Source organism: Marinitoga sp. 38H-ov, assembly GCF_011057715.1.
In the GTDB taxonomy this organism is placed as follows: domain Bacteria; phylum Thermotogota; class Thermotogae; order Petrotogales; family Petrotogaceae; genus Marinitoga.
This window is the reverse complement of sequence record NZ_LNGH01000011.1, coordinates 57,672-115,342: the sequence shown is the minus strand read 5'-3', so window position 1 is coordinate 115,342 and position 57,671 is coordinate 57,672. Positions and strand designations below refer to the sequence as shown.

The window sequence follows — 57,671 nt, the reverse complement described above, 5'->3', positions numbered from 1 at the left end:
TATTAAAGAATATGTAGTTTTACCTGAAGATATTGAAATAGTTGAGATTCTAGGAACATATAATAATAGGGCAAAATATTTGAAAAATAAATTTAACGTAGAAATTTCATATAACAATAATAAAATTTTGGTTTTTGGTGAAGAGCAAAATAATGTTGAAAAAGTAATTAATATATTTAAAGAAATAATTGATGTATTATCAAATGGTCATTTATTAGATTGGACAGAATTTCAATATATAGTATCTTTATATGAATTAAATGATAATAAGAATTTGAAAAATAATTATACTCAAGTTATAAATACTACTGTAAGTGGTTTAAGAATACAAGCAAAAACGCATGGTCAATCTAAATATATTAAATTAATGAAAGACAATGAAATAGTTTTTTGTATAGGCCCTGCAGGGACTGGTAAAACTTATTTAGCTGTTGCAATGGCAGTTGAATACTTAAAAACCGGAAGAGTACAAAGAATAATTTTAACAAGACCTGCTGTGGAAGCTGGTGAAAAATTAGGTTTTTTACCAGGAACATTATATGATAAAGTTGATCCATACTTAAGGCCATTATATGATTCTTTAATGGATTTTATAAATGCTGATAAAGTTATGGAGTATAAAGAAAAAGGTATTATAGAAGTTGTTCCTTTAGCTTATATGAGAGGGCGAACTTTAAATAATGCTTTTATTATATTAGACGAAGCACAAAATACTACCTATTATCAAATGAAAATGTTTTTAACTAGAATTGGTTTCAATTCAAGGGCAATAATAACAGGAGACACTACTCAAATAGATTTAGAAAATAAAAAAGATTCAGGTTTGCTAATTGTAAAAAATATTTTGGAAGATATAAAAGGTATTTCTTTTATTGAATTGACAGAAAATGATGTTGTTCGAAATCCACTTGTTAAAGAAATTATAAAAGCTTATGATAAATTTGAAAGGCTAAAAGGTGAAAAGAATGAAAAAAAATAATATTCAGAATATATTATTTATAATTAACTTTTTAATACTGTTTGCCTTTACAGAATTTATTTTATGGCGAAGTTTATCGCTAAAATTTTTATTTAATTTTAGTATTATAATTTTGCCAATATGGTTTTTAATTGTCCTTTTTCTACTTAAAAAACATAAAATTTTTAAATTACATTCCACAAATTATTTACTTAGTTTTATTTTAGTTATTGATATTGGTATTATATTTAATATATTTTCATTAAAATATTTTTCATATCCAGCTGTTACTCCTATATTTTCAGTTATTGTTATAACCTTAATGATGGATTTTTATGTTGGATTTCTTGCTTCTATTTTTTTTAGTTTTTATTTTTCATTTTTAATTGGTAATCCTCTGAGTACATTTGTATATTTATTTATAATAGGCATTATTGGAGCATATTTTAGCAAAAAGTTGTATTCTAGAGTAAGAATTATTATCCCTTTTATCATTTCGACACTATCACAGATACTTTTATATTTTTTATTTTTTGAAATTGATTTTTTATCATGGCCAATTATTGTAATTTCAAATTTATTTCAAATGCTTTTTATATTAGGAGTTTTGCCATACTTAGAATATATAACTAGGGTTTATTCAGATATAGGATTGTTGGAATTAGGAAATTTGAATCACCCGTTGTTAAAAAAACTTTCTTTAAGTTCATCTGGAACATATTATCATAGTTTAATTATTGCTAATTTAGTTGAAAGTGCAGCAGAATCAATAGGAGCTAATCCTATATTGTTAAGAGTAGGTTCATATTTTCATGATATTGGAAAATCACTTAGACCACTCTTTTTTACAGAAAATCAGAAAGGATTAAATCCTCATGATAAGATAAATCCAAAATTAAGTTCGCTTATATTAAATTTACACGTATCTAAAGGTCAAGAATTAGCAAAAAAATATAAATTGCCTATTTTAATAGAAGATTTAATCGTTCAACATCACGGAACAAGAATAAAAAGATTTTTTTATCATAAGAGTATGGAATTAAATGAAAACCTTTCTGCTGATGTTTTTAAATATCCTGGACCTATCCCACAATTTAAAGAAGCTGCGATATTAATGATAGCTGATAATATAGAAGCTATGACAAGAAGTATGAAAATATTTTCTAAAAAGGATTTAGAAGATAAATTTGATAATCTTATTCAAGATTTATTTTTAGAAGGACAATTGGATGATTGTGGGTTAACTTTAAGAGAGATTAATAAAATAAAAAATGCTATGATTGAAACAATTTTAAATATGAATCATTCAAGAATAGAATATCCAGAAATTTCTAAAGAATTATTAAAAGAGGTGAATAAATGAATATAAATATTATTAATAATCAAAATATAAAAAATATTGATATTCAAAAAGTAGAAAAAATATCTAAAAGTATTTTATTAAAAGAAAAAGGTGATGGAGACTATGAATTAAATATCTTAATTACTAATAATAATGAAATTGCTAAATATAATGAAGAATATAGAAAAAAAGAAGGGCCAACTGATGTTTTATCTTTTGAATATGGTTTGGACGAAGAAGTAATAGGGGATATAATTATTTCTGTTGAAAAAATAGAAGAACAAGCGCCTGATTTTGGGAATTCTTTTGATGAAGAATTTTTTTATATACTTATACATGGAATTTTACATATATGTGGATATGATCATATAAATGATGAAGATAAAAATATAATGTTTCCATTACAAGATAGATATTTTAAAGAATTATATAATAATTAGCATGAAATATTTTTCATATGAGACTTTTTGTGATTTTTTAAAATAATTAGCTATAATTAACTATTAATACCCCAATCTCAATTTAAGTATGTTTGAGTATTCAAAATCTAATTGTTATAATATCTTAGAAATTATATAGAAGGGGGTAATATTGTGTCAATTATTAGGCCATTTAAAGGATTAAGACCAAAAAATGAATTAGTAGAAGAGTTTTCTTGTCCGCCATATGATGTTTTAGAAGAAGATGAAGTTAAAGATATTGTTAAAAATCATCCTAAAAGTTTTTTAAGAGTTACTAGAGCTGAGGTTGAATTTGATGAAAATATAGACCCTCATAGCGAAGAGGTTTATAAAAAAGCTAAAGAAAATTTAGAAAACTATAAAAAAGATGGTATATTAATAGAAGAAGAAAAACCGGCATTATATTTATATAGAGAAACATGGAAAGGTCATTCTCAAACAGGAATTTTTGCTACTTTCTCAGTTGATGAGTATCAAAAAGGTCTTATTAAAAAGCATGAATTAACTAGACAAGATAAAGAAGATGATAGAACTAAACATATTATGATTTTAGAAGCACAAACCGGACCAGTATTTTTAACATTTAAATCAAAAGATAATATTAAAGAATTAATTAATAGAGGTATTAGTGAATCAGAAAAGATTTATGATTTTATAGACGAAAAAGAAGTTCACCATGAATTGTGGGTGCTAACAAATGAAAATTTAATAAATGAATTACAAAATGCATTTAAAGAAGTGGATTCTTTATATATTGCTGATGGTCATCATAGAGCGGCAGCGGCAGCTAGAACAAAGGAAATTTTAAAATCAAAGAATCCAGTACATACAGGAAATGAAGAATATAATTTCTTTATGGCAGTAGTATTTCCACATGATGAATTAAAAATTTTAGATTATAATAGGGTAGTGAAAGATTTAAATGGTTTATCAGATGATGAATTTATGAAAAAAATATCTGAATACTTTGAAATCTCAGAAGCTCCTGAAAGTCCTTATAAACCAAAAAATAGACATGAATTTGGTATGTATATAAATAAAAAATGGTATTTATTAAAAGCTAAAGAAAATATTATTGATGAAACTGATCCTGTGAAACAGTTAGATGTATATATATTACAAAATTATTTATTAGCTCCTATTTTAGGTATAGAAAACCCAAGAAAAGATCCAAGAATTCATTTCTTAGGAGGAATTAGAGGAGTAAAAGCTTTAGAAGAATGGATAGATGGTAAGAATTGGAAGGTTGCATTTTCAATGTATCCAACATCAATAGAGGAATTAATGGCAGTTGCTGATGCTGACAAAATTATGCCTCCAAAATCTACATGGTTTGAGCCAAAATTAAGATCGGGATTATTGATACATGAAATATAGCCCCTTGTTATAAAGGGGCTTTTTTATTTCTAATATTTAGATAAAGGTTATTTGATTTAATATCCTTTTTTTTACATTCATTCTCAAGAAACAACTTATCAATTTTTGATTTATGATATATTGCACTAAAAGAAAATAATTTTTTTGCAAAATGTTTATTTTTAATGTCAGATTTTTCTAATATACTAATAATTTTTTTAATTGAAAAATCTATAATAAAATCTAAAAATTCTTTATCCTCTTTATGTAATTTATGCAAATCATTTATATTATAAACTGTAAATATTGGGTTAAAATTTTTTTTCTTTATATCTTTGTTGAAATCATATATTGCATCAAGTAAGTACAATAAAGTTCCTACATAAAAACTAAATTCTTCAGGTACATTTAAATCATGTTTTTCTAAAATTAATTTTATAATATTTATAGAAGGTTTAAAGTATTCTTCTAAAGGTAAATAATTTTTTTCTATTTCAAATTGCTTATCTAATATACTTTCATATTTTATTATAAAATCTAATCCATAATAATTCATTAACTTTTTTCGTAAACCCGTAATAAGTATTTTGTATTTACTCATATTAGAGTCATAAAGTTTATCATATAATTTTCCATAAATAATTAAGTTGTTTAAATAAGAAAATTCTTTAAATACCTCTAAATCATTATAAACATATCTTTCCTTAAATCCGACCCATGGACAATTAATTTTCCTTATTTTTTTATTATTAAATTCTATTTTTATTAATGAAAAAAAAGAAACTTCTCTTATAATAAACATCCTATACATATTTCCAAATTCTTTTTTTAATGAATGACACATAGAGCAATAATGGCTTATATAATTTATTTGTTCATATTTATTTGGTTTAAAGTATAACGAAATGTATCCATACAAAATTATTCACTCCTTGAAAGACCAACATATAAATCTAAAGTTCTCTCTATTACATTTTCGTTTGATTTAACAGAAAAGATTAATTTATAATTACCGGGAATATTTAATTTAATAGGTGGTTCTTTTGAAATATAATGTATTAAACTTTTCCCACCTTCATTAATATAAATTCTTTTAATATCATTATTTTCATAATTAAATATAAGTGTATTATTTTCTATATTTAATAATCTTATAGTAAACCCTTCTATTTCAAGAAATCTTTTATTTTTCAAATCTAAATTATCTATATAAAAGGCACCTTGAAATAATTCATTTATAGGATAAAAAAGGTAAGTGTCAATAGCTAGATTAACTTTTGTTAGTTTTTTTTCGATTTTATTTGTTATAGGTAATGGTATATAAACGGCTTGATTTAATTCTTTATTGACAAAATATAATTCATATACGTCATCTTCCAAAGGTGGTAAATATAGTTCATTGACATTTTTTTCTAATGATTTTAAATAAGTATAACCAAAGTTAATTGGAATTTCGTTTATTAATTTTCTTTTTTTATTAAAAATTTGTATTTTTCCTATTATATTTATATTTTTTTCATCAGAAGAATAATTAATAGCTTCCAAAAATATTTTTGGCCTTTCATTAGTTAAATAAAAATCTTTTTCTAAGTATATATTATAAATAATAGAATGTATATAATTAAATTCTTTTTTTAATTTAATTTTTTTATTATTAAAATTAAAAGATGTTTCTATAACATAATTACCGTGTTTAATTTCAGATATAGGGTTTATTTTTTCTAAATCAAAAATTTTTTTAATTTCTAGGGGATTTAAATCATAATTAATAATTTTAGAATACTCAAATTTATAAAAAGTTTCACTTGAATTATTAGTAATTCTATATATATTAAATTTGAAATCTGATATTTCTATATTTTTGTGTTTTGAAGAAGTATTATTCATGCTTACATTTATGTTAAGTGAATCAGGGAAATAATAATTATCTAATGTATTTAATGAAATAGAAACACTAGATATCATTGTTGAGTATGAAAACTTATATCTTGGGAAATAGTATTTTGATAATAGTATCATAACAATTGTCAATGAAGAAATCATTATTATTATAAAATTATTTACTTTTTGTCTTCTTTTTAAAATACTCTTTAAAGAATCATTTTTGTTTTTCTTTTTATCATAATTTTCCCATTCTTCAGGACTTTTACTATGATACTTCATATTTTCACCCCATTAATAATGATTTATAATCAGAATCAGAAATTTTCCCCTTTATATATAATTGTTTGATTTCTTCAAGCGGATTATAATAATATTCATCGCTAATAATATCATTGTTTTTTATTTGTTTTTTACTATGTTCATTTATTTCTAAAATTTCAAAAATAGGAGTTATATTAATATATCCAGTATAACGACATTTTTCACAACCTTTATTATTTTTGTCTTTATAACAATCACATAATATTTTTACAAATCTTTGATTAAATATAACCTTTACAGTATTTAAAATATCATATTCCATTATTCCCATTTTTTTAAGTCTTTCAATAACTCCAAAAACATTATTAGCATGTATTGTGGAAAGAACTAAATGTCCTGTCATAGCAGATTCAATAGTAATATCAGCAATTTCTTTTGTTCTAATTTCTCCAGTCATAATAATATCGGGATCATGTCTTAATATGTTTTTTATTATAGAAGTTTTTTTTGAATCATTATTAATTTCAATTTGTTCTATTTTAGGAATTTTATATTCAATAGGATTTTCTATAGTAATAATTTTTTTAGGTTCTTTTTTTAAAATGTTAATTAATAAATATGCCAAAGCAGTAGTTTTCCCACTACCAGTTGGCCCTGAAAATAGTATTAGTCCATGGTTCATATTTAATATTTTTTCAACATAATTCAAAAAAATATTTGAATAATTTAAATTTTTTAAATCTGAAATAGTTTTTAATTTTCTAATTACGCAATTTATCCCTTCAAAATCTCTAATCATAGAAACTCTAAATCTATTATCATAAAAAGTAAAGGACCCATCTGCCGGATCCCTATCATTGATAATGTCAATTCCAGATAATATTTGAATCTTAGTAATAATTTTATTATAATCTTCTAATGGTAATTTTTCATATTCTATAAGCATTGTATTATATCTATAAGAAATAATTCCAAAATTATTTTGTATAGAAAAATGTAAGTCAGTAACCTTATCTTCTAATAATAACTTTAGGTATTTCTCAAAAAGGTTAATTTTATATGTACTTGATATTGAATTATCTTTAACAATACAATTAGTAAATAATTGTTTAGTTGCTAATTCGGAAATTCTATTCTTCATAATCATTTTGTTGAGCCTCTAAATATTTTTCTAATTTAATTTTTTCTTCATTGAGTATATTATTACCAAATAATCTATATACAGCAGGGATTTCATAAATATTTTCACCATCATACTCATTTAATATTTTATTATATCCTGCAGCAACTATAGTTACTTTTAATTCATCGGGTTGCATATCATCAACTTCGGTAATACCATATTTTAAATTTACTTCGTCGGTAGAATATGAATGTAGGATTGATGTAACTACTTTTAAATCTTTTAAAGTTGGATTTTTACCTGAAACATTTACTAAAGCAGCTGTTGCATTTTGAACAGAATTTTCTAAAAATTTTGAATTTAAGGCGTTTTTAGCAGCTTCTTCAGCTTTATTAGATCCTTTTCCCCAACCTATACCTAGCATTGCAGATCCTCTTCTTTTAAGTACTGATTCAACATCAGCGAAATCGGTATTTACAAGTCCTTTTTTTGTAATCAAGTCTGAAATTCCAGTTATACCTTGATATAAAATATCATCAGCTTTTGCAAAAGCTTGTCTAATAGGTATATCGTCATTTTCTTCTAATAATTTATCATTAGATATTTTAATTAAAGTATCGACATATGGTTTTAGTTTGTTTAAACCGCCATTAGCAATTTTTTGTTTTGTTGAACCTTCAAAGTGAAAGGGTATTGTTACAACAGCAACTGTTAATATCCCTAATTCTCTGGCAATTCTTGCAATAACAGGAGCTGCACCAGTTCCTGTTCCTCCGCCTAAACCTGCAGTGATAAATAAAAGATCTGTACCTTGAATCATTTCTCTTATTTCATCAATGCTTTCTTCAGCAGCTTTTTCACCTTTTTCAGGATTTCCACCAGCACCTAATCCTCTTGTTAATTCTTTACCTAACTGTAGTTTGAATTTTGCACTACTAGATTCTAAAACTTGAACATCAGTATTAGCAGCTATTAAATCAACATCTGAAACTCCAAGTCGTACCATTCTTTCAATTGCGTTATTTCCGGCACCACCAACTCCTATTACTTTAATAACATATTTAGGTCTTTTATGAAACATTTCTTTTGATTCATTATCTATTGGCAAATTAAATGGCATCCTCATTACCTCCTAAAAGGATTCTCCCTAGCTTTGAAAAGAAGCCACCTTTTTTTTCATGTTTTTCTTCAATATAATTTTCTTCATTAGATATTTTAGAATCTTCAATATAAATTTTAGGAATATTTATACCACTAAAGTATAAATTTAAAGTTCCAATTATAGGTGCAAACATAGGATCTTTATATAATTCGTCGGCATTATCGATAATAAAATTATTACTATTATTCGCAGCAATTCCTAATCTTGTTTGAGAACCCATAAAATCAGAAATAGTTTTTTCAATATTTTTAATTCTTGCACCACCACCAGTATGAACAACACCAGCTTGCAATCCTCCGGATATTTCCAAGGTGTTTTCATATTCTAACTTTGCAAGATCACTATTTAATTTATTAATGATTTCTCGTGTTCTAGCAAAAACTATTTTATTAAGTAGATTTTGAGTTGTGTACTCATAATGATCTCCAATTAAACTTAAATAATCCACTTTTTTTACAGCTTTAGTATCTTGTAAACACACAGCTTGTTCTTCTAATAATCTTAAAGCTTCCTTTTCTGAAGTTTTTAAAACATTAATAATGTCTTTTAAAACATATTCCATTCCAACTTCAAAATCTAAATAAAATTTTGGTATTCCATCTTTGAAAATAAGCATTCTAGCTTTAGAGTGTCCTAAGTCAATTATTCCAACACCCAAATTTCTGTCAGAAGTATTTGTAACTCCATATGAAGCAGCTAATGTAGAATCATATATAGGAATTTCTCCTTCTATTAAATTTTTTATAGTATTCCTTATTGGAGCAAAAGAGTTTTCTGGAACCCAAACTACATTAATAATGGCATTTAGATTAAAATTTGCTACAAAAGCAACAGGATTTTTTACTTTTTTATCGTCTACTTCAAAATTAACAAATTTAATATCTAATACTTCTCTATTTTGCTCAGAATATTTTTGTTGAATATTAGATTTAATTTTTTCTAAATCTCCTTCAGTTATTTCTTTAGGTTCAGAAAATTCTAAAGTATAGCTTTCTCTTGAAATTTTTAATTCATTTGTTGCATATGATAAAATAATTTCTATTTCTTTTGACTTATTATTTATATCGGTTTCTAGTGAGTAAATAACATTTTCTATTTTTCTTCTTAAGGATTTCACATCTTGAATTTGTCCCTTTATTATACCTTCTGCTCTTTCAACAGTTTTTGAAATTAAAGTATAATTACCTCTATTTCCCTCTAATGCAATACCTTTTATAAAATAATTTCCAACATCGATTGCATAAATAACCTTTTTGGCCATTTTATCCCTCCTAATAAGCACTTATCAAATTACCTCCAGAGAGAAGAATATATTTCCCCGGTTCGTTTGTTTTTAATTCATTTATTATATTTTCAAAAAAATCTACAACATTATTCCAAGAATTGAAAAAAACAATATAATTTGGATTAATATATAAAGTTTTATTTTTAAAATCTATTTTAGAAATATAATTAAGTTCATTTAATGATAATTTTGCAATTTCATTTTTATATTTATAATAATCATTTATATTAACAATTGGATAACCAATAATAGGTATATCAGATATTTTAAAAATAATGGTATTTTTATTTAAAAGTATATATCTTTCATTAAATTTTACCACACAGATAGGTTGTTCTGTTAATAAAATATTTTTTTTATAATCTCCATTTGTAATAAAAATAGTAAAAACAGAATATAATAGAGTAAATATATATAAAATTGTAATTAAAAATAACAATTTTTGAGTAGAACTCATTTATATATCTAACTCCTTAATCTTCAATGCATGTTCTTCAATGAACTCTCTTCTTGCAGAGGGATCGCTCCCCATTAATATTTCTAAAATTTCCTCAGTCTCAACTAAATCTTCAATATTGATTTTTAATAATTTTCTTTTTTCTGGATTCATAGTAGTTTCCCATAATTGATCAGCATTCATTTCACCCAAACCTTTATATCTTTGTAACGTATATTTAGGATACTCTTTTTTCATAGCCTCCAATTCTTCATCTGTGTATAAATATTTTTCAAATTTTCCAGATTTAAATTTATATAATGGTGGTTGTGCTGCATAAATTCTTCCCGCTTTTATTAATTCTGGCATAAATCTAAAGAAAAGAGCTAATAATAGTGTTCTAATATGGGCCCCGTCAACATCAGCATCAGTCATTATAATTATTTTACCATATCGTAGTTTATCTATATTAAAATTATCACCAATCCCAGTTCCAATAGCTGATATTATATTAGATACTTGTTCGTTTTTTAAAAGTCTTTCAATATCATGTTTTTCAACATTTATAATTTTACCTCTAAGTGGCAAAATTGCTTGAAAATTTCTATCTCTTGCTGATTTAGCATTTCCTCCTGCGGAATTTCCTTCTACTATAAATAATTCTGTTTCATCTAAATTTGTTGATGTACAATCAGCCAATTTTCCAGGAAGAGGGGAATTTTCAAATATTGATTTTCTTTTTACTTTATCTCTTGCCTTTCTGGCATTTATTCTTGCTCTTGCAGCTTCTTTTATTCTTTCAAAAATCATTTTAGTATCTTTTGGATGAGAATCAAGATATTTTATTAAATATTCTGATAAAACATCATTTACTGCAGTTCTTACTTCTTTACTACCTAATTTAGCTTTTGTTTGTCCTTCGAATACTGGATCAGGAAGTTTAACACTAAGTATAGCAATTAATCCTTCTCTTACATCTTCCCCGGTGAAATTCTCTTCTTTTTCTTTTAAAAATCCATGAGATTTAGCATAATCGTTAATTATTCTAGTTAAAGTAGATTTAAAAGCAGATTCATGCTCGCCGCCTTCTATAGTTCTTATATTGTTAACATAGCTATATATATGCGGGAAATCATTTCTCGTATACATCATTGAAAATTCAACAATAATATCTGAATAACCTTTTCGAGGATTTTTTACAGCCCCTTTACCAAAAATAGGTATATCATGAATAGGATTTTTTTTATTTCTTTTTACTAAAAAGTCTAAAAATTCTGAAATTCCATTTTCATATTTAAAGTTATTTTTTTTATTTCTTTTTCCATCTATGAATTCAATTTCTAAGCCTGGGTTTAAAAATGCTAATTCTCTTAATCTATTTTCAATGATTTGCCCTTCAACTTCTATGTCGCCATTTTCAAAAATTTCTGAATCTGGTTTAAATTTAATATAAGTACCTGTTTTATTAGTCTCACCTAATATTTCTACATCAGTAAGTCTATTTCCTCTAGAATATTTTTGATAATAAATTTTACCATTTCTATAAACCCATACTTCTAAATATTCTGATAATGCGTTAACAACAGAAGCGCCTACTCCATGCAATCCACCACTTATTTTATACGTGGCACTATCAAATTTACCCCCCGCATGAAGAGTTGTAAATACTACTTCTAATGTATCTTTTTTTTCGGTAGGATGTGGACCAACTGGAATACCTCTACCGTTATCCATTACCTCTATAGAATCATCTTCATTAATTTTTACAATTATTTTTGAACAAAAACCATTCATATATTCATCTACACTATTATCAACTATTTCATATACTAGATGATTTAATCCAGCTTTTCCTATAGAACCTATATACATACCAGGTCTTTTTCTTACAGGTTCTAATCCCTTTAAAACTTTAATATTTTCTTGTGAATATTGATTCATTTGTTTGCACCTCCGGTAAATTTTATGTATTTTATCTTGTCATTAATCAAGTTTTTATTAATGTCTTTTAACAAACTACCTTTTTTAAATAAAATTTCTTGTTTAATATAATTATTTTCAACATACAAAAAAAGTGTGGAGGTTTTTATATCAATATTAACCACCTCCACTGAGGTTAATCCGTATTTTTCTAAAATATTATTAACAATATTCTTTAAATCATTTAATAATAAAACTTTTTTTAGTATATTATTCTTTTTACTTATTTCTTTAAAAATGTCATTGATATCTCTCATTTTACTCCCAATATTCATTATTATCTATAATAAAATCTTTCCAGTAATTCATCAACATTTCAGTAGTTATTCCAGGGGCGTTAAAAGTAAAGTTAGGAACTATTCTTCTAACAGGTATAATACCAACACTAGTATGGGTTAAAAAAACTTCATCTGCAGAAAGTAATTCCCAAACTTCTATATTTCTCTCTTCAAAATCCATATTAAAACTTTCTATTAAATCTATAATAACTTTTCGCGTTATTCCTGGCAGTATTCCAGCAGAAAGCGGAGGAGTGGTTATTACTCCTGCAGTTACAATAAAAATATTTGATTTAGTACCTTCGGTTACATATCCAAATTCATTTAATACAACAGCATCATAGTATGCGTTATATTTTTGTCTTAAATATAAGCTATAACCATTTAAACTTGTTTTTACATAATATGGAATAACAGGATTTTTTGGTTTTCTTTCTCTAGAAATTGTAAGAACGACACCGCTTTCTTTTAATTCCTCATATTCATAAATCGGTTCTAAAAAAGCATAGAATGATTTAAATTTAGAAGTATATTTATTTATTAAAATTTTTATTCTGACATCATTTTGATAATTTAATTTATTTATTCCAAATTCAATATTGTCTTTTAATTTATCATATTCTGGAACTTCAAGTCCTAAAAACATCGCGGATTTTTTTAATCTTTCATAATGCAATCTTAGTCCAAAAACATTTTTATTATATGTTCGTATTGTTTCGTATGTTGAATAACCATTAAATAATTCAAAATCTTCATTTAAATATTCGCTTTTTTCAATCCATTCTCTAGAATTATAAAACATTGGATATCACTCCATCCTTATTTATATTATTTATAATAACATCATAGAAATTATCTTTTTCTAAATTTTGAGAAATTTCGTGATAAATATAAAATTCATCATATCCATAACTTTTATTATTATCATTTTTTTCAACCAAAACCTCAACCTTTTTATTTAATAATTTATTTAAATAATGATTTGTTGATTTTTCAATATATTTTTGAAATTCTGACATTCTTTCTTTTTTTATATTACCTGGTATTTGTTCCTTCATTCTAGAGGCTTTTGTATTTGGTCTATTTGAATATCTAAAAGCATGTATTCTAGAAAATGGATATGTATTTACAAAATTTATTAATTTATTAAAATCTTTATCGGATTCTCCGGGAAATCCTATTATAATATCAGCAGAAATAGAAAATATCGAATTTATATAAAAAATCATATTAAATAAATCATATAGATATTTTTCACTATATTTTCTTCCCATATTAATTAATATATTATTAGAAACATGTTGAAGAGATAAGTGAATATGTTTTTCAAAAACACTACTATTATTAATTAAATTTATAATATCTTTATCAATAAAATCAGGATATAAGGAACTAATTCTAAATCTAATATCTTTATATTTATATTTATTGTCCAAATCAAAAATAAGTTTTTTTAAATCGTAATCAGTTCCATAACCAAAATAAGTAAGGTTAATTCCTGTTAAGACAATTTCTTTAATACCAGAATTTATTATGTTATCCACTTTACTGAAAATACTCTCTTTTGAGGAACTTCTAATTTTATTTCCTCTTGCAAAAATTATCCTGCAATATGTACAAAATTCAAGACACCCTTCTTCAATGGGTAAGAAAAACCTAGAGTATGAATTATATGGTTTATTCGGAATAAAAACTTTGTCTTTATTATTTTTCCAATAATCTTTGTCTACATAGATACCATTTTTATCTATATATTCTTCTATATATTTTTTTTCAAAATTACCTAATATTAAATCAGCACCAGCATCTTTTAAACCTTCGATATTTGTATGAGCAGTACAACCAACAACAATAACTTTTTTATTAATATCTTTTCTTTTAATTTTTCTAATATATTGTTTTATTTTTCGTTCTGCTTCTGATGTTACTGTACAAGAATTTATTAAAATATAATCGCTATTTTCATCATTTTTATCAAAACTAACTTCAAAATCCAATTTTTCTAATTTTTCGCCTATAAAAGCACTTTCAGATTGGTTTAATTTGCATCCATATGTAATAATGTCTATCTTTTTCACGGTTTTTCCAATATCCCCTTTGCTGTTAGACTTAATAGTTTAATTCTTCTTACAATACCCACTAATCTATCATTATGATCGACAACAGGAACAATTTTTAAACTTTTTTTTATTATAACATCAGCTACATATAATGCTGTATCATCATAATATACTTTTATAGGATTTTTATCCATTATTTTTGATACTGGTTCATGTAAAATATTTTTTAATCCCTTTATAAATTGTTGTGAATCTGGAATAAAGGATGTAGACTGCATTAATGATAAGTATCCTGGTATAGAAGCTTTAATAACCATTGATTCACTTAATAATCCAACTAAATGAAAATTTTTATCGACTATGGGTAATGCAGAGTAACCATGCCTTTCACATAATGTAATAAATCTTTCAACAGTTACATCTTCTACTATAGAAGTTACATCCTTTAACATAATATCTTCAACTTTCATTATTTCACCTTCTTTATACTAAAATAATCAAAATATTTGTTTATTTCATTAATATTTTCAATATATTTTTCAACATGATGAACTTTTGCTAATGCGGTAGTCATACCAAATTTAGCTGCTTCAAAAGCATTAAAATCATTTTTTAAAATATAATAGATTATACCTGTCATAAAGGCATCACCTGTTCCAAATAAATGTGCTCTATCTACCTTTTCTTCTACAGTAAAAATCCATACACCGTTATTAGTTGCTATCACATCACCTTCAACATGATAACTTAAAATAGAAAGTTTTGCTCCATGTTTAATTATGTCCTCAGCTGCATAAATGTAATCATCAAGTGTTTTTAAATCAGTATCAAAATATTTTTTTTCTCTTCTCAAATCAACTCTAACTACGTCAGGACAAGATTTTTCAATAGCTTCATTGAAATGCTTTCCGTTTGCTTCTAAATATGTAATTAAACCTTTATTTTTGGCTAATTTAAATAAATTTGCATAAATATCATCGGGAACTCCAGGAGGTACACTTCCTGAAATCAAAACATTATTAACTATAGATAATGAATTTTCATATCTTTGAATAAAATGTTCTAAATCAACAGCATCTATTTTAGGGCCAATTGTGTTTATTTGTGTAATTGTATGATTTTCTAAATCCAAGATAGCAGTATTTTCACGAGTTTCTTCTTCTACAAAAATAAAATTAGATGTAATATTTTTATCTTCGAGCAATTTTTCCAAAAATACTCTTCCAATAAAACCACCTAAAAAGCCCAATGCCATATTTTCAACACCTAATTTACTCAACATTCTAGAGACATTTATACCTTTTCCTCCAGGTTCTACTAAAGCTTGAGAAGAATTAGATATTCTAAACATTTCTCCGATTTTAAAATTATTTATTACTATTTCTCTATCAAGAGACGGATTTAATGTTACAGTCATTACATCCATATTATAGCCCCCTAGAATTTATTTTATTTATATCATAATTATACCACAATTCTATGTTTAATTATATCTTTTTTTTATAAAATTCATAATTTCATTAAGGTATTTTATTTTCAATAAATATGATGTAATAATATATGAAATAATACCTATTAAAATTAAAAAAATAGTATATAAGTTTGACATATAAAAAGATTTTAAAAAATATATAGTTATAATCATTACAATTGTTGAAAAAATCATTTTTATAATAATAATAATATCATTTTTATTGAAATGAGTATAAAAATCCCAACCTAAAATTATTACTCCCAATATACCTGATATACTTGTAGCTAAAGCTATTCCTGCAACTCCTATTAGTTTTGCTAGAACTATATCTAATACAATATTAATAGCTACCATTACAAAAGAAATTATTGTAGGTGTTTTTGTATTTAATTTCGAATAATAATTTCTAACTAATATTCCATGTATTGAATAAAATATTATTCCAATTGAATACATTACGAGAGTAAATGCAGTTATTTTAGTATCTTCCCATGTAAAATTTCCGCGTTGATAAATCAATTTAATAATCTCTTTGCTCAATATAATCATTCCTGAAGATGCAGGAATAGTTAGAAATAATGAAACTAATATACCTTCTTTAAACTCACTTATAAAATCATCCTTCCGGTCATTTAATGAAAGTTTTGATAGTCTAGGCAAAATAACATTAGCTATACTTACTGCAAAAATAGCTAAAGGTAATTGATATAATCTTAAAGCATATTGTATAGTTGCTATACCGCCTTCACCTGTCCAAGATGCAACATTAGTATCAACTATACTATTAATATGAGATATAGCAACGCCAAAAAATGCGGGAATAAACATTCCAATAATTTCAGAGATATATTCTTTTTTTAAAATAAAATGATAATGAAATATATTTTTTCTTTTTAAATATATATATACAAATAATAGTTGAAAAAAACCACCAAGTAAAAAGCCTATTGTAGGACCATAAATTCTAATTTGAAAGTAGCTGGAAAAAATTATGCCTAAAATGGTAAAAACATTTGTTAAAGAAGGAGAAACTGCGGAAATAAAAAATTTTTCTTTATTATATAATATTCCTGATAATATGGACCATATAGATATAAAAGTAATAAAAGGAAATGATATTTTCATTAAATTTGAAGATAAAGATAAATATTCTTCGCTAAGACCACTTCCTAAAATTTTTGAGAATATTGGTGAAAATAAAAATACTAAAAAATATAGTCCTAATGTTATTATAATAAGTAGATTAATAGCAGTGCTAGCAAAAATATTCGCTTCTTTATTATTTTTTCTAGTATATAAAGGAATAAAAACTGTTGAAAAAGCTCCTTCAGCAAAAATCCTTCTTAAAAAGAATGGTAATAATATAGCAATAATGTATGCATCATATTCACCGCTTCTACCAAAATAATATGCAAATAATATATCTCTAAATAAGCCGAGAAATCTGCTAATCATTGTGGCTGAAGCAAATATAGCTGTAAATTTCATTATATCAGACATTATATTCCTCCTATTAAAAATAAAGCCCCAAAGGGCTTTATTAAATAGTTTCAACCATTATACATTTGTGAAACAAATATTCTGCATCAGGCAATGATTCTAAATACTCTTTTATTTCTTCAGATTCAGCACCAGGTTGATACCAAAATTTTCTAAAACCATTTTCATATGCTTCTTTTGTAATTTTCAATCCTATTGATGGCGGAACAACAAAATTTAATACATCAACCTCTGGTAAATCAGTAACGCTTTTATATGTTTTTATACCATCAATTTCTTCATAATTCGGTGTTACAGGATATACATCATAACCTTTAGACACTAAATCTTTTAATATTTTATAACCAAATTTAGATTTATTAGTTGTAGCGCCCACTAAACCAATTCTTTTAATTTTTTTAACATCAATCATATTTACACTCCTTTCATATTAAATTATATTTAATATTAAATATAACAATGGTACTGTTATAATTGATAATAATGTGCTAACAAATACCAATAAATTACCCAAAGCTGGATTAATATTTAATTCTTCTGTAATAAATGAAACGTTCATTCCTACAGGCATTCCAACTTCTATAACAAATATTCCTGCTAAAATAGGATCAAGTTTTAAGAACTTTACAATAAAAACAGCTATAAGGGGAAATATAACTAACTTAAAAATAGTTGTCAATATTGTATCATATAAATCAAATATTTTTATTTTTATTCTAGATAAAGATATCCCGATATTAATTAAAATTATAACTATACTAGCATCTTTAATCATTCGTATTGGATCATATAATAATTTAGGCAAATCATTCCATTTTAATCCTAATACTCCTAATATCCATCCAATTAAAAATCCCCACAACATTGGTAATTTTAACATATTAATTAATCCTTTTTTTACATTTCCCGTTAAAATTACAATTCCTATAGAAAAAGATAATAATGTCATTACTATAACATATATTACAGCTTTCGCAATATATTCATCACCAAATAAAGCGCTTACAATAGGATAACCTAAATAACCACCATTTGAAAACATTAAAGCAAATGAAATGACGCCTTTTTCAGCTTTGATTAAATTAAGTTTTTTTAAAAAATAAGGTATTAATATAGCTAATATAAATATAACACTGTATCCCCAAAAATAGGAATTGAATTCTATAAAAGATGGTGGATTCGAATTAATAGCTGTAAAAGCAAGAACGTTACCAGCGATCCATATTGTGACTTTATTTAAAATTTTATTATCTAAATCAGAAAAAAATTTTCCAAATATATATCCTAATGAAATTATAATAAACAATGGTAGAATTTTAAATAATGTTATAAAAAATAACATAAATCACCTCTTTATAGCATACACCTCGGTTCCAATTCCTGTAAGAAAATCTAATATTTCTACATTTTGATTAAATAACCTTATACATCCATGAGATATTCTTTTTCCAATTTCCCAAGGTTTCGTAGTTCCGTGAATTCCATATTGTTCTTCAGATAATTGAAGCCATCTACTTCCAACTCCGTTTATTATCGACCCAGGTTTTATATATTCACCATACCAATACAAAGCAGGTTCTTTTTCTTTATACATAATTCTATAATAACCAGGTGGAGTAGCATCGCTTCTTCCTACAGCTGCTGGATAAGATAATACTTTTTTTCCTAAATAATATAAATTTAAAATAGATTTATCTAAATCAACAGTAATTATTAAAGGACTTTCTCCAAATTTTAATTTTCCAATTTTTAGTAATTGTCCAGGGTAAATTGTTTTAGGATCTTCAATATTATTATACAATATAATTTCGCCTGGTTTTACATTATATTTTCTAGCGATTTTATAAATTGAATCACCTTTTTTAACCAAATAATTATCAATAAATTGAACTTTATATGATGCTCCTTTTAAATTAGATGATCCAAAAAACCAGTCTTTTTTATAAAATTTAATCCTTTTTTCCCTCTCGATGTTATATTTATTATAATAAAAAACAATAATTTCATGAAAACCATCATCAATATTTTCAGGTAAATAAAAAATATTTGATTCATTTTTATATAACTTTATTTTTCCGTCAATACATACTGAATTAATTTTAAATTGGCCATTGGAATTATTTACTAAAACACCTTTCCATCCATCTAAAGTTTCAATAGTTGAAACTTCTAATTTTATTTCATCATAAAATTCCTTTATATCTATAAATTTCTCAAATTCAACAGTTTTTAATCCGTTAAATGTATCATATTCTAATTTTAAATCTAAAATATCCATTTTACTAAAATCATTAATATTTATTTTTATATCTAAATAAGTTGGGCTAAAGGAAAAAAATGGCCTAATTCTAAATCCATTATTTATCAAAAAAACTTTAGGATTAATTATTCTTTCATTTGTTATATATCTTAAATGAATAATGCTATTATCGAATTTAATAAAAGATATGTTATTTTTTGCTATTAATATATTCTGAAATATAATTAATAATATTAATAGAAATAAATTTTTTAGTATTTTTTTCAACATGGGTAACATCTCCCAATTTATTTATAATATAAACTTCATTTAAATTAGAGTCAAAACCTATATCTTTTTTTGAAACATCATTGGCAACTATAATATCACAATTTTTCTCTACTAATTTTTTCTTTGCGTAATCAATTAAATTATTTGTTTCAGCAGCGAATCCAACTAATATTTGATTTTCATTCTTAATTTTACCTATTTCTTTTAATATATCAGGGTTTTTTTCTAATTCTAATATCAAATTTTCTTTGTCTTTTTTTATTTTAATATCAGAGTAATTTTTTACCCTATAATCAGATATTGCGGCAGACATAACAATAATATCAGAATTATTAAATCTTTTTATTACTTCATCATTCATTTCTAAAGCTGTTTTTACTTTAATAAATTCATTTAAAATGTACGGAGGTTTAATGTTAGTAGGACCAGAAATAAGAGTTACATTTGCCCCCCTATTTGAAAATTCTCTTGCTAATTCATATCCCATTTTCCCACTAGACTTATTGGTAATATTCCTAACAGGATCTATAGGCTCCTGGGTAGGGCCAGCTGTAATCAATATATTTTTTCCTTTAAAATCTTTTTTAGATAAAGAGTATTCTAAGAATTCAATTATCATTTCATTATCTGGATATCTTCCTTTACCTATTTCACCACAAGCTAAATGACCGGTTTCTGGTTCTACTATAATCCATCCATCTTTTTTTAATATATCTAAATTTCTTTGTAATGCGGGAGATTCATACATTCGGGTATTCATTGTTGGCACTATAATTTTTGCGTCTTTTCTAAAAGCTAAAGCAGTTAATGATAATAAATCATCAGAAATACCATTAGCAATCTTAGCAATAATGTTAGCTGTTGCTGGGGCAATAATTAATGCATCTGATTCCATAGATAATTGTGTATGTGGGATCCACCCATCTGTAACTTCAAAATAATCTGTATATACAGTACAATTGCCAACTGCGGAAAAAACTGTGGGAGAAATCATTTTCTTTGAATCCTCTGTTAATATAATACTTAAATTTACACCTAATTTTCTTAATTTAGATACCAAATCCACAGCTTTATAAATTGCAATCCCACTACTAACACCTAATGTAATATTTTTACCTTTTAATTTCATTTATAAACACCTCTGTTTTTTTTAAACGTGATACAACTCTTTCTTTTCCCAAAACTACAATAGATTCAAATAATCCAGGGGTAACTAATTTTCCTAAAACTGCCCCTCGAATAGCTTGAAATGTATTTTTTTTAGATGTGATTTTTAATTCTGAAATTTCTCTTAAGGTTTTTTCAACATTATCAATATTATAAATTTCTAATTCTTCAAATTTTTTTACTGCTATTGACAATAAATCTTTTGCCCAATCTTTTTTTAAGTATTTTTCAATAAAAATTTCTTCATAATCATAGTCTTCAATAAAAAAATTATATGAAAAATCTTTTAATTGTTTTAAAGTATTTATTTTCTCTCTACATATAGATAATACGTCTAATGAATACTGTTCATTACTTTCTAATATATTTTTAAGTTTATTATCATTTATCCAATTTTTAAATTCAACATATAAATCATTTATATCTATATTTCTCATATGTTTTCCACATATCCATTCTAGTTTTTCATAATCAAAAATTACAGCTTTTTTAGATAATTTGTTTGGATCAAAATCTTTTATCTTATCTTTAAAATTAAAAATTTCATCTTCAATTGTCCAACCTAATAAGGCTAAATAATTCATCAATGCATAACTGAAAAATCCTTCGTTTTTAAAATAATCTACAGAAGTTCCCCCATGTCTTTTACTTAAAGGTTTTCTATCGCTTCCCAGTATTAATGGAATATGCATGAATTCGGGAGTTTTCCATCCAAAAGCATTATATAACATTATTTGTTTCTGGGTATTTGAAATATGATCTTCCCCTCTTATAACATGAGTTATATTCATTAAATAATCATCAATTACAACAGTAAAATTATATACAGGTATACCATTAGATCTTAATATAATAAAATCATCTAATAAATCATTTCTAAAAGATATTTCTCCTTTAATTAAATCTTTAAAAGAAGTAACCCCTTCTTTATTAACCTTAAATTTTACAACTATGCTTCCTTGAGCATTTTTGGGGAATTTATTAGATTTATAAATTTCATTATTTTCATTATCATAAACAGCATAATATGCCATATTATTTTCAATTAAGTAATTAATGTATTTTAAATAAATTTCTAATCTTTCACTTTGTCTATATGGTCCAAAATCACCACCAATATCAGGCCCTTCATCCCAATCTAAATTACACCATTTTAAGGAATTTATTATTTCATTTTCAGATTCAATTGAAGATCTTTCTATATCAGTATCTTCTATTCTAAGAATAAATTTTCCATTATTTTTTTTTGCAAATAACCAATTAAATAATGCAGTTCTAACTCCTCCAACATGCATGCTTCCTGTTGGACTTGGTGCAAATCTTACTCTAACCATTTTAATCCTCCATTATTTTTTTAAGTTGTTTTCTATTTTTTTTAATATTGTTTCTAGATCATCTATATTTTCTATTATATATAATTCAACTAATCTTCTATTATCTAAATATTTTCCATCAATTAAAATATTTTGTATTCTATCTGTCCAACCACCAGTTCCTTTGATTAATATCACTGGCTTTTCATTAGCGTATGCTCCTAAGATTTCAATTCCTGTACCTATTTCTCCACCAACACTTATTACAACATCAACACTTTTTACTAAAACATAAGATCGCATAGAAAAATCTAAACCAGTTTTTATGGAAATATCTAAATATTTATTCCCCTCTATTTCCCAAGGTAATATTCCAACAGTTTTTCCGCCTAATTTTTTTGTTTCTTTGGAAATTAATTCCATTACACCGTTTCTTCCGCCACTAAATAATACCCAATTATTTTTTGTGATAATAGTTGCAATTTGAGTAATTATATTTTTTAAATCGTTTATTGGTTTTTCATCTGGATTACCAGAATATCCTATAACGCCAATATTCATATTTCACCATCCTAAATAATTCTCGATAACATTGATATCTTTTAATACTGCTTCAGGTTCTCCGTATGCTATTACATTACCTTTGTGTAATACATATAATATATCAACAACTTCTGCAATTTCATCGACATTATGATCAGTAACAATAACACCAAGATTTTTTGCTGATAATGATTTTATTATTTTTTGAATATCTTTAACAGTTATAGGATCTATACCGACAAAAGGTTCATCTAATAAAATGAATTTAGGATTAGTTAACAACGTTCTTGCAAATTCTAAACGTCTTTTTTCACCACCTGATAATGAATCTGCAATTTGGTCTTTTAAATCATAAATCCCAAATTCTTCTAAAATGTCTTTTATTACTTTTTCTTTGTTTTCTATTTTTAACATAGTGGCAATTAAATCCATATTATCCCAAACGGTTAAATTCCTAAATACAGAAACTTCTTGTGGAAGATATCCTATACCGTGTTTAGCTCTAATATGAATAGGTAAATGAGTTATGTTTATATCATCTAAAAAAATATCTCCACTTTTAGGAACAACTATGCCTAAAATTGATTTAAATAATGTAGATTTACCAGCACCATTGGGACCTAAAATCCCAACGATTTTACCGGTGCTGGCTTCAAAATCTACGCTATTTAAAACAATTTTTTTTCCATATTTTTTTGTTATTTTTTTACAATGGATATAGCTCATTTTTTTAATAATTCTATAATTTGTGGTGTGATGTCAACTAAATCATCAGCGTATATAACTGATGGTTCATACAATACCAAATTATATCCATTTTCTTTAGAATATTCAATTACTTTATTTTTGATTTCTTCAAGTAATTGATTTGTTTTTTGAGTGTATTCATCTTGAATAGCTTTTTGATATTCGCTAATTCTTGTTTGTAATTCTTGTTGTTTTTGTGTTAGTTCTTCCTGTGAAGCACCAGAGCTTTTTAAATTTTGATAATCTTCTTGCATTTTATTTATTTTATTTTGATAATATGCAAGATCATTCTTGTACTTTTCTTGTAAATCAACCCATTTATAATAGGTTTGAGTTACTTTTTCCATTTGTACAAATGCAATTTTTAGATCTTTACCCGTTTGTTTGGATTCTTCTGATATACCCACCTTGGGAATAAACAAAAACGCTAATAAAACAACTGCTACAATAAAAAGTTTTGAAAAATTTTTCATTAAAAAACACCTCCTAAAAATTTCTTCTTATTATTATACCATTTTTTATAATCTTTTTAATATACAATATGTTTTGCTTTTCTTAATTTATAATACATATTTTTGAATAATAAATTGACATTGTTTTAACAAAATAATGATAGTATTATTATACCCCTATCCTCCTTAAAATAAATTTATTCGGAGCTTTTTAGCTCCTTTTTTTATATTAAATATAAAAGCCCCGAAGGGCTTATTATAATAATTTACCTTTATATAATGGGAATTTTTCGCAAAGATCTTTTATTTTATTTTTCATATTTATTTTAAATTCTTCATCTAAGTTTCCTTCTTCATCTTTTATGTTTGTTATTATCTCATTAATCAATTGTGCTATAATAACCATTTCTTCTTCTTTCATACCTCTTGTTGTAACTGCCGGAGTACCAATTCTTATACCGCTAGTTACAAATGGGGATCTTGTTTCTTTAGGAATAGTGTTTTTGTTTACAGTAATGCCTGCTTCTTCTAAAGCTTTTTCAGCAGCTTTACCTGTAACGCCTTTTTCGTTTAAATCTACTAGGAATAAATGTGAATCTGTTCCTCCAGAAACGATTCTAAAACCTAATTTTTCCATTTCAGCTGCTAATTTTTTTGCATTTTTTATTACTTGTTTTTGATATTCTTTAAATTCTGGAGATAAAGCTTCTTTAAAGGCTACAGCCTTTGCTGCAATAACATGCATTAATGGTCCGCCTTGAATACCAGGGAAAATAGATTTATTTATTAATTTGTATAATTCTTTATCATTAGTTAATATCATTCCGCCTCTAGGACCTCTTAATGTTTTATGAGTTGTTGTAGTTACAACATGCGCATATTCTAATGGGTTAGGATATAATCCTGCTGCTACTAATCCAGCAAAGTGTGACATATCAACCACTAAATAAGCTCCAACTTTATCAGCTATCTCTCTAAATCTTTTAAAGTCTATTATTCTTGCATAAGCACTACCACCAGCTACTATAACCTTTGGTTTATGTTCTAAAGCTAATTTTTCTACTTCATCATAGTCTATAACTTCTGTTTCTTCGTTAACGCCATATTGCACAACATTAAAAATTGTTCCAGAAAAGTTTACTGAAGCTCCGTGAGTTAAGTGTCCACCATGACTTAATGACATTCCCATTAATGTATCTCCAGTTTTCATTAATGCTAAATAAACACCCATATTTGCTTGAGAACCTGAATGAGGTTGAACATTAGCATATTTAGCATTAAATAATTCTTTTGCTCTGTTTCTAGCTAAAGTTTCTGCTTCATCTACAAATTCACAACCCCCATAATATCTTTTTTTAGGATAACCTTCTGCGTATTTATTTGTTAATACACTTCCCATTGCTTCCATTACAGCTAACGATGCAAAATTTTCAGAAGCAATTAATTCCAATCCATACTCTTGTCTTTTTAATTCTTTCATAACGATTTCATGAATCTCAGGGTCAATTAACTTTAAATTATCCCACATTTCTAATCCTCCTTTTATTTTTTTATGTCGATTATATTATACTATATAATTTTTTTAATTACTAATCAATTTATTGAAAAAAATTTCGTGAAATTTTTTTCACACAGTATATAATTATTCATAATTGTATATAACTAGATATATACAGCTCTAATCAACTTTGTAAAAAAAAATTAAAAAGTGTAAAATAAAATTGATAAAAAATTATTACTTGGAGGTGTGAAAAATGTCTTTTGAAAAAAAATACTCGGTTACAGTACAAAGAATCAAATCGAATATCATTAGGGAATTGTTAAAAACAGCTACTCAAGAAGGTATTATATCTTTTGGCGGTGGTATACCAGATCCTGAAACTTTCCCAATAAAAAAAATAGCTGATATTTCTAATGAAGTGATAACAAATGAATACAAAATAGCTTTACAATATGGTTCTACAGAAGGAGATCCTGAATTACTAAAACAATATATTAAATTATTAGAGAAACATGAAGGAATTACAGGATTAACAGAACAAAACCTAATGATTACTACAGGTTCTCAGCAAGCTTTGTATATTATAGGAACTGTTTTTCTAGATGAAGATAGTTATTGTGCTGTAAGTAAACCTATTTATTTAGGTGCAGGTAGTGCATTTAATCAAAGAAATCCAAATTATATTAGTATTCCTTTAGAAAAAGATGGTATGAATATTGATGTATTAGAAGAAGAATTAAAAAAACTTGAAAAAGAAGGAAAAATAGATAAATTTAAATTTGTATATACTGTAAGTAATTTCCACAATCCTGCAGGTGTTTCCTTATCATTAGAGAAAAGGAAAAGATTAATAGAATTAGCCGAAAAATATGATTTTATAATTATTGAAGATGATCCATATGGTGCATTAAGGTTTGAAGGGGAAAAACAACCAAGTATTTTTAAATTGAACAATGGAGAAAGAGTTGTTATGTTAAATACATTTAGTAAGGTTCTTTCACCTGGATTAAGAATTGGAGTTATAGTTGGAAACAAAGAATTAATTAGAAAAATGGTTTTAGCTAAACAAGGAATGGATTTGTGTTCAGCTGCTTTAACTCAAAGAATAGCTGCTAGATTTATTGAAAAATATGATTTATTTGAAGAAATTAAGCCTACTATTGAAATATACAAACAAAAGAAAGACAAATTTATGGAAGCTTTAGATAAGTATTTAGGGGATATAGAAGGTATTGACTGGGTAAAACCTGAAGGCGGATTATTCTCTTGGATAACATTGCCCGAAGGTTTTGATACAATGGAAATGTTTGAAATAGCAAAAGAGAAAAAAATTATTTATATTCCAGGTGAAACATTTTATGTAGATAATCCAGATAGAAATACAATGAGAGTTTCTTTCTGTCTTCCTTCATTTGAAGAATTAGAAGAAGGAACAAGGAGATTAAGAGAAACTATAGAAGAATATGCTAAAAGAAAAGGAATTATGTTAAAAACAAAATAATCTCTAGCGAGGTGAAATTATGTATCGAATTTTAGTGATTAATCCAGGATCAACTTCCACAAAAATAGCTATTTTTGAAAATAATAAATTAGCGGTATCTGAAGAATTAACACATTCAATAGAAGAATTAGATAAATATAATAAATTAATGGATCAAATAGATTTAAGAAAAAATGAAGTTGTTAATTTTATAGAAAAATATGGATTTAAAATGACAGATTTTGATGCAATTGCATGTAGAGGAGGTATCTTGCCTCCTTTGGAAAGTGGAACTTATAAAGTTAATGAAGAAATGGTTGATTATTTGAAAAATAAAACAAAGATAGAACATGCATCTAATTTAGCTGCTGTTATTGGCTGGGAATTATCTCAAAATAAAATTCCAGTTTTTATAACTGATCCAGTTTCGGTTGATGAATTCATTACAGAATCTAGAATTTCAGGAATTCCAGAAATTGAAAGAAAAAGTTTATTTCATGCATTAAATATGAAAAGTGTTGCAAGAAGAGCTTCAAAAGAATTAAATAAAAAATATGAAGAGTGCAATTTTATAATAGCTCATCTTGGTGGTGGAATATCAATTGGTGCTCAAGAAAAAGGTAAAATGATAGATGTAAATAATGCAAATGATGAAGGGCCATTTAGTCCAGAAAGAACAGGTGAATTACCTGTTGGAGATTTAGCAAAGGTTGCCTTTTCTGGGAAATATGAAAAAAGAGAGTTAAAAAAGCGATACATAGGGAAAGGTGGATTAGTTGCTTATTTAGGAACAAATGACTTAAGAGAAGCTATGAAAAAAGCAGAAAATGATGTATTTGCTAAAAAAGTAGTCGAAGCTATGGCGTATCAAATTGCCAAAGAAATTGGTGGTATGGCGGCTATATTGAAAGGAAAAGTAGATGCAATAATAATAACTGGTGGTATGGCGAGAAATAAAGAATTTGTAGATGTGATTAAACAAAGAGTTTCTAAGATAGCATTAATTATGTTATATCCTGGTTCATTTGAAATGGAAGCTTTAGCTGAAGGTGCAATAAGAGTTCTTAATAATGAGGAAAAACTCAAAGAGTGGAAGTTGGGGTGAAAATATGAGAATAAATAAAATATTGGATTTAGCAAGAAATCTTGAAGTAAAAAGAACTGTAGGTGTTGCTGCAGCTGAAGATGAAGTAGTTTTAAAAGCAGTTGAAAAAGCTGTAAATGAAGGTATTTGTAATGTAGTATTATATGGTAATGAAAATAAAATAAAAAATATCGCTAATGAAAATAATATTGATTTATCAAAAATGGAAATTGTTCATTGTGTTTCAGATAAAGAATCAGTAATTAAAACAATAGAAGATGTATCTTCTGGGAAAACAGATTTACCAATGAAAGGGCATATTACAACTGGTGAATTATTATCAGTTTATTTAAAAGAAGAGTATGGCTTAAGAACAAAAAGTACAATTAATTTAGTTAGCGTATTTGATATTGAAAAATACCATAAATTATTAATTGTTACAGATGCTGGGATGGTAATTGCACCTACATTAGAACAAAAAGTTGATTCTATTAATAATGCGGTAAAAGTAGCTAATGCTTTAGAAATAGAAATTCCTAAAGTTGCAATAGTTGGTGCATTAGAAAAAGTTAATCAAAAAATGCCTGCAACTATTGATGCTGCAATAATTTCTCAAATGAATAGGCGCGGTCAAATTAAAGGATGCATTGTTGATGGTCCTTTTGCAATGGATAATGCTATATCTAAAGAGGCTGCAGAACAAAAAGGAATTGTTAGTGAAGTAGCTGGAGATGCTGATATAGTTATAATGCCTGATATAGAAGCTGGAAATATTTTTTATAAGTCAATGGTATTTTTATCTGGTGCAAAAGTTTCAAGTACTATTTTAGGTGGTAAAAAACCAGTTGTATTAACATCAAGAGCAGATTCAGATGAAACAAAATTATTGTCTATTGCTTTATCTGTACTCTTGGCATAGGAGGGAAATTATGTATAGAATATTAGTTATCAATCCTGGTTCAACATCTACAAAGTTGGCTATATATGAAGATAATAATTTAATTTCTAAAGAAACAGTTAGACATACAACAGAAGAGTTATCGCCATTTAAACATATCGCTGAACAATATGAGTTTAGAAAAACTGTAATTAAAGAATTTTTAGAAAAATCTGGCTATTCTATTTCAAGTTTTTCTGCAATTATAGGAAGAGGCGGATTGTTAAGACCTATTCCAGGTGGAATATACGAAATAAATGAATTAATGAAAGAAGAATTGAGACAAGGAAAATATGGAGAGCATGCATCAAATTTAGGTGCGTTAATTGCCAATGAATTAGCAAAAGAAGTAAATATTCCATCATATATTGCAGATCCAGTAGTTGTAGATGAATTAGATGAAATTGCAAGATTTTCGGGTCATCCTGACTTTGAGAGAAAATCAATTTTTCATGCACTAAACCAAAAAGCTGTAGCAAGAACAATCGCTGAAAAGATTGGTAAAAAATATGATGAAGTTAATCTAATAGTTGTTCATATGGGGGGCGGAATATCAATAGGAGCCCATAGAAGAGGTAAAGTTGTAGATGTTAATAATGCATTAGATGGCGACGGCCCTTTTACCCCTGAAAGGTCTGGAACATTACCAATGACACAAATTATAGATTTAGCTTATTCTGGAAACATTTCATATGATGAAATGAAAAAAAGAATTAAAGGTAATGGTGGATTAGTTGCATATTTAAATACAAATGATGCTTTAGAAGTACAAAAAAGAGTTGAATCTGGTGATGAATATGCAACATTGATATATAAAGCAATGGCTTTACAAATTTCTAAATGGATTGGAAAAATGGCAGCAGCTCTAAATTTCCAAGTGGATGGTATTGTATTAACAGGTGGATTAGCATATGATAAAGATTATATGGTTAGATGGCTTACAGAACACACACAATTTATAGCTCCAATATATGTTGTCCCTGGCGGAGATGAAGAGAAAGCGCTAGCAGAAGCTGCTCTTAGAGCTCTAAGAGGAGAAGAAAAAGTGAAGAAATATCCTCCTGAGGAGGTAAATAATGCTTAATACTGATTATAAATGTCATATTATTATTGGTATGTTTGGTTCAGGTAAAACAGAAATAGCATTAAATTCAGCTGTTTATTTGAAAGAACAATATGACAACGTAGCTATTGCAGATATTGATGTTATAAGTCCTTATTTTAGAACAAGGGATGAAATTAATTTATTAGAAAATAAGGGAATTAAAGTTATTACTCCACCAAAACAATTTATGCATGCTGATTTACCTATAATTCCTCCTGCAGTCGGTGGATACATAGTTAACCCAGAATATCAAACTATAATTGATGCTGGTGGAAATGAAGATGGTTCAACTGTAGTAGGTTCTTTAAAAAATTTTTTAGATCAAACAAAAACAGCAACATATTTTGTTGTTAATACAAAAAGACCTTTTATGAACACTGTAGAAGATATTATATATTATATTGAGAGATTAGGTGCAAAAGCTAGAAGAAAAGTAGATTTTTTAATTTCAAATTCAAATCTACAAAATGAAACAACAGAGGAAATTATATTAAATGGGGAAGAAATTTTAGGAAAAGTGTCAGAAAAAACGGGAATTCCTATTGCTTTTACAGCTGTTCCAGATTACTTAAAAGAAATTAAAACAAAATATCCTAAATTTATTTTAAATAGGTATTTAGATAAAGTATATCAACTGTAAAAAGGAGGGATACGATGGAATATAAAAACAAGGTTGAAATTGATCAAGAAAGATGTAAGGGATGTGGTCTTTGTATAGATGCATGTCCAACAGGAACATTGGGTTTTTCAGAAGGATTTAACGCTAAAGGGTATCATCCTTCAGCTGTTTTAAATCCAGAAAAATGTATAGGTTGTGGATTTTGTTATCAAATGTGTCCCGATGTTTGTATAACAGTTTATACATTAGAAAAAGCAAAAGCTTAAGGAGGGATATTAATGGCTGAAAAAGTAATGGTAAAAGGTACAGAAGCAATTGGTGAAGCCGCCATAAGGGCTGGATGTAGATTATATTTTGGATACCCTATTACTCCTCAAAGTGAATTAACTGAATATATGTCAAGAAGAATGCCTCAAGTAGATGGAGTATTTTTACAAGCAGAAAGTGAAGTTGCTGCAGTTAATATGTTGTATGGTGCTGCATCAACAGGACATAGAGTTATGACTTCAACATCTTCTCCAGGATATAGTTTAATGCAAGAAGGTGTTTCATATATAGCAGGTGCTGAATTACCAGTTGTTTTTGTTAACGTTGTTAGAGGCGGACCTGGTTTAGGAGATATTCAACCTGCACAAAGTGATTATTTCCAAGCTACTAAAGGTGGAGGACATGGTGATTATAGATTAGTTGTATATGGTCCTGAGTCCTTACAAGAAGCTGTTGAATTAACAGAAAAAGCTTTTGATGTAGCTGATGAATATAGAAATCCTGTATTAATTTTAGCAGATGGGTTATTAGGACAAATGATGGAACCTGTTGAATTTCCAGAATATAGAGATTTAAATACATTACCAGATCATAGCTCATGGGCTATGCAAGGTGCAAAAGGCAGAGAACCACATAAAATTACTTCATTTGATATTAATGAACATGTATTAGAACAAATGAATTTAAGATACCAAGAAAAATATAAGAAAATAATAGAAAAAGAACAAATGTGGGAAGAATACAAAACAGAAGATGCTGATATTATCATAGTAGCTTATGGTACAATGGGAAGAATTGCTAAAACTATTGTTAATATGGCAAGAGAAAAAGGAGTAAAAGCTGGTTTATTAAGACCTATAACTTTATGGCCTTTCCCATATGAAATAATTTCTAAATTAGCTGATCAAGCAAAATTATTCTTTACAGTAGAAATGAGTATGGGACAAATGGTTGAAGATGTTAAGCTAGCAGTAAATGGTAAGAAACCTGTAGAATTTTATGGAAGAACTGGTGGAGTTGTTCCTACTCCAAATGAAGTATTAGCAAAATTAATGGAATTGATATAAGAAAGGAGGAAAATTATGTCTTATAAAATAAAATTAAAAGGTCCTGAAGCATTAAGTGGAAAAGAATTCACATATTGTCCAGGATGTCATCACGGGATAGTGCATAGATTAATTGCTGAAGTAATAGATGAATTAGGAATAAGAGAAAAAACATTAATGGTTGCTCCAGTAGGTTGTTCAGTTTTTGCATATGAATTTTTTGATGTAGATGGAACAGTCGCTCCACATGGTAGAGCTCCAGCTGTAGCTACTGGAATGAAAAGAGCAATGCCAGAAAATGTTGTATTTACATATCAAGGAGACGGTGATTTAGCTGCAATAGGAACTGCAGAAATTATTCATGCTGCTAATAGAGGAGAAAAAATTACAACAATATTTATTAACAATGCTATTTACGGTATGACAGGTGGTCAAATGGCTCCAACTACATTGTTAGGGATGAAAACAACAACTTCTCCATATGGAAGAAGTGCTGAAAATGAAGGATATCCATTACATATGGCTGAAATATTGTCTAATTTACCAGGTGTAGCATTCTTAGCAAGAACAAAAGTAAATAAACCGCAAGACGTATTGAAAACAAAAAAATTAATTAAAAAGGCATTTTTAGCTCAAATTGAAGGAAAAGGTTTTGGAATGGTTGAAGTATTATCAACATGTCCAACTAATTGGGGAGTTCCTCCTGTAGAAGCAAATAAATGGTTGGAAGAAAATTTAGTTCCTGAATTTCCTTTAGGTGTTTATGTTGACAAGGTGGGTGATGAAAAATGAAACATCATGCATTTATAGCAGCTGGTTTTGGCGGACAAGGTGTAATGTTATTTGGAAAAATATTATCTTTAGCTGCAATGAATGAAAACTTATATACTACTTGGTTACCTTCATATGGTCCTGAAATGCGTGGAGGTACAGCAAATTGTACTGTTGTTATATCAGAAGAATATATAGCTTCTCCAGTTGTTGACCAACCTACAGAAGTTATAGCTTTTAACATACCTTCTATGTATAAATTTGAAAAATTATTACCTGAAAATGGTATTTTATTATTAAATTCATCCGTTATTGATAGAGACCCTGAAAGAAACGATATCCAAGTATATAAAATACCTGCAAATGAAATTGCTGATGAATTAGGTAATGTAAAAGTTCAAAATATGGTTATGTTAGGAGCTTATTTAAAAGCAACAAATGCTGTTTCTTTTGATTCTGTAAAAAAAGCTTTAGAAAAATCATTAAAAGGTTCTAAAGCAAATTTATTAGATATTAATTTAAAAGCTATTGAATCAGGAATGAATGCTTTAGTAAAATAAAAACAACCCCTTGTTTGATCTGACCCCAAAAAATGAAACAATAAAAAAACACCCCCGAAAGTGATAAAATAAAAGTAGGGGGTGTTTTTTAATGGCAAAGAAAGGACAGAAGTTTAGAAAGTATTCGGAAGAGTTTAAAGAAGAAGTAGTAATTGAAAAATTACCGTACCAAACAATAGCAAAAATGTACTCAATAGATAAGACAAGAGAATAAAAAATGCAAAAATAGAAGGAACACCAAGCAAAAAGCGAGGAAGACCTAAAAAAGAAAGTATAGAGGAAGAAATGATGAGATTAAAAGCAGAAAATGCATATTTGAGATTATGAAGAAATAGAAAATGACCCTAAAAAAAATAAGAATAATAGATTAAAAGAGAACTATCCAATAACATTATTATGTAAAATAGCAGGGATATCGAGGAATAGTTATTATAGATACATAAGAGGAATAAAAAGAGATACAGAATTAAGAGATTGAAGTATATTTTAAATTTAAAGGAAGATATGTATCTAGAAGACATATATTCGCAAAAAATAATCAATCATAAAAGAGTGTATAGAATAATGATTAAAAGCTAAAATAAGAAAAACAAATAAACAAAGAATAATAAGTTATAACAATATTGAAATTAAGAATAATATTCTTAAAAGGAATTTTAAAACCAAAGAACCAAGAACAAAATTTGTTTCAGATATAACAGAAATAAAAGCAAAAGATGGAAAATTATTCTTATCTGTAATACAAGATTTATATAATAATGAAATAGTAAGTTTAAGTGTTACAAATGATATGATGCGTAAACACTTTGAAAAAATGGTTAGAATCAAATGAAAAAATGCTATTTTTCATACTGATAGAGGCTTTTAATATACTCATCTATATGTTATAAATTTATTAAAAGATCATGAGATAATTCAAAGTATGTCAAAATTTCTATTGACAATGCACCAATTGAAAGTTTCTTTGGTCATTTGAAATGTTTATATTCAAGAACAAAAAACAAATATATTGATATTATAGAAGATTACATAAATTTCTATAATAATGAGAGGTTTCAATCAAGATTAAATAATATGGCCCCAGTAGAGTACTGGAACCATGTTGGATAAATCCATTATTTTGTGCTTTTTTTAATTGTACCACTTTCGTGGGGCATATCAGTTATAGGGGGGGTATTCATATATAATTACTTTATTTTTTCCACTGCTTTTAGCTTTGTATAATGCTATATCAGCTTCTTTTATCATCTGATCTAAATTTTTATTATCTTCAAATATTGAAATTCCCTGGCTTATAGTAATTTTAATATTATAACCATTTATTTTAATTATATAATCTTCTACCTTTTTCCTTAATCTTTCAGCAACAGTAATAGCTTCATTTTTATTTACATGTGAAATAATAACAAGAAATTCTTCACCGCCTAATCTACCTATATTATCATAATATCTAATATTAGAAGAAAGTAATTTAGATATTTCTCTTAATACAGCATCACCAGAATCATGACCGTATAGATCATTTACTTTTTTAAAATTATCAAAATCAATCATTGATAATGCAAATGAAAAATTTTCTCTTTTTGCTCTTTCAATTTCTTTTTTTAAAATATCCGTTATAGCTCTCCTATTATATACCTTAGTAAGATAATCTATTAATAGCAAATCATTTAATTTTTCAATTTTTTTTATCCTATTTATACCAAGCATAATTTTATAATTTAATTCCTCGATATTAATTGGATTTAATATAAAATCTTCAGCTTTTAAAATTTCATCATTAAGTTTATCAACAACTAATATTGTATAAATATCATATTTTTTTTCTCTTGAAATAATAACATCAGCAGAATTTAAATCTGCTTTGTCTAAGAAATTATATTCAAATTTTATCTTTTTTAAGTCATTATTACTGATAATATTTTTTTCTATTAAAATCATAATAATATTATAACATAAATTTTTACTTATTTATCATTTTGCTTGCTTCATTTAATTCCATGTGAATAATTCTTTTAGCATCATCCAAAAGTTTAGTAATAGCTTCATGTTTTATTTCGCAATTAACTATATTCCCATCTTTTGTTTTTAATATAATACCAGAACTCTCTAAAATTTTTAAATGTTGTGAAACACTAGATTGTGTTAGCCCAATTTCATCAGCAATTTCAAGAACATTGCGTTTTTTATCACATAAAATTTTTAATATTCTCAATCTGGTAGGATTAGCTAAAGCTTTAAATATATCTGCAACTAAAACACATTCATCCATAATATAACCTCACATAATAGTATTATAATTTTGTTAAATAATTATATAATATAAGTATTAAATTTTGTTTTTATTAATTTTAATTATTAAATTAATTTTCTAGCTTCTAATATTCCATGCGCTGTTGCGTGGACAATACTTCTAGTATGACCCGAACAATCTCCAATAAACTTTAAATTTTTAAATAATTCATTATCTATTTTTTTCCCATAAAACTTAACTTCTACACCATATAATAAATTTTCATCATCTGCAATTCCAGGGATTATTTTATTTAAATTGTCTATAAATTCTACTAATGATTGTGAAGTTTTACTTGGAAATACTAAATTTAAATCTCCTAAAACATATTCTTCTTGATTAAGAGTAGGAAATACCTTCCATAATTTTTTAGTTCTTTTTCCTTTTTTAAAATCACCATATGTTTGTAAAATAACTTTATCTCCACCCGCTAAAATATTTGATAGTTTAGCTATATATGATCCATATCCATTAGGATCATTGAATGGTTTAGTAAATGAATGAGTTACTAAAATTGCAAAATTAGTATTTGTTGATTTTTGATCATGTATAGCGTGACCATTTACTGTTATAAAATCTGAATATTTTTCTGTAACTACATATCCAGAAGGATTATTGCAAAATGTTCTAACTATTTGCCCATTTGAAGATTTAAATTTTACTTTAAATTCATATAGTGCTTCATTTAATTCTTTTACAACAATATCAGGTAATTCAAACCTAACTCCTAAATCTACTTTTGTATTAGATAAAATAATATCCGGATATTTTTTGGATAATGTATCTATTAATTTAAAACCACTTCTTCCAACTGCAACATATACTTTATCAAAAAACTCTTCAAATTCTTCTCTTGTTTCTCTATTTAAATATATTATTTTTATTCTATCATTTATTTCAATATCTTTTACGAATGAATTAAATCTAAATTCTATACCTTTATCAACAAATTCTTTATGGGCGTTTTTTAAAAAAACTTTTAGTTTATCTGTACCTATATGAAAAAATTCTGATTCAACTAATTTAAACCCGTTTATAAAAAATTGTTTTTCTAATTCATTAACATTTTCTCTTGATCCTATTTCTGGTTCTGTTTCAGATAACTTTGAATAATAATCAACAATATCTTTTTGCAATTGTTTATCAAATAATATTTCTTCTAAGTCTCCTCCCATTTCTGATGATACAAACAATTTCCCATCTGCTCTAATTCCACTTATAGATGAGGAAAAAATGTCTTTGTTCATTTCAAAAACTACGACATCATTCGAAGAATCAATTTCTTTTAAAAAGCCTACAGCAGCAGCACCAAAACCTATAACACCAATTTTCATATTATCCCTCCTCAAAAAAAAATAGACTGAAACCATATGGTTTCAGTCTATTATTATTTCTTTATAGTGTAGTAACATCTTTTTGGAGATTCAATTTTCTCCTCTTTTTTTAATTCTTTAATAGCCTTATCAACTAATTTTTTATCAATACCAGCTTTTTCAGCAATTTCGCCAGCTTTTAATGGCTCATTTGATTCAGATAGAACTCTAATTACCAATTCAACTGCATCCATTGAAATCCCTCCTTACAGAGTAATTATATTATATTTTTTATATTTTGTCAATATTTAATTCAATTCTTTTTGAATATTCATTACCATTTTAGGAACTATTTTTCTTGGAGTAAACCTAATTGAAAAGGCTAAAATTTTATTCCTAAATCCAGGAATAATAACTTGTTTTTTCTTCATTAAACCATAATATGCAATCTCGGCTACTTTATCAGCTCTCATAGGTTTTAATGTGTGGAATAATCTTGATTTTTCCATGTTTGCCCTTTTTACAAAATCTGTAGAAGTTGCACCTGGGCATAATGCACTAACAGAAATATTCATATCCTTTAATTCCTCATTTAAAGCTTCACTAAAACTTAATACATATGCTTTTGAAGCATAATAATTAGCCATTAAAGGTCCAGGTTGAAAAGCAGCTGTTGATGCAACATTTAAAATTTTACCCTCATTATTTTTTATCATATCGTCTAAGAATAATTTAGTTAAATGAACTAATGTAACAACATTTAACTGAATCATGTTTAATTCTTTTTCTATGTTTAGATTATAAAATTTGCCAAAAGTCGCATATCCTGCATTATTTACTAAGATATTTACAAAAATTTTCTTTTCTTTAATTTCATTATATAATTCTTTTGGGGAATTAGAAATAGATAAATCTTTTTTTATTGCTTCTACTTTTATATTGTATTTATTTTCCAAATCTTCCTTTATCTTTTGTAATTTATCAAAACTTCTTGCAACTAAAACTAAATTATGCCCATTTTTTGCAAATATTCTTGCTAATTCTAATCCTATTCCACCGGATGCTCCTGTTATTAATGTGTATTTTTTCATATATACCTCCATTCCTCTTATTTTAATAGAAATCCTATTTTGTATACATTACTTAATTTTCCCAATCCATGTGGTGATAATTCTGTTATTTCATAAGTTAATTCTTTACCAGCAACAATACCATTTTTATGCTTTCCATTCTTCCAAGCCTTTGAATAAGTTACATCATATATAATACCATTTACCGCTACATATGATTTATTGTCATTTTTCCCATTATACTTTGATAATTCTTTTTCGTCCATTGCAAAATATCCGATCTTATATACATTACTTAATTTTCCTAATCCGTGAGGAGATAATTCTGTTATTTCATAAGTTAATTCTTTACCAGAAATAATCCCATTTTTATGTTCTCCATTTTTCCATGCTTTCGAATAACTCATATCATATACAATCTCGTTTACTGCAACATATGATTTTTTGCCATCTTTCCCGTTGAACATTTTTAAATCTTTGGGTGTAATTATTAATATACCTACTGGATAAACGTTATCTAATTTTTTTAACCCATGAGGAGATAATTCTATTATCTCATATGTTAACTCTTTACCAGCAACAATACCCTTTTTATGTTCTCCATTTTCCCAAGCTTTTGAATGAGTTACATCATATACAATACCATTTACTGCAATATAAGATTTATTTTCATTAGAATTCTTAAGATCATTTAAAGTAAAGCCTAAAATTCCTATATATTCTATATTATCTAATTTATTTAATCCATGAGGAGAATTTTCTATTATTTCATATGTTAACTCTTTACCAGCAACAATACCCTTTTTATGCTCTCCATTTTTCCATGACTTTGAATAAGTTACATCGTATATAATACCATTTACAGATATCCATGAATCAAAACCGTTATCTCCATTATTTCTCATTAACTCTTTATACGGAATTATTTTATATTTTGTTCCTAAATCATCAAATTTTACATCTAAAATATTTACATATTCACCATATACCACTAATCCCAAAATAAATACACTAATCAATACTAAAATTTTTTTCATAAAATCCCCCCTATAATAACCATGGATTAATTAAATGAATCAATAAAAGGATTATCAATAAAAATCCTAAATATCTATGCCATTTAACCCATAATTTTTTAAATATTTCCATTTTACCTAACAAATAAATTGAAAACATTAAAACAATGCTTAACCATAATATCATACCGGTATGCAAATATAGATTACCATTTAAAGCTAAATAACCATGAATAATACCAGTTAATATTAATAATATACCAGATAATTTATGATATTTCTTTAATATTCTCATTATTAAAACTATGTATTTTGAGATTTTAGATTTTTTATCTAAATTTTTATATATTCTTCTAGTAGCAAATAATGATAAATTAAACACTAATAAAAAAACATTAATCCAACCTAATAATTCAATTATTTCTTGCACGAAATTACCTCCATTATTTAATTAGTCCTAATCCTTTTAAATAATTTTTTGCAACAATTTCTGGCTCCATTCCCATAACATCAACTAAATAATTTAATCTAATTATTATATTTTCATTTAAATAAAGAGTTAAAGGTTTTAAAATTTCTTTTATTTCTGGATATTTATTTAACACTTCTTCTCTAACTAATACTGCAGGATTGTATAATGGGAAAAAACTTTTATCATCGTTTAAAACTGTTAAATTATATTTTAAAAGTTTTGCATCAGTAGAATATACCATAGCTACATCAATTTTTCCTGAAGATACAGCTTCATATGTCAAACCAGCTTCCATAGTTTTCACATAGTTTTTAGGAATATTCATTCCATAAGCCTTTGCCATTGCAAAAAATCCATCTGCTCTTTCATAAAATTCTGGATTAACCCCAAATATAACCTTATTGCCATCATTTACAAATTTTGCTAAATCCGAAAGAGTTCTAAGATTACTTTTTTCTGCAAACTCGTTTTTAACAGCCATTGCATAAGTATCATTAAATGGAATCATGTTTATCCAAACAATTTTGTTTTTTTCATAATCTAATTTCGCTACTTCATTAAATAATTCATATGGATCGTATATATTTTTTGTTTGTTTAAAATATGCAGCCCATGCTGTTCCTGTATATTCAGAATAAATATCAACCTGGCCGTTTTCTATAGCCGCCCTTAATGGAAATGAAGTTAAACCAAATTTTTCCTCTACTTTAAAACCTGCATTTTTTAAGAGTTGTGAAATCATGTTAGCTATAACATAGCCTTCTGTAAACATTTTAGAGCCAACAACAACAGTCTTTGCAGCAAAAATATTAAAACTCAAAACAATTAACAACAAAAAAACACCTAATTTCTTCATAATATTACCCCCTTAAAATTCTGAAATTAAACCTCTTGATACAAATTTTTTTTCTAATATACCTAATATAGTATCTATAAAAATTGCTAATATTGAAACTGGTAAAACACCTGCTAAAATAATAGGAGCATTATAATGAGATAATCCCGTAAAAATAATTACTCCTAATCCTCCTCCACCAATAACTGAAGCCACTGTAGCAGTTGCTATATTAATTATTGCTGAATTCCTTATCCCGGAAAAAATTGCCGGTAATGCTATTGGGATTTCTACTTTATACAAAATATCTTTTTCATCCATTCCCATACCTTTTGCAATTTCAATTATTTTTGGATTTATGCCAACTATACCAGATGTCGTATTAAATATTATCGGGACTAAACCATATAAAAACAATGCTGTAATAGCTGTTATTTTTCCTATTCCCATAAATAAAAATATTAATGCAATTACTGCAATGCTTGGTACAGATTGTGTAATACCTGTTATTGAAAGAGCTATATTAGTATATTTTCTTCTTTTTTCTCGAGTTATAAATACGCCAATAAAAACTCCAACAATTACTGATAAAGTCCATGAAATAGAAAATATCATTAAATGCTCTAAAGTTCTTTCAATAATTATGTCGAAATTACTTATCATATAAGAAAAAATGTACATTTTAATCCCCCATTAACGAATCATATTTTAATATTCCAATTACCTTGTTTTCTTTTAAAACAGGTAAAAAATGAATATTATTTTTAAACATAATATTTAATCCTTCTAAAACACTATCATTATAATTTATATATTCTTCCCTTAATTTATATCTATTGTTATTAATATCATTTTTAGTTAAAAAACCACGATAGCTATCGCTAAAAAAAATATAACAAGATTTTTTATTTTCAGTAATATCGTTTAGAGATTTAATAATTTTAAAATCATCAGTTATTACTTTTTCAGCTTTTACAAATTCTAAAAAATTCAATTCAGCGCTTTTTCCTAATAATTCTTTTACAAATTCATTTTTAGGTTTTTTTATTATATTTAAAGTTTTATCATATTGTACTAGTTTCCCGTTATTAAAAATAGCAATTTTATCTCCTAATTTAATAGCTTCTCTAATGTCATGAGTAACAAAAACTATTGTTTTTTTCAATTTATTTTGTATGTCTAAAAAAACATCTTGTAATACTTCTCTATTTATTGGATCAATAGCGCCAAATGGTTCATCCATTAATAATATTTTAGGATCTGCTGCTAATGCTCTAGCAACTCCAATCCTTTGTCTTTGACCGCCTGATAATTCTGTAGGATATTTATTTATAACCTCTTCATAATTTAAATTTACTAATTCAATAAGTTCTTTTACCCTATTTTCAATCTTTTTCTTTTTCCATCCTAAAAGCTTTGGAACAACTGCTATATTATCAAAAACATTATAATGAGGGAATAATCCAATTTCTTGAATAACATATCCTATTTTTCGTCTTAACTGAATTTTGTCAATACTATCAATTGAAACACCATCAAATAATATATCCCCTGAAGTTCTCTCTATTAGTTTATTTATTAATTTTAATGTTGTAGTCTTTCCACAACCAGATGGCCCTATTAATACAGTTATTTTTCCATCTTCTATTAATAAATCAAGATCTTTAACTGCATATTTTTCATTATATTTTTTTGATATGTTTTTAAGTTCAATAGCCATAATTTCCTCCATCAAGTATTTCTTATTTTTAATCCTTTTGGAGTTATTATTTCTTCGATTTTAAGCATTAAATAATTTAAGCCAATTCCAAGTAGGGCTAATAATATAACTCCTGTAATAATCATTTCATATCTTCCCCTACTTAAACCAGCAAAAATAAAATACCCTAAACCACCTGCAGCTATATAGTATCCTATAGTTGCAACTCCAACTCCCATTACTACTGAATTTCTAATTCCAGACATAATGATAGGGATAGAAAGAGGTATTTTTATTTTAAATAATATTTGTATCTCTGTCATTCCCATTCCTCTTGCAGACTCTATAATACTTTTATCCAATGTATAAATAGCAACTAAGGTATTTCTTATCATAGGAAGAAGTGAATATATTATTAAAGCTATAATTGCGGGAGGTTTTCCTAAACCCATATGAAAAGGCCCAAGAAGAATAACCATTATACCAAATAATGCTGGGCTAGGAATAGTCATCAATATTCCAGCTATATACAATACTACTTTAGAAATATTTTTATTTTTAGAAATAAAGAGTCCTATTCCGACTCCTATAATAATAGCAAATGGCAATGCAGTTCCTATTATGCGAAGATGGTTTATTAACTCTTTTATAATTTTCTCATAATTATATGATAAATATTCTATATAATTCATAATATCACCTTAATTTTTTTATACTATATTATAACAAAAAAATAAAATTATTTCAATTATGTAAATTAAATATTTATATAACAAAATCATAATTATGTGTGATGTCATATATTTGATACCTATCATATTCAAAGTTTTTAATTTTAGCAGGGATTCCTGCTACTAAGCAATTAGATGGAACATTTTCTAAGACTACAGAATTAGCCGCCACAACAGAATTATCGCCAATATATATATCTCCTAAAATTTTTGCCCCAGTTCCTAAAATGACATTTTCACCAATATCTGGATGTCTTTTACCTTTTTTTATATGTTTAGCTCCCAAAGTTACTTGATGATAAATTAATGTTCCTTTTCCTACTTTTGCGGTTGATCCAATTACTATACCAATCCCATGATCTATAACTATACCAGGTGATAGTTCGGCTGATGGATGTATATCCATTGAGTATAAAATTTTACTAATCATATATAATAAATATGATATAGGATAAATTTTATATTTGTGAAAAAAGTGATATATTCTATATAAAACAAGACCATGAAAAGCAGTATTAAATAATATTATACCTAATTTTCTATTAGAAGCAGGGTCTTTTTTTAAATACTCATCTAAATCTAAATTTAAATCAATAAATATTTTAAATAAGTCTTTAAAAAAACTTATAATTATATTCATAAAATCACCTCATTTCGGATTATTTTTATCAAATATATTATAACATAAATTAGATAAAAATAGTCATATTTAAATTAAAATTATGTAAAAAAAACGCAGCCTTAAGCCGCGCTTTGAATAATTATTTTAAAATACCTTTAATAATTAATTCAGTAGCTTCGTCTTCATTAAGACCTTTTGCCATTAATGTTTCTAATTGTTGTGGATTAACTCTTCCTACAGATGCTTCGTGAGTTAATTCGGATAGATCATTATTTACTCTTAATATAGGTATTGTACTTACATTTACATTTGTACCTTTACTAATTTCAGTACATTCAATATGCCCTTTTGAATAGGGGGCATTTCCATATGCTTCATTTATAACTTCAGCTTTTGTAGAATCTTGAGCAAATATATAAGTTTTAGCAATACCTGAAGAATTTTCTCCATTTAAATTAACTATTTCTCGTATTTCTAAGTCATCATCATTTTTACCCCATACTTTTGATTCAAGTAAAGCTTTAGAATTTTCATCTAAATCTACAGTCATATTAATTTTCAATTTACCAGCTCTTGATCTTGTTAATTTAAATCTACTATCAAATACAGAATTTTTATTTACTTTTGTATAATAATATGTTTCTAAAAAAATTCCATCTTTCTCATTATGAAAATGTTCATCTTCTAAAAATACTACAGAATTTTCTCCGATTATCATTTTAGATTCCATTTTATGATGTATTTTGCCATATGGGAAAGAACAATGAGATAAAAATCTTACGTCGCAATTATTTCCGATTTTATATTTTGCATTAATGTATTGTTCGCCTTGTCTTTTTAAAAATCCAACACACATATGAATAGGTTTATCTAATTTAACATTATCATGAATAATCATTTCATAATCAACTATTCCATCTTCAGATTTATTAACAATAATGTCTATACCTTCAACAGTATTTTTTCCTAATATTTTATCACCACTAATAATAATAGAAACTATATCTTTACTTAATAATTTACTTACATCTCCCCCAGCTTGTTCATATGCTTTTTCAATCATCTCAAACTCTTTAGCGTAATTTTTTTCTATATTCATAGTTTCACCCCATTAAATTCTACTGGAACATTAATATGAGAACAATTATCACATGTTGTTTTATACACTTCAGAAACTTTTTTAGGATTCCCTGCTGCTTTAATTTTTCCTGAGCATATTAAAAATGCTTCATCAGCAATTTCAGCAATTTCTTCTCTGTGGGTTATACTTAAAACTGTTCCACCGTTTGCTGTAATTATTTTAAATATTCTTTCAATCATAATATTTGACATCATATCAATACCTGAATCCGGCTCATCAAAAATTGCAAATTTAGGTTTTAATATTATCAATGATGCTAATTCTATTCTTTTTCTCTCTCCTCCAGATAATGTTTTATCGACATTTCTATGTAAATAAAAAGGATTTAAACCAACTAAATTTAATATTTCTATTAATTCATTTTCACTTAAATCAATTCTTTTTCCAAGAGTTAAATATTCTTTTACACCTAACCCTTCAAATCTAGCAGGTTCTTGCCAAGCCATTGTTATTCCTAATTTTGCTCTTTCAGTGACACTCATATTTGTTATGTTTTGACCTTCAAAATAAATTTTACCTCCATGATTATATCCATCTAATCCCATTATTATCCTTGCTAATGTTGATTTACCAACACCATTATTACCTAAAACAGCATATATTTTACTTTTTCCAAAAGAATATGAAATATCTTCTAGGATTTTTCTTGAACCAGTTTTAAAATTAATATTTTTAAGTTCTAGCATATAAGTTCCTCCCTGTTATAGTCTAAATTATTTTATCAAAAAAATGTAAATTTTATTTCCATAAAAAATTTTCATAATAAGATTTTGTAAAAAAAATATTAATATGCTATAATTTTGTTATATTTTGTATAAGTAGGGGTGTTTATGAATATTTTAAAAACGAAATACTTTGATATAAATTATAAAATAATTAAATCAAATAGAAACACAATATCTATTATTATAGAAAATACTGGAAATGTAATAGTAAGAGCTCCAAAATTTTTATCGGATTTTGAAATAAAAAAATTTGTTTTTGATAAAAGTGATTGGATAATTTCTAAATTATTAAATTTAAAAACGATAGAAAATAAAAAATATCTTGATGGAGAAAGATTTCTATTTTTAGGGAAGTATTATAAATTAATTACTATTGAAGGAAATTACGGCATTGGAATTCAAGATGACTATATATATATATCTTTAAAAAAAGAATTTTTTGATAATATAGAATTAAAAAAAGAAATGATATATAAATGGTATAAAAAAGAAGCAAAGAAAATAATCTTAGATAGATTAGATTATTATTCAAAAATAATGAATTTAAAGTATGGGAAAGTTACAATTAGAGATCAAAAAACACGATGGGGAAGTTGTTCTTCAAAAAATAATTTAAGTTTTAATTTTAGAATAGTAATGGCTCCTATAAGAAAATTAGATTATATTGTTGTTCATGAATTATCACATATAATATATAAACATCATCAAAAAGAATTTTGGAATTATGTTTCTAAATATTGTAATGATTATTTAGAATCTAGAGTATGGTTTAAAGAAAATGGATATAAACTAGTATTGTAGGAGGTGTAAAATGATAAAAATTATAGAGACAAAAAAAGAAAAAAAGAATATTTATGCAATTTCAGAAGAATCACCGTTTTATCCTGATGGTAAAGGCGGTCAATTAGGAGATAGAGGTAAAATTGGAGATGCTAATGTTTTATTTGTAGAATATAAAAATAGTAAGTATTATCATTTAATTGATAAAGAGATTTCCCCAGGTGAATATGAATATAATATAGATTCGAATAGAAGATTTGACATAGCTCAACAACACACGGCACAACATATTATTTCAGCTGCATTTGAACAAATTGCTGATTTGAATACTGTTGGGTTTAGGGTGGGAGAAGAATATACTACAATTGATTTAGATTATAATTCCGTGAAATATATCGATGAGGCTGAACGTATTTCAAATGAAATTATTCAAAAACATATTCAAATTGAAGAAATATTTACTACAATAGATAAGATACATGAATATAATTTAAGAAACCAATTAAGTGAAAAAGTTAAAGGTCAAGTTAGGTTAATTAAAATAGGTGATTTCGATATTAATCCTTGTGGCGGATTTCATGTAAAAAATACAGGAGAAATTGGATTAATAAAGATTATAGATAAAGAAAAAATTAAAGGTAATCTTATAAGATATTACTTTGTTGCTGGCAATAGGGCAATAAAAGATTATGAAAATAGGATTGAAATTACAAAAGAAATTTCTAATATGCTAACTTCAAAAATTGAAGATACTCCAAAAAGATTAGAAGAAACTATAAATAAAATGAAAGAATATAAGTCTAAATATGAAAAATTAAATGAAAAATATGCAGAAATTATTGCAAGTGATATATTAAGAAATGCAGAGGTTATTAATGATATTAAATTGATATATTTAGATACTAGTGATGAGTATGTTTTATATTTACCAAAATTTTTACCTATGGATGAAATTCTATATGTAGTTAAAAATAATAACAGATTAGAAATTTCTTCTGGTAAAGTTAATTGTAAGGATTTAATAAATAATATTAAACAATACAACCCAGAAATTAAAGGTGGCGGAGGAATAAATAGAGGAAGTATAATAGGGGACATATCTATAGAAGATATTAAAAAATATTTATAAATAAAAAATTATGATAAGTAAAAATCAGCCTGGTAATGGCTGATTTTTACTTATCAACACTTTTTTTAACTAAATACCATAGATATAAATCTAATTTGCCTATAGGTTCTTTAAAATGTTCTTCTAATACCTTTAATCGTTTTTCATAATCTAAATATCTATTTTTTGTCCATCCTTTTGGAATCGAATCAATTAGATTATTTTCAACCATTAATCTTAATATATGTTTATCAAGTATAGCAACTTCACCATAACCCACATTTCTCAAAAAATGGCTTGATTCTTTCCAACCAATACCTTTTATATTTTTTACTAGAAATTCTCTAACTTGGTAATATGGTAAAACAAATAAATGCTTAATTGTTCTAACAACCCATCTGTTAGAAACAATATATTGAGCTCTTGCTCTAGGGAATCTATGTCCAACTTTTCTCAATGCATATTCTAATTCATCTAATTCTAATTCAACAAATCCATCAGGGCCAATCTCTTTTTGAGCTTTCATGCCACCTTTTGCACTCCAATTGGCTGTTAAAACGCAAAAGCATAACTCTGAAAATAATTCTTTCTCATTTCCATTTTTACCTAGATTTATGAATTCTTGCCATCTCTCTTCAACTAAAGGTCTTGCTTCATCATATATACTTTCAATATCTTTAATTAATTTCATTGTTTCACCTCACTTAAATAAAGATACAATCCAAACTAAAATAGGGGATAATAATAATGCTGGTAGAAAGTTTCCTACTTTAGTGTCCTTTATTTCTAATATTTTTAGTCCAATTCCTAATACCATTATACCACCAATTGCTACTAAATCATTTAAATAAATTTCATTTGTTAAAAAAGATAATTGTGAAGCTAATAATACAATACTTCCTTGAACAAGTAAAACAGAACCAGCGGATACCATAACTCCTAAGCCGTATATAGAAGATAATACTGTAGATGAAATACCATCTAGTAGGGATTTTGTGTATATCAATGTCCCGTCATTTGTTAAACCTGCATTTATTGAACCAATTATAGTTAATGGTCCAACAAGAAATAATATTGAAGACATAACAAACCCAGTTGAGAAATCACCTTCTTGCATATTATCGCCTATTTTTTTAAGAAATCCTTCTATATCAAGTAATTCTCCAATTAATCCTCCTAATGCCATTGAACTTAATACAATTAAGAAATTATTTGCAGACATAGACATATTTATACCTATGCCTAATGTTGTTAATCCAACAGCATAAAATAATATGTTTTTTAATTTATCAGGTATTCCTTTTTTTGCTAATATTCCTAATAAACTTCCCATTACAACAGCAAGAGCATTAACAATAGTTGGTATCATATTATCACTCTCCAAATACATTTAATGATTTTTTATATATTTTAAACTCAAATGGACTATGTCCTAAATGTTCTCCGTCTACTTCTAAATAAATTTTTTCATGAGAAGTTAATTTTATATTTTTAGCTTTATATTGTTTCACCCATTTTAATTCAACAAAAGAACCATCAAAAAGTTTTTTAATATGCCTTATTACTTGAAATCTTGGCACATCTCTTATAATAATAATATCAAATAATCCATCATTTGGTATCGCATTAGGTAACATTTTCATTCCGCCACCACTATATTTACAAATTCCAACAGCCATAGTAAATATTTTTTCTTTAATTATTTTTCCATTAATATTTATTTCAGCCTTTTGATATTTATATTTAAATAATGTTGTTAAAAGATTTAAAAGATATGAAAAAGCTCCGCTTTTATTTTTATCTTTTGATATATTGGTATTTTTTACCACTATAGCATCAAAAAACATTCCCGCTATATTCATGAAATATCTTTCTTTTTTTTCATTATTTTCGTAATATATAACCTTTCCAACGTCTTGTGTAATAATATTTCCTTTTTTTAAAACTTCTATCGCTTGTACATAATCACTTGGAATTCCAATGGTTTTACCCCAATCATTTCCAGTTCCAGTAGGTATAATTCCTAAAATAATATCTTTTGGGTTAACATAATCTTGATTAAAAATACCATTTACGATTTCATTTGCTGTGCCATCTCCGCCTACTCCTATGATCTTTTTATACCCTTTTTTAATAGCTTCTATTGTAATATTATATGCATCCATTTTGCCTTTAGTTAATTTATACTCAAACTCAAAATCATTATTTTCTAAAATTTCTCTAATTTTTGGCCATAATTTAATAGCTTTTGAACCAGAAGAGTGTGGATTAACTATGATATAATACTTTTTCATCAATCTACGAGCGTGGATACTCAAACCTCTATAGGTGGGAGAGGAAACGCTCTTACCTCCTTTCTAACATTAAAGTTTTTGTTTTTTCTAAAACTTTCAATTTTTGCCACTTGGCTGATGAATGAATTTTTTCTCCACTCAAGGTACGTATGTCAAAATACCCAGAGCTTCTTAATCCATATATTACGCCAATACGATTTTTAAAACGTACTCTATCAAATCTTCTAAATCCCTTAACTTCTTTTACCGTATTTATCGGTCTAATACCATCTTTAATTGGATTAGCTTTGTGCAATGAACGATTTTGCTTTCTGAAAAATTTACCATAGTATCAACGGTCTAATTTTTTAATAAAATTATTTCCTCCAGAAATGACAAAAGCATCGTTCCTATGTGTTTTCTCCAATCCTATTTCTATTCTTTTAGATTTTGTAGCACTACCATATGTTATACCAACATCATATTTTTGTTTTAAGTGGTTCACAATGAACCAGACTATTGTTGAAACATGACTCGCATCTTTTAGGATTTTAATTTTCTTAAGTCTGATACTTGAAATTTTAAGTTTATCTTCATGAATAGCTTTGTGGTCTTCTGCAGTTAAAACTATTAAATTGGAAGGATTATCAGTTCCGCCTTGGCTTCTTGGTATGACGTGATGTACTTCCAATATACCTTTTTTACCTGATGTCTCAGATTTGTATCCTGCACGCCACAAACAGTACTCTCTAACATCCCAAAAACCTTTTTGCTGACCTTCTTGATATTCTTTACCTTTAACATCAGGATTAACTATTTTGTGTGTATCAAACGGTGCTATTTCAACCACAACTTTTTTGACTGGTAGTATCTTTGCTATGAAGTTAATAATTTTTATATGTGCATTAACTTTCCATTGTATATTTGGAGCAAGCCAATCTTCACGCCTGCGTCTATTTAGAAACCGTGGTTTTCTATATCTTCTTTTGCGGTATCTTCTTGTTCTTCTGTACTCCTTTCTTTTCATCAACAACTTCTTTATATTCTTGTCTGAGTTCAATTTCAGTACTAAATAGCTCTTGTTTTTTCGTTATTGCTGAAATACCAACTGTTTTTGAACCAATATCAACACCGACTGTAACTTGTTGTGTATAGTATGTAGTTTCGTATAATAACTGAATTGTGAATGGTTCTCTTCTAACAACTTTAGCAAGACCTTGTTTTAAGAGCCTCCTAACTTTTCCATATCTTTTAGTTGGCATTAGTGTTTTACCATCCCTTGAAATTACATGAACCATATGAGGTAAGCCTCATTTATTTGGAGTTAGGTGCTCATCCCCAATGTTAGACTGGCTTGCCATGTCTGCCGCACTATCCCTACCACTCAGGATTGTTTAATGACAGACAACAGAGCCTGGAACTTGAGCAGCATCCCAGGGTGTTATGACCAGACTAACGTAGCCCGATAGGAAGATTAACTTCCCCTGGCTGAGGGTAGTCAACTATGGCTTTTACAAGCCACCACCTCTATAGGTTGGCGGTAATTGACTGATATCCTCCATTCATTGTTTATATATATTTTACCATAAAAAATAGGACTTTCGGCCTATTACAGACTGTTAACAAAATCCGCTTCTAAGGGTAAAATTAGATTAGAAGCGGATTTTCTTTTTTGTGGTGAAGACATGATTAATGTAAGAAAGGGAGATAAGAGAAAACAATTGATGATAGCAATAGACGATTTAGTTCCAGAGGATCATTTAGTAAGAAAGATAGAAAAAGAAAAAATTCATAAGAGAAAATTCATATATGATTTAGTAAAAGATAAATATAGTTTAAAAGACCAAGCGTTGATCCAGTGGTGTTAATAAAGATAGTATTAATACAATATATATTTGGAATAAGGTCAATGAGACAAACAATAAAGGAAATAGATATTTGCATATAGATGGTTTTTAGGATATGGTTAAACACGCATTTCTCAACATTTAGTAAGAATTATGATTTTTTAAGGGAACAGATTATAGATATTTAAACATATAAGCTATAAAACATAAGTTAATAAATGCAGATGAAATATTCATAGATTCTACCCAAAGCAAATGCTAACAAAAAGAAATACGAAAAGCCAATAGAATTATCAGTAAAATCATATAAAGAAAAATTAGAAGAAGAAATTGTATAGAAAAAATAATGGTAAAAAAAATTAAAACCTAAAAAAGAAGAAACAATAACAAAAGAAGTAAAGATAAGCACAATGACAGTGGCATGTTGAATAAACAAGGTAAAGAAAAAATGTTTGCATATTCCTATCATCATGTGATAGGAATGGTTTTGTATGTAAAAGTAACAGGAGTAAATAAACACGATAGAGAAGTATTAGAAGAAACAATGAAAAATATAAACAAAAAAACCAAATAGTGTAGCTATAGATGCTGGATATAAAAAAATTAAAATCATTATTTGAACAAGGAATAACACCTATTGTGCCATATACTAGACCAATGGGGAAAAAAGGAGACATAAGAAAAAAAGAATTTAAATATAATAAAGAGAAAAATGTATATATTTGTCTATTAAATATTCAACTACAAATAGAAATGGATATCAAATCCAATAGTATGTAAAACATGTTCATTAATAGATAAATGCACACAATCAAAAGATAAAATAAAAAGGATATTTAGTTATGAAGATGAAGTATAAAAAGCGAATAAAATAAGGCTAAGTGAATACGGGAAAAAATATATTCATTAAGAAAACAAACAATAGAAAGAGTATTTGCTAAAAAGCATTCAATGAAAACATTAAGAGGTCACGAAAGAGTGACAAATGAATCGTATATGGTATATACAGCCATGAATATCAAAAAAATGGTAATGTGGCTGTGTAAGAAAATAAAAAACAATGGAAAATCTTTTGTTTTTTATTCAATATTAAATTCAAAAAATTAAAAAAACATACCAAAATTCTTCTTAAATTCAATAAAAATACCACATCCTGCATTTTTTGGGATGGGATTTGTATTTAATCTGAAATAGGCCTTTCGGCCTATTATCTAAGAATTAGTTTTTTAAAATTCAAATTTTCTTTATTTTTTATCTCATAGATTTCCGTGGAATTAGCTATAGTTATATACCCTTTCTCATTATCTAATAATAAATCTTCAAAAAATTCTACATCCTCATCACTTGATAATCCAGGAACATATGTCATTCTAAATTCGTGTTCAACATCTGAACATCTTAATATTTCTATAGTTTCATATATATTATTCCAATATTCTTTTGGTACATTTATTAACTTATAATAATTTTCTGGTTTAGCTTTAATATCCATAGCTATATAATCAATTAATTTTTTTTCAATTAATTCTTTTATCATTATATAATTTGTCCCGTTAGTATCAAGTTTTATTAAATACCCCAATTTTTTTATTTTAGAAATAAATTCAGGTAAATCTTTATGAATAGTTGGCTCTCCGCCAGTAATACACACAGCACTTACTCTTTTTTTTAAATCTTTTAATTTATTTATAATATTTTCCTCTGGAATAATATTATATTCATTTGAATATGCAATTTTCCAATTATGACACCACTCACATCTAAAATTGCATCCTCCAGTATATACTACAGCAGATATCTTCTTTGGGAAATCGACAAAACTAAATGTTCTAATTCCAGCTAATAGCATAATCTTAACTCCTTAAGATTTTATCATTAATTTTAAATTTTATTCTTTCAATATATTCTTGTTGTTTTCCATCATTCCAATTTTGAACAGGTCTATAGTATCCAACAACTCTTGAATATACTTCTGTTTTTTTCCCGCAATATGGACATTCAAAATATTCTCCAGAAATATAACCATGTTCAGGACAAATTGAAAATGTTGGAGTAATGCTCATGTAAGGTAGAGAATAATTTTTAAAACTAAACTTAATAAATTCTTTTAAAGTTTCTGCATCTGTGATTTTTTCACCTATAAAAATATGAATTACTGTACCACCTGTCCATTTGTTTTGTAATCCTTCCTGATGATCAAGTAAATCAAATGGATCTTCAAAATGATTTACAGGAGGATGTACAGAATTAGTATAATATGGTTTTTCATTTGAACCTGAATGTTTAATGTTATCTCCAAATTCTTTTTTATCTATTCTAGCCAATCTATGTGATGTTCCTTCAGCAGGAGATGCTTCTAAATTGTATAAATTTCCAGTTTCTTTATTAAATACATTTAATTTATTTAGCATATAATCCATTATTTCTTGAGCAAATGTTTTTCCTTCAATATTTACAATTCCATCTTCAATACCAAAGTTTAATAATCCTTCATGCATTCCTACAAAACCAATAGTAGAAAAATGATTAGCCCAATATTGTCCTGTTAGTTTATAAACATTATCAAGGTATACTTTGGTATATGGGTATAAACCTTGCTTTGTCCATTCTTCTACATATATCCTTTTTATTTCAAGGCTTTCTTTTGCTAAATTCATGACTTCATCAAGTAAATGATAAAATTTATTTTTATCTCCTTTAGATAAATACATTAATCTTGGCATATTTATTGTAACTACACCAATCGACCCTGTTAATGGATTAGAACCAAACAATCCTCCTCTTCTTTTAATTTCAGTATTTTCATTTTCTTTTTTGTCTTCATTAATAAATCCAAATGAAAGTTGTTGCATATGGTTTATTACTTGTCTATTATCTAATTTTAATCGACAACACATAGATCTTGCGTCTTCAGGGTTCATATCTGAATTAATATAATTAGCAAAATAAGGAGTTCCATATTTCATAGTCATTATCATTATCATTGTTGCAACGTCACTGTTCCAATCAAAATCCTTTGTAATATTATATGTTGGAATAGGGAATGAAAAAGGTCTTCCGTCAAAGTCTCCTTCGAGCATTACTTCAATAAAAGCTTTATTAATCATATCCATTTCTTTTTGGAAATCACAATATTTATCATTCTTTTCTTTTCCGCCTATAATAACTTTTTTGTTCTTATGAGTTGAAGGGACAGTTAAATCCATTGTGATATTGCTAAATGGAGATTGAAATCCAACTCGTGTTGGAACATTCATATTAAAAATAAATTCTTGTATTGATTGTTTAACTTGATTATAATTTAAATTATCATATTTTATAAAAGGAGCTAATAAAGTGTCAAAATTAGAAAAAGCTACAGCTCCTGCTGCTTCACCTTGCATTGTATATAAAAAATTAACAATTTGACCTAAAGCAGTTCTAAAATGTTTTGCAGGTCCGGAAGCAACTTTGCCTGGAACGCCGTTAAACCCTTTTCTTAAAAGCTCTTCTAAATCCCAACCAACACAATATGCAGATAATGCTCCTAAATCATGAATATGCATAAATCCATTTTTATGATATTCGCTTATTTTTTTATTATGTTTATCATAAATTTCATTTAGCCAAAATCTTTTAGTTATTTCTTGATGAATGTGATTATTTAAACCTTGAAGTGAATATTGCATATTAGAATTTTCTCGAACTTTCCAATCGTTGTTATTAATATAATCATAAATTAAATCCATAGTTTTCCCTCCTAAAAAAACTTTTAACACGATATATTGTATCATGATATTATATTAAATACAATATGTCGTATAATGGACAATTTAAGTAGAAAAAACTCAAATTCAATATTCAAAAAAATTAGACCTAAATGTTAAAAGTTGTATAAAATTAATTTGCTTTACGAATTATATTATGATATAATTTGTATGAAATTATTATAAAGGGGGAAAAATTATGAAAATACTTTTTAAAAACGCAAATATTTATCCTATTACATCTGAACCTTTTAAAGGAGATTTATTAATTGAAAATGGTAAAATAAAAAAACTTGGTAAAAATATTAAAGTTAAGGCAGACGAAATAATTGATGTAGAAGGAAAGTTTATTTTTCCAGGATTTGTTGACGCTCATTCTCATATAGGTGTTTTTGAAGAAGGTGTTGGTGAAGGTTATTATCAAGATGGAAATGAAATGACTGATCCAAATACTGCACAAGTAAGAGTAATAGATGCTTTTTATCCAGAGGATGCTGCTATAAAAAGGGCTTTAGAAGGTGGAGTTACAACAGTAATGGTTGTTCCTGGAAGTGCTAATCCTATAGGAGGACAAGGCGCAATTTTGAAATTTAAATCCAAAATAGTAGATGAAATGATTATTAAAGAGCCTGCTGGATTAAAAATGGCTATGGGTGAAAACCCAAAAAGAGTGTACGGTTCACAAAAAAAGTTACCTTCAACAAGACTTGGTAGTGTAGCTGTAATAAGAGAATATTTTTTAAAGGTTAAAAATTATATGAAAAAGAAAGAAAATGGAGAATTTAATGATTTTGATTTAAAAATGGAAATAGGAGAAAAAGTTTTAAAAAGAGAAATACCCGCAAGAATCCATGCCCATAGAGCTGATGATATAATTACCGCTATTAGATTATCAGAAGAATTCGGTTTTGATTTGGTAATTGAGCATGCAACTGAAGCTTATAAAGTTGCAGATTATATAAAAGAAAAGAATATTCCGTTAGTGTTAGGACCTTTATTTGGATTTAGAACAAAATTAGAATTAAAAGATTTGTCTTTTGAAGTTTTAAGAATAATTAATGAAAAAGGTATTTTAGCAGGATTAATGTGTGATCATCCGGTTCTACATCTTGAACATGCTAATGTACAGGCTGCACTTGGTATGAGATATGGAGCAAAAGAAGAGGATCTAATTAAAATGTTAACTATAAACCCAGCAAAGATATTAAAAATAGATGATAGAGTTGGTTCTTTAGAACCTGGAAAAGATGCAGATATTGCCATATGGAATTATCATCCATTTGATATCAGAGCAAAAGCTGAAAGTGTTTATATAGAAGGTAAAAAAGTATTATAATCACTCCCAACTCGGGAGTGATTTTTTTTGTTATATAACGTTAATATTATGGTATAATTATGATAACATAGAATGGGGGGATATTATGATTAAAAATCAATGGTATATAATACTTTCTTCTAATGAACTAAAAAAAGGAAATTTAATTGGTATTACTAGATTTGGTGAAAAATTAACTCTTTGGAGAGATGAAAATAATAATATTAACTGTATCTCTGATATTTGCTGCCACAGAGGGGCTTCAATTTCTCATGGAAAAATTTTAAATAATGGAGAAAGAGTTATGTGCCCATTTCATGGTTTTGAATATGACTCAACTGGAAAGGTTCAAACAATACCAGCAAATGGTAGAAATACGCCTGTTCCAGATAATTTTAAAGTAAAATCGTTTTATACATATGAATTGGCTAATTTTATTTGGGTTTGGTATGGCGATGAAAAACCTGATAATATCCCTTCATTTTTTGAAGATATTGATGATGAATTTTCGTTTGTAGAATTTAATGAATTATGGAACGTTCATTATAGTAGAGCTATTGAAAATCAATTAGATCCTATTCATGTACCTTTTGTTCATTATAATACAATTGGAAAAGGAAACAGAACTGTAATGGATGGGCCCATTATTAAATGGACAGATGATACCATGTTTTATTATTATATGAAAAGCAGAATAGAAGATGGAACCCCTGCTAAAAAGCCTAATGAATTATCTCAAGAAGATGTTAGTAAGGTTTATTTGGAATTTAAATTTCCAAATTTCTGGGAAAATCATATTGCAGAAAAAATAAGGGTAGTAGCAGCTTTTGTTCCTATAGACGATGAACATACAAAAATATATTTAAGATTTTATAATAAGTTTACAAAGTCAAAAAGTATTAATACTATAATCGGGTGGTTTGCTATACCATTTAATAAAAAGGTTTTAAATCAAGACAAAGTTGTAGTTGAAAAACAAATACCTAAAAAAAGCGAATTAAGA

At 26.6% G+C, this 57,671-nt stretch carries 63 protein-coding genes and 1 pseudogene (2 of these 64 cut by a window edge); 20 read left to right on the top strand and 44 right to left on the bottom strand.

The window, feature by feature from the left end; translation table 11 throughout:
• From AS160_RS04320 to AS160_RS04305, 4 genes are all read left to right on the top strand, one after another.
• On the top strand, window positions 1–979 hold the 3' portion of the coding sequence (locus AS160_RS04320) for a PhoH family protein (protein WP_165145426.1). The gene continues 5 nt to the left of window position 1, outside the view; 979 of the gene's 984 nt are visible here — the last part of the coding sequence; the start codon falls outside the window, past its left edge; it ends in the stop codon at window positions 977–979.
• Complete coding sequence (locus tag AS160_RS04315; RefSeq protein WP_165145390.1) at window positions 966–2,321, top strand: HDIG domain-containing metalloprotein; 1,356 nt, start codon at window positions 966–968, stop codon at window positions 2,319–2,321. Before AS160_RS04320 ends, AS160_RS04315 begins: the two co-directional genes overlap by 14 nt.
• Complete coding sequence (gene ybeY / locus AS160_RS04310; RefSeq protein WP_165145387.1) at window positions 2,318–2,740, top strand: rRNA maturation RNase YbeY; 423 nt, start codon at window positions 2,318–2,320, stop codon at window positions 2,738–2,740. The genes AS160_RS04315 and ybeY overlap by 4 nt, the downstream gene beginning before the upstream one ends.
• A gap of 153 nt (window positions 2,741–2,893) precedes the next feature.
• Entirely contained in the window at window positions 2,894–4,138 is a 1,245-nt protein-coding gene (locus AS160_RS04305) for a DUF1015 family protein (RefSeq protein ID WP_165145384.1), read from the top strand.
• 7 nt (window positions 4,139–4,145) lie between these two features.
• Here AS160_RS04305 and AS160_RS04300 read toward each other — a convergent pair whose 3' ends face one another.
• From AS160_RS04300 to glyA, 22 genes are all read right to left on the bottom strand, one after another.
• Window positions 4,146–5,036, bottom strand: coding sequence for a DUF5685 family protein (locus AS160_RS04300; RefSeq protein ID WP_165145381.1), 891 nt, complete (start codon window positions 5,034–5,036; stop codon window positions 4,146–4,148).
• Between the two features lie 2 nt (window positions 5,037–5,038).
• Entirely contained in the window at window positions 5,039–6,280 is a 1,242-nt protein-coding gene (locus AS160_RS04295; RefSeq protein WP_165145378.1) for a hypothetical protein, read from the bottom strand.
• A 4-nt stretch (window positions 6,281–6,284) separates the two neighbouring features.
• Window positions 6,285–7,403 (bottom strand): ATPase, T2SS/T4P/T4SS family, encoded by a 1,119-nt coding sequence (locus AS160_RS04290; RefSeq protein ID WP_165145375.1) that lies wholly within the window; start codon window positions 7,401–7,403, stop codon window positions 6,285–6,287.
• Complete coding sequence (ftsZ, locus tag AS160_RS04285) at window positions 7,393–8,505, bottom strand: cell division protein FtsZ (RefSeq protein WP_165145372.1); 1,113 nt, start codon at window positions 8,503–8,505, stop codon at window positions 7,393–7,395. The genes AS160_RS04290 and ftsZ overlap by 11 nt, the downstream gene beginning before the upstream one ends.
• Window positions 8,495–9,808: a cell division FtsA domain-containing protein gene (locus tag AS160_RS04280; RefSeq protein WP_165145369.1), complete on the bottom strand. Its 1,314-nt coding sequence runs from the start codon at window positions 9,806–9,808 to the stop codon at window positions 8,495–8,497. Before AS160_RS04280 ends, ftsZ begins: the two co-directional genes overlap by 11 nt.
• 10 nt (window positions 9,809–9,818) lie before the next feature.
• Entirely contained in the window at window positions 9,819–10,289 is a 471-nt protein-coding gene (locus AS160_RS04275; protein WP_165145366.1) for a DUF4894 domain-containing protein, read from the bottom strand.
• On the bottom strand, window positions 10,290–12,209 hold the full coding sequence (locus tag AS160_RS04270) for a DNA topoisomerase subunit B (RefSeq protein WP_165145363.1): 1,920 nt from the start codon (window positions 12,207–12,209) through the stop codon (window positions 10,290–10,292). It abuts the gene before it with no gap.
• Window positions 12,206–12,523, bottom strand: coding sequence for a DciA family protein (locus AS160_RS04265; protein ID WP_206528083.1), 318 nt, complete (start codon window positions 12,521–12,523; stop codon window positions 12,206–12,208). The genes AS160_RS04270 and AS160_RS04265 overlap by 4 nt, the downstream gene beginning before the upstream one ends.
• Window positions 12,507–13,328 carry an aminotransferase class IV gene (locus AS160_RS04260; protein WP_165145357.1) on the bottom strand — a complete coding sequence of 274 codons (822 nt, stop codon included), beginning with the start codon at window positions 13,326–13,328 and terminating at the stop codon, window positions 12,507–12,509. Before AS160_RS04260 ends, AS160_RS04265 begins: the two co-directional genes overlap by 17 nt.
• Window positions 13,318–14,604, bottom strand: a complete 1,287-nt coding sequence (locus tag AS160_RS04255) for a MiaB/RimO family radical SAM methylthiotransferase (protein ID WP_165145354.1) — start codon at window positions 14,602–14,604, stop codon at window positions 13,318–13,320. The genes AS160_RS04260 and AS160_RS04255 overlap by 11 nt, the downstream gene beginning before the upstream one ends.
• Window positions 14,601–15,056 carry a CBS domain-containing protein gene (locus tag AS160_RS04250; RefSeq protein WP_165145351.1) on the bottom strand — a complete coding sequence of 152 codons (456 nt, stop codon included), beginning with the start codon at window positions 15,054–15,056 and terminating at the stop codon, window positions 14,601–14,603. The genes AS160_RS04255 and AS160_RS04250 overlap by 4 nt, the downstream gene beginning before the upstream one ends.
• On the bottom strand, window positions 15,056–16,012 hold the full coding sequence (locus tag AS160_RS04245) for a 1-phosphofructokinase family hexose kinase (protein ID WP_165145348.1): 957 nt from the start codon (window positions 16,010–16,012) through the stop codon (window positions 15,056–15,058). The genes AS160_RS04250 and AS160_RS04245 overlap by 1 nt, the downstream gene beginning before the upstream one ends.
• 57 nt (window positions 16,013–16,069) lie before the next feature.
• Window positions 16,070–17,560, bottom strand: a complete 1,491-nt coding sequence (gene murJ, locus AS160_RS04240) for a murein biosynthesis integral membrane protein MurJ (RefSeq protein WP_165145345.1) — start codon at window positions 17,558–17,560, stop codon at window positions 16,070–16,072.
• A gap of 40 nt (window positions 17,561–17,600) precedes the next feature.
• A complete protein-coding gene (locus AS160_RS04235; protein ID WP_165145423.1) occupies window positions 17,601–17,969 on the bottom strand; it encodes a CoA-binding protein in 369 nt (122 codons plus the stop codon).
• Window positions 17,970–17,990: 21 nt separating this feature from the next.
• Complete coding sequence (locus tag AS160_RS04230) at window positions 17,991–18,902, bottom strand: AEC family transporter (RefSeq protein WP_165145342.1); 912 nt, start codon at window positions 18,900–18,902, stop codon at window positions 17,991–17,993.
• A gap of 3 nt (window positions 18,903–18,905) precedes the next feature.
• Entirely contained in the window at window positions 18,906–20,090 is a 1,185-nt protein-coding gene (locus AS160_RS04225) for a L,D-transpeptidase family protein (RefSeq protein WP_165145339.1), read from the bottom strand.
• A complete protein-coding gene (gene coaBC, locus AS160_RS04220) occupies window positions 20,011–21,219 on the bottom strand; it encodes a bifunctional phosphopantothenoylcysteine decarboxylase/phosphopantothenate--cysteine ligase CoaBC (RefSeq protein ID WP_165145336.1) in 1,209 nt (402 codons plus the stop codon). Before coaBC ends, AS160_RS04225 begins: the two co-directional genes overlap by 80 nt.
• A complete protein-coding gene (gene gltX / locus AS160_RS04215) occupies window positions 21,203–22,591 on the bottom strand; it encodes a glutamate--tRNA ligase (protein WP_165145333.1) in 1,389 nt (462 codons plus the stop codon). Before gltX ends, coaBC begins: the two co-directional genes overlap by 17 nt.
• Window positions 22,592–22,603: 12 nt before the next feature.
• A complete protein-coding gene (locus AS160_RS04210) occupies window positions 22,604–23,131 on the bottom strand; it encodes a TIGR00725 family protein (RefSeq protein ID WP_165145330.1) in 528 nt (175 codons plus the stop codon).
• Window positions 23,132–23,134: 3 nt separating this feature from the next.
• A complete protein-coding gene (gene lptB / locus AS160_RS04205; RefSeq protein ID WP_241244216.1) occupies window positions 23,135–23,839 on the bottom strand; it encodes an LPS export ABC transporter ATP-binding protein in 705 nt (234 codons plus the stop codon).
• The gene (locus tag AS160_RS04200; protein WP_165145327.1) at window positions 23,836–24,333 is read right to left on the bottom strand and encodes an OmpH family outer membrane protein; all 498 of its coding nucleotides are present in this window, start codon (window positions 24,331–24,333) and stop codon (window positions 23,836–23,838) included. Before AS160_RS04200 ends, lptB begins: the two co-directional genes overlap by 4 nt.
• A gap of 235 nt (window positions 24,334–24,568) precedes the next feature.
• Window positions 24,569–25,840: a serine hydroxymethyltransferase gene (gene glyA, locus AS160_RS04195; RefSeq protein ID WP_165145324.1), complete on the bottom strand. Its 1,272-nt coding sequence runs from the start codon at window positions 25,838–25,840 to the stop codon at window positions 24,569–24,571.
• A 226-nt stretch (window positions 25,841–26,066) separates the two neighbouring features.
• Here glyA and AS160_RS04190 point away from each other — a divergent pair, with 226 nt between their 5' ends.
• From AS160_RS04190 to AS160_RS11585, 11 genes are all read left to right on the top strand, one after another.
• Window positions 26,067–27,314: a PLP-dependent aminotransferase family protein gene (locus AS160_RS04190; RefSeq protein ID WP_165145321.1), complete on the top strand. Its 1,248-nt coding sequence runs from the start codon at window positions 26,067–26,069 to the stop codon at window positions 27,312–27,314.
• Between the two features lie 19 nt (window positions 27,315–27,333).
• Window positions 27,334–28,398, top strand: coding sequence for a butyrate kinase (buk, locus tag AS160_RS04185; protein ID WP_165145318.1), 1,065 nt, complete (start codon window positions 27,334–27,336; stop codon window positions 28,396–28,398).
• A gap of 4 nt (window positions 28,399–28,402) precedes the next feature.
• Window positions 28,403–29,296 (top strand): bifunctional enoyl-CoA hydratase/phosphate acetyltransferase, encoded by an 894-nt coding sequence (locus tag AS160_RS04180; RefSeq protein ID WP_165145315.1) that lies wholly within the window; start codon window positions 28,403–28,405, stop codon window positions 29,294–29,296.
• Window positions 29,297–29,306: 10 nt separating this feature from the next.
• On the top strand, window positions 29,307–30,398 hold the full coding sequence (gene buk / locus AS160_RS04175) for a butyrate kinase (RefSeq protein WP_165145312.1): 1,092 nt from the start codon (window positions 29,307–29,309) through the stop codon (window positions 30,396–30,398).
• Complete coding sequence (locus tag AS160_RS04170) at window positions 30,391–31,059, top strand: cobalamin biosynthesis protein CobQ (RefSeq protein WP_165145309.1); 669 nt, start codon at window positions 30,391–30,393, stop codon at window positions 31,057–31,059. The genes buk (AS160_RS04175) and AS160_RS04170 overlap by 8 nt, the downstream gene beginning before the upstream one ends.
• Before the next feature lie 14 nt (window positions 31,060–31,073).
• Window positions 31,074–31,304 carry a ferredoxin family protein gene (locus AS160_RS04165; RefSeq protein ID WP_165145306.1) on the top strand — a complete coding sequence of 77 codons (231 nt, stop codon included), beginning with the start codon at window positions 31,074–31,076 and terminating at the stop codon, window positions 31,302–31,304.
• Window positions 31,305–31,316: 12 nt separating this feature from the next.
• The gene (locus AS160_RS04160; RefSeq protein ID WP_165145303.1) at window positions 31,317–32,372 is read left to right on the top strand and encodes a 3-methyl-2-oxobutanoate dehydrogenase subunit VorB; all 1,056 of its coding nucleotides are present in this window, start codon (window positions 31,317–31,319) and stop codon (window positions 32,370–32,372) included.
• Between the two features lie 15 nt (window positions 32,373–32,387).
• The gene (locus tag AS160_RS04155; RefSeq protein ID WP_165145300.1) at window positions 32,388–33,143 is read left to right on the top strand and encodes a thiamine pyrophosphate-dependent enzyme; all 756 of its coding nucleotides are present in this window, start codon (window positions 32,388–32,390) and stop codon (window positions 33,141–33,143) included.
• Window positions 33,140–33,682: a 2-oxoacid:acceptor oxidoreductase family protein gene (locus AS160_RS04150; protein WP_165145297.1), complete on the top strand. Its 543-nt coding sequence runs from the start codon at window positions 33,140–33,142 to the stop codon at window positions 33,680–33,682. Before AS160_RS04155 ends, AS160_RS04150 begins: the two co-directional genes overlap by 4 nt.
• A gap of 91 nt (window positions 33,683–33,773) precedes the next feature.
• Window positions 33,774–33,896, top strand: a complete 123-nt coding sequence (locus AS160_RS11465) for a hypothetical protein (protein WP_277601275.1) — start codon at window positions 33,774–33,776, stop codon at window positions 33,894–33,896.
• Between the two features lie 758 nt (window positions 33,897–34,654).
• Window positions 34,655–34,792, top strand: coding sequence for an IS3 family transposase (locus AS160_RS11585; RefSeq protein ID WP_206528081.1), 138 nt, complete (start codon window positions 34,655–34,657; stop codon window positions 34,790–34,792).
• Window positions 34,793–34,840: 48 nt separating this feature from the next.
• Here AS160_RS11585 and AS160_RS04140 read toward each other — a convergent pair whose 3' ends face one another.
• The 14 genes from AS160_RS04140 to AS160_RS04070 all read right to left on the bottom strand — a co-directional run bounded on the left by AS160_RS04140 (window position 34,841) and on the right by AS160_RS04070 (window position 45,560).
• Window positions 34,841–35,623 carry a GGDEF domain-containing protein gene (locus AS160_RS04140; protein ID WP_165145293.1) on the bottom strand — a complete coding sequence of 261 codons (783 nt, stop codon included), beginning with the start codon at window positions 35,621–35,623 and terminating at the stop codon, window positions 34,841–34,843.
• Window positions 35,624–35,645: 22 nt separating this feature from the next.
• Window positions 35,646–35,954, bottom strand: coding sequence for a metalloregulator ArsR/SmtB family transcription factor (locus AS160_RS04135; protein ID WP_165145290.1), 309 nt, complete (start codon window positions 35,952–35,954; stop codon window positions 35,646–35,648).
• Between the two features lie 86 nt (window positions 35,955–36,040).
• A complete protein-coding gene (locus AS160_RS04130; protein WP_165145287.1) occupies window positions 36,041–37,309 on the bottom strand; it encodes an FAD-dependent protein in 1,269 nt (422 codons plus the stop codon).
• Between the two features lie 53 nt (window positions 37,310–37,362).
• Entirely contained in the window at window positions 37,363–37,542 is a 180-nt protein-coding gene (locus AS160_RS04125; RefSeq protein ID WP_165145284.1) for an HTH domain-containing protein, read from the bottom strand.
• 54 nt (window positions 37,543–37,596) lie between these two features.
• Window positions 37,597–38,379 (bottom strand): SDR family oxidoreductase, encoded by a 783-nt coding sequence (locus AS160_RS04120; protein WP_165145281.1) that lies wholly within the window; start codon window positions 38,377–38,379, stop codon window positions 37,597–37,599.
• 17 nt (window positions 38,380–38,396) lie between these two features.
• The gene (locus AS160_RS11240) at window positions 38,397–39,395 is read right to left on the bottom strand and encodes a cytochrome b5 domain-containing protein (protein ID WP_206528080.1); all 999 of its coding nucleotides are present in this window, start codon (window positions 39,393–39,395) and stop codon (window positions 38,397–38,399) included.
• Window positions 39,396–39,405: 10 nt separating this feature from the next.
• On the bottom strand, window positions 39,406–39,804 hold the full coding sequence (locus AS160_RS04105; RefSeq protein ID WP_206528079.1) for a hypothetical protein: 399 nt from the start codon (window positions 39,802–39,804) through the stop codon (window positions 39,406–39,408).
• A gap of 13 nt (window positions 39,805–39,817) precedes the next feature.
• Window positions 39,818–40,702, bottom strand: a complete 885-nt coding sequence (locus AS160_RS04100; protein WP_165145278.1) for a glycine betaine ABC transporter substrate-binding protein — start codon at window positions 40,700–40,702, stop codon at window positions 39,818–39,820.
• A gap of 12 nt (window positions 40,703–40,714) precedes the next feature.
• The gene (locus tag AS160_RS04095; RefSeq protein ID WP_165145275.1) at window positions 40,715–41,362 is read right to left on the bottom strand and encodes an ABC transporter permease; all 648 of its coding nucleotides are present in this window, start codon (window positions 41,360–41,362) and stop codon (window positions 40,715–40,717) included.
• 1 nt (window position 41,363) lies between these two features.
• The gene (locus tag AS160_RS04090) at window positions 41,364–42,401 is read right to left on the bottom strand and encodes an ABC transporter ATP-binding protein (RefSeq protein WP_165145272.1); all 1,038 of its coding nucleotides are present in this window, start codon (window positions 42,399–42,401) and stop codon (window positions 41,364–41,366) included.
• An 11-nt stretch (window positions 42,402–42,412) separates the two neighbouring features.
• Window positions 42,413–43,072 carry an ABC transporter permease gene (locus tag AS160_RS04085; RefSeq protein ID WP_165145269.1) on the bottom strand — a complete coding sequence of 220 codons (660 nt, stop codon included), beginning with the start codon at window positions 43,070–43,072 and terminating at the stop codon, window positions 42,413–42,415.
• Between the two features lie 73 nt (window positions 43,073–43,145).
• Entirely contained in the window at window positions 43,146–43,751 is a 606-nt protein-coding gene (gene epsC / locus AS160_RS04080) for a serine O-acetyltransferase EpsC (RefSeq protein ID WP_206528078.1), read from the bottom strand.
• A gap of 121 nt (window positions 43,752–43,872) precedes the next feature.
• A complete protein-coding gene (locus AS160_RS04075; RefSeq protein WP_165145266.1) occupies window positions 43,873–44,832 on the bottom strand; it encodes a SufD family Fe-S cluster assembly protein in 960 nt (319 codons plus the stop codon).
• Window positions 44,829–45,560 carry an ATP-binding cassette domain-containing protein gene (locus AS160_RS04070; RefSeq protein WP_165145263.1) on the bottom strand — a complete coding sequence of 244 codons (732 nt, stop codon included), beginning with the start codon at window positions 45,558–45,560 and terminating at the stop codon, window positions 44,829–44,831. Before AS160_RS04070 ends, AS160_RS04075 begins: the two co-directional genes overlap by 4 nt.
• 144 nt (window positions 45,561–45,704) lie before the next feature.
• Between AS160_RS04070 and AS160_RS04065 the strand changes: the two genes are divergently transcribed.
• Together AS160_RS04065 and AS160_RS04060 are read left to right on the top strand one after the other, a co-directional pair.
• Window positions 45,705–46,400 (top strand): SprT family zinc-dependent metalloprotease, encoded by a 696-nt coding sequence (locus AS160_RS04065; protein WP_165145260.1) that lies wholly within the window; start codon window positions 45,705–45,707, stop codon window positions 46,398–46,400.
• Window positions 46,401–46,410: 10 nt separating this feature from the next.
• On the top strand, window positions 46,411–47,508 hold the full coding sequence (locus tag AS160_RS04060) for an alanyl-tRNA editing protein (RefSeq protein WP_165145257.1): 1,098 nt from the start codon (window positions 46,411–46,413) through the stop codon (window positions 47,506–47,508).
• 46 nt (window positions 47,509–47,554) lie between these two features.
• On the opposite strand, the gene AS160_RS04055 is transcribed toward AS160_RS04060, so the two are convergent.
• Genes AS160_RS04055 through AS160_RS11460 form a run of 6 tightly spaced genes read right to left on the bottom strand, consistent with a single transcriptional unit; the run spans window position 47,555 to window position 51,022 of the window.
• On the bottom strand, window positions 47,555–48,178 hold the full coding sequence (locus AS160_RS04055) for an N-glycosylase/DNA lyase (protein ID WP_165145254.1): 624 nt from the start codon (window positions 48,176–48,178) through the stop codon (window positions 47,555–47,557).
• Window positions 48,179–48,187: 9 nt separating this feature from the next.
• The gene (locus AS160_RS04050) at window positions 48,188–48,856 is read right to left on the bottom strand and encodes a DUF554 domain-containing protein (protein WP_206528077.1); all 669 of its coding nucleotides are present in this window, start codon (window positions 48,854–48,856) and stop codon (window positions 48,188–48,190) included.
• A 4-nt stretch (window positions 48,857–48,860) separates the two neighbouring features.
• Complete coding sequence (locus AS160_RS04045; RefSeq protein ID WP_165145248.1) at window positions 48,861–49,781, bottom strand: diacylglycerol kinase family protein; 921 nt, start codon at window positions 49,779–49,781, stop codon at window positions 48,861–48,863.
• Window positions 49,782–49,833: 52 nt separating this feature from the next.
• Window positions 49,834–50,076, bottom strand: a complete 243-nt coding sequence (locus AS160_RS11235) for a hypothetical protein (protein ID WP_206528076.1) — start codon at window positions 50,074–50,076, stop codon at window positions 49,834–49,836.
• A gap of 36 nt (window positions 50,077–50,112) precedes the next feature.
• Window positions 50,113–50,787, bottom strand: a complete 675-nt coding sequence (gene iscB, locus AS160_RS11230) for an RNA-guided endonuclease IscB (protein WP_206528075.1) — start codon at window positions 50,785–50,787, stop codon at window positions 50,113–50,115.
• Window positions 50,735–51,022, bottom strand: a complete 288-nt coding sequence (locus AS160_RS11460; RefSeq protein WP_206528074.1) for an RRXRR domain-containing protein — start codon at window positions 51,020–51,022, stop codon at window positions 50,735–50,737. The genes iscB and AS160_RS11460 overlap by 53 nt, the downstream gene beginning before the upstream one ends.
• A gap of 423 nt (window positions 51,023–51,445) precedes the next feature.
• Here AS160_RS11460 and AS160_RS04035 point away from each other — a divergent pair.
• A pseudogene (locus tag AS160_RS04035) lies at window positions 51,446–52,714 on the top strand (IS1182 family transposase).
• Between the two features lie 100 nt (window positions 52,715–52,814).
• Here AS160_RS04035 and AS160_RS04030 read toward each other — a convergent pair.
• Window positions 52,815–53,456 carry an anaerobic ribonucleoside-triphosphate reductase activating protein gene (locus tag AS160_RS04030; RefSeq protein WP_165145245.1) on the bottom strand — a complete coding sequence of 214 codons (642 nt, stop codon included), beginning with the start codon at window positions 53,454–53,456 and terminating at the stop codon, window positions 52,815–52,817.
• 4 nt (window positions 53,457–53,460) lie between these two features.
• Window positions 53,461–55,335 (bottom strand): ribonucleoside triphosphate reductase, encoded by a 1,875-nt coding sequence (locus tag AS160_RS04025; RefSeq protein WP_165145242.1) that lies wholly within the window; start codon window positions 55,333–55,335, stop codon window positions 53,461–53,463.
• 217 nt (window positions 55,336–55,552) lie between these two features.
• On the opposite strand from AS160_RS04025, the gene AS160_RS04020 reads away from it, so the two are divergent.
• Window positions 55,553–56,689: an amidohydrolase gene (locus AS160_RS04020; protein ID WP_165145239.1), complete on the top strand. Its 1,137-nt coding sequence runs from the start codon at window positions 55,553–55,555 to the stop codon at window positions 56,687–56,689.
• A gap of 85 nt (window positions 56,690–56,774) precedes the next feature.
• On the top strand, window positions 56,775–57,671 hold the 5' portion of the coding sequence (locus AS160_RS04015) for an aromatic ring-hydroxylating dioxygenase subunit alpha (protein ID WP_165145236.1). The gene runs 105 nt beyond the window's last position; the window shows 897 of its 1,002 coding nt (coding positions 1–897); its start codon is at window positions 56,775–56,777; its stop codon lies beyond the right edge, outside the window.

What these genes read in the sequence shown, in the direction of transcription:
- AS160_RS04315 (WP_165145390.1), top strand. Translation starts at nt 966, where the DNA reads ATGAAAAAAAATAATATTCAGAATATATTATTTATAATTAACTTTTTA.
- ybeY (WP_165145387.1), top strand. Translation starts at nt 2,318, where the DNA reads ATGAATATAAATATTATTAATAATCAAAATATAAAAAATATTGATATT.
- AS160_RS04295 (WP_165145378.1), bottom strand. Translation starts at nt 6,280, where the DNA reads ATGAAGTATCATAGTAAAAGTCCTGAAGAATGGGAAAATTATGATAAA.
- AS160_RS04290 (WP_165145375.1), bottom strand. Translation starts at nt 7,403, where the DNA reads ATGAAGAATAGAATTTCCGAATTAGCAACTAAACAATTATTTACTAAT.
- ftsZ (WP_165145372.1), bottom strand. Translation starts at nt 8,505, where the DNA reads ATGCCATTTAATTTGCCAATAGATAATGAATCAAAAGAAATGTTTCAT.
- AS160_RS04280 (WP_165145369.1), bottom strand. Translation starts at nt 9,808, where the DNA reads ATGGCCAAAAAGGTTATTTATGCAATCGATGTTGGAAATTATTTTATA.
- AS160_RS04275 (WP_165145366.1), bottom strand. Translation starts at nt 10,289, where the DNA reads ATGAGTTCTACTCAAAAATTGTTATTTTTAATTACAATTTTATATATA.
- AS160_RS04270 (WP_165145363.1), bottom strand. Translation starts at nt 12,209, where the DNA reads ATGAATCAATATTCACAAGAAAATATTAAAGTTTTAAAGGGATTAGAA.
- AS160_RS04265 (WP_206528083.1), bottom strand. Translation starts at nt 12,523, where the DNA reads ATGAATATTGGGAGTAAAATGAGAGATATCAATGACATTTTTAAAGAA.
- AS160_RS04260 (WP_165145357.1), bottom strand. Translation starts at nt 13,328, where the DNA reads ATGTTTTATAATTCTAGAGAATGGATTGAAAAAAGCGAATATTTAAAT.
- AS160_RS04250 (WP_165145351.1), bottom strand. Translation starts at nt 15,056, where the DNA reads ATGAAAGTTGAAGATATTATGTTAAAGGATGTAACTTCTATAGTAGAA.
- AS160_RS04245 (WP_165145348.1), bottom strand. Translation starts at nt 16,012, where the DNA reads ATGGATGTAATGACTGTAACATTAAATCCGTCTCTTGATAGAGAAATA.
- murJ (WP_165145345.1), bottom strand. Translation starts at nt 17,560, where the DNA reads ATGTCTGATATAATGAAATTTACAGCTATATTTGCTTCAGCCACAATG.
- AS160_RS04230 (WP_165145342.1), bottom strand. Translation starts at nt 18,902, where the DNA reads ATGTTATTTTTTATAACATTATTTAAAATTCTACCATTGTTTATTATA.
- AS160_RS04225 (WP_165145339.1), bottom strand. Translation starts at nt 20,090, where the DNA reads ATGTTGAAAAAAATACTAAAAAATTTATTTCTATTAATATTATTAATT.
- coaBC (WP_165145336.1), bottom strand. Translation starts at nt 21,219, where the DNA reads ATGAAATTAAAAGGTAAAAATATTACATTAGGTGTTAGTAGTGGGATT.
- gltX (WP_165145333.1), bottom strand. Translation starts at nt 22,591, where the DNA reads ATGGTTAGAGTAAGATTTGCACCAAGTCCAACAGGAAGCATGCATGTT.
- AS160_RS04210 (WP_165145330.1), bottom strand. Translation starts at nt 23,131, where the DNA reads ATGAATATTGGCGTTATAGGATATTCTGGTAATCCAGATGAAAAACCA.
- lptB (WP_241244216.1), bottom strand. Translation starts at nt 23,839, where the DNA reads ATGAGCTATATCCATTGTAAAAAAATAACAAAAAAATATGGAAAAAAA.
- AS160_RS04200 (WP_165145327.1), bottom strand. Translation starts at nt 24,333, where the DNA reads ATGAAAAATTTTTCAAAACTTTTTATTGTAGCAGTTGTTTTATTAGCG.
- glyA (WP_165145324.1), bottom strand. Translation starts at nt 25,840, where the DNA reads ATGTGGGATAATTTAAAGTTAATTGACCCTGAGATTCATGAAATCGTT.
- AS160_RS04190 (WP_165145321.1), top strand. Translation starts at nt 26,067, where the DNA reads ATGTCTTTTGAAAAAAAATACTCGGTTACAGTACAAAGAATCAAATCG.
- buk (WP_165145318.1), top strand. Translation starts at nt 27,334, where the DNA reads ATGTATCGAATTTTAGTGATTAATCCAGGATCAACTTCCACAAAAATA.
- AS160_RS04180 (WP_165145315.1), top strand. Translation starts at nt 28,403, where the DNA reads ATGAGAATAAATAAAATATTGGATTTAGCAAGAAATCTTGAAGTAAAA.
- buk (WP_165145312.1), top strand. Translation starts at nt 29,307, where the DNA reads ATGTATAGAATATTAGTTATCAATCCTGGTTCAACATCTACAAAGTTG.
- AS160_RS04170 (WP_165145309.1), top strand. Translation starts at nt 30,391, where the DNA reads ATGCTTAATACTGATTATAAATGTCATATTATTATTGGTATGTTTGGT.
- AS160_RS04165 (WP_165145306.1), top strand. Translation starts at nt 31,074, where the DNA reads ATGGAATATAAAAACAAGGTTGAAATTGATCAAGAAAGATGTAAGGGA.
- AS160_RS04160 (WP_165145303.1), top strand. Translation starts at nt 31,317, where the DNA reads ATGGCTGAAAAAGTAATGGTAAAAGGTACAGAAGCAATTGGTGAAGCC.
- AS160_RS04155 (WP_165145300.1), top strand. Translation starts at nt 32,388, where the DNA reads ATGTCTTATAAAATAAAATTAAAAGGTCCTGAAGCATTAAGTGGAAAA.
- AS160_RS04150 (WP_165145297.1), top strand. Translation starts at nt 33,140, where the DNA reads ATGAAACATCATGCATTTATAGCAGCTGGTTTTGGCGGACAAGGTGTA.
- AS160_RS11465 (WP_277601275.1), top strand. Translation starts at nt 33,774, where the DNA reads ATGGCAAAGAAAGGACAGAAGTTTAGAAAGTATTCGGAAGAGTTTAAA.
- AS160_RS04140 (WP_165145293.1), bottom strand. Translation starts at nt 35,623, where the DNA reads ATGATTTTAATAGAAAAAAATATTATCAGTAATAATGACTTAAAAAAG.
- AS160_RS04135 (WP_165145290.1), bottom strand. Translation starts at nt 35,954, where the DNA reads ATGGATGAATGTGTTTTAGTTGCAGATATATTTAAAGCTTTAGCTAAT.
- AS160_RS04130 (WP_165145287.1), bottom strand. Translation starts at nt 37,309, where the DNA reads ATGAAAATTGGTGTTATAGGTTTTGGTGCTGCTGCTGTAGGCTTTTTA.
- AS160_RS04125 (WP_165145284.1), bottom strand. Translation starts at nt 37,542, where the DNA reads ATGGATGCAGTTGAATTGGTAATTAGAGTTCTATCTGAATCAAATGAG.
- AS160_RS04120 (WP_165145281.1), bottom strand. Translation starts at nt 38,379, where the DNA reads ATGAAAAAATACACATTAATAACAGGAGCATCCGGTGGAATAGGATTA.
- AS160_RS11240 (WP_206528080.1), bottom strand. Translation starts at nt 39,395, where the DNA reads ATGAAAAAAATTTTAGTATTGATTAGTGTATTTATTTTGGGATTAGTG.
- AS160_RS04100 (WP_165145278.1), bottom strand. Translation starts at nt 40,702, where the DNA reads ATGAAGAAATTAGGTGTTTTTTTGTTGTTAATTGTTTTGAGTTTTAAT.
- AS160_RS04095 (WP_165145275.1), bottom strand. Translation starts at nt 41,362, where the DNA reads ATGTACATTTTTTCTTATATGATAAGTAATTTCGACATAATTATTGAA.
- AS160_RS04090 (WP_165145272.1), bottom strand. Translation starts at nt 42,401, where the DNA reads ATGGCTATTGAACTTAAAAACATATCAAAAAAATATAATGAAAAATAT.
- AS160_RS04085 (WP_165145269.1), bottom strand. Translation starts at nt 43,072, where the DNA reads ATGAATTATATAGAATATTTATCATATAATTATGAGAAAATTATAAAA.
- epsC (WP_206528078.1), bottom strand. Translation starts at nt 43,751, where the DNA reads ATGAATATAATTATAAGTTTTTTTAAAGACTTATTTAAAATATTTATT.
- AS160_RS04075 (WP_165145266.1), bottom strand. Translation starts at nt 44,832, where the DNA reads ATGAATATAGAAAAAAATTACGCTAAAGAGTTTGAGATGATTGAAAAA.
- AS160_RS04070 (WP_165145263.1), bottom strand. Translation starts at nt 45,560, where the DNA reads ATGCTAGAACTTAAAAATATTAATTTTAAAACTGGTTCAAGAAAAATC.
- AS160_RS04065 (WP_165145260.1), top strand. Translation starts at nt 45,705, where the DNA reads ATGAATATTTTAAAAACGAAATACTTTGATATAAATTATAAAATAATT.
- AS160_RS04060 (WP_165145257.1), top strand. Translation starts at nt 46,411, where the DNA reads ATGATAAAAATTATAGAGACAAAAAAAGAAAAAAAGAATATTTATGCA.
- AS160_RS04055 (WP_165145254.1), bottom strand. Translation starts at nt 48,178, where the DNA reads ATGAAATTAATTAAAGATATTGAAAGTATATATGATGAAGCAAGACCT.
- AS160_RS04050 (WP_206528077.1), bottom strand. Translation starts at nt 48,856, where the DNA reads ATGATACCAACTATTGTTAATGCTCTTGCTGTTGTAATGGGAAGTTTA.
- AS160_RS04045 (WP_165145248.1), bottom strand. Translation starts at nt 49,781, where the DNA reads ATGAAAAAGTATTATATCATAGTTAATCCACACTCTTCTGGTTCAAAA.
- iscB (WP_206528075.1), bottom strand. Translation starts at nt 50,787, where the DNA reads ATGAAAAGAAAGGAGTACAGAAGAACAAGAAGATACCGCAAAAGAAGA.
- AS160_RS11460 (WP_206528074.1), bottom strand. Translation starts at nt 51,022, where the DNA reads ATGCCAACTAAAAGATATGGAAAAGTTAGGAGGCTCTTAAAACAAGGT.
- AS160_RS04030 (WP_165145245.1), bottom strand. Translation starts at nt 53,456, where the DNA reads ATGCTATTAGCTGGAATTAGAACATTTAGTTTTGTCGATTTCCCAAAG.
- AS160_RS04025 (WP_165145242.1), bottom strand. Translation starts at nt 55,335, where the DNA reads ATGGATTTAATTTATGATTATATTAATAACAACGATTGGAAAGTTCGA.
- AS160_RS04020 (WP_165145239.1), top strand. Translation starts at nt 55,553, where the DNA reads ATGAAAATACTTTTTAAAAACGCAAATATTTATCCTATTACATCTGAA.